Below are 57,671 nucleotides of genomic sequence, written 5' to 3'. Positions count from 1 at the left end.
GAGGGGGTGATGAAACTGAAGATCTTTCATGAAACGAGCTATAGCTACGACACGCCCGTACGCGCACTTGTCCAAAGTCTTCGGCTGACCCCTTCGGTATTCGAGGGCCAGCGGGTCAGCGAATGGCAGATTTCGGTCAGCGGCGGGCAACGCGGTGCGGCCTTTCGCGACGGGGCGGGGGACTGGATCGAAGGCTGGACAGTGCGCGGTCCTGTCGAGGCAGTCTCGGTTACGATCGAAGGGGTGATCGAGACGCGCGACACTGCGGGCGTTCTGCGCGGTCATCGCGAAACCGTAAGCCCGCTCGTCTATCTGCGTCCCACACCGGCGACGAAGTCCGATGGCGCAATCGCCGAGCTTGCGGCGGCGATCGAAGGGGCTGATCCGCTTGATCTCGCCCATAAGCTCGCGGCGGCGGTCCACGAGGCCATCGATTACCTGCCCGGCGCGACCGAGGCGTCGACCTCGGCCGCGCATGCGCTGGAACTGGGGCAGGGGGTCTGTCAGGACCATGCCCATGTGATGATCGCCTGCGCGCGAGAGCGTGGCCTGCCGGCGAGGTATGTCTCGGGGTACCTGCATTCCAGCGTGGACGGCAAGTTGCAGGATGCAGCCCATGCCTGGGCCGAGATCCATGTTGGCCCGCTGGGCTGGGTGGGTTTCGATGCCGCCAATGCCTGTTGTCCGGATGACCGCTATGTGCGCCTTGGCTCGGGATATGACGCACAGGATGCGGCCCCGGTCCGGGGTATGGCCTTCGGCATGGGCACCGAAGTGCTCGATGTCCGCGTCCATGTCGAAGAGGTCCAGCAATAGCCTGACATTCTTCATGTTGTCCTGTCGGCGCGGGACGCCTATCTGTCAGCCCGTAAGAGGTTCCAGGAAGTCGAAGATGACCTATTGCGTTGGCCTGAAGTTGAACGACGGGATGGTCCTGCTGTCCGATACGCGCACCAATGCGGGGCTCGACAACATTTCCACCTATCGCAAGATGTTCTTCTTCGAGGAACCCGGTGAGCGCGCCATCGCGATCATGACCGCAGGCAGTCTTTCGGTGACCCAGACGACCTTGAGCAGGTTGCAGGAAGCGATCGAGGACCCCGATTCCGACGAGACGACCTCGATCATGAAGGCGAACTCGATGCTACAGGTCGCCTCGATCATCGGCGACACGCTGAACCGCACCCGCCGCGAGATTGCCGAGCAGACCCGAGACCTGAACCAGCAGGCCAGCGCGAGCATGATCGTCGCAGGGCAGCGGCAGGGCGGGGACATGCGGATGTTCCTGATCTATCCGCAGGGCAATTTCATCATGGCGACCGAGGACACGCCCTTCCTGCAAATTGGCGAACACAAATATGGCAAGCCGATCCTCGATCGGGTCGTGACGCTTGAAACCGATCTGGCGGATGCCCAGAAGGCGGTGCTTCTGTCGATGGACTCGACGCTGCGCTCGAATCTCTCGGTCGGAATGCCGCTGGATCTGGCCGTCATCGAAAAGGACGATCTGCGAATTTCGCTTCGCCGCCGCATACTCGACGGCGACCCGGCCTTCATGGCGATGTCGCATGCCTGGTCGGCGGCCCTGCGCGACAGTTTCGGCAAGGTCTCGATCTGAGTCCTATCCCCCCATCATCCCGCGAAGCTCATAGACAAGGTCCAGGGCTTCTCGTGCCGTGATCATGTCGGGGTTCAATTCGCGCAGGCGGGTTTCGACGGCTGATGGTTCCGCCGGGGTCGGAGGCGGCGGAGGAGCTGCGCGGAAAAGCGGCAGGTCGTCGAGTAGAGCTGCGGGCTTTCCTGCGCCCTCGCGTTCGCCGCTTTCAAGTTGCTGCAGGATTTCGCGTGCGCGTTCGACCACTGAAGGCGGCAGGCCCGCAAGTCGCGCGACCTGCACCCCGTAACTGCGATCAGCCGCGCCCTTCCTTACCTCGTGCAGGAAGATCACTTCTCCCTCCCATTCGCGCACGGCGACCGTGGCATTTTCAACGCCGGAAAGTCGGGCGGAGAGCGAGGTCATCTCGTGGTAATGCGTGGCAAACAGCGCCCGGCAGCGGTTTTTCGCCTGAAGATGCTCCATCACGGCCCAGGCGATGGAGAGCCCGTCCCAGGTTGCGGTGCCACGGCCGATCTCGTCCAGGATCACCAGCGCATGGTCATCGGCCTGATTGAGGATGGCGGCGGTTTCGACCATCTCGACCATGAAGGTCGAACGTCCCCGCGCAAGATCATCCGCCGCACCGACCCGGCTGAAAAGCTGGCTGACCATGCCGATATGGGCCCGGCGCGCGGGAACGAAGGCTCCGGCCTGGGCAAGGATCGCGATCAGGGCGTTCTGGCGCAGGAAAGTCGACTTGCCGGCCATGTTGGGGCCGGTCAGGAGCCATATCGCGGGGGTCTTTTCTTCGGTCAGTGGGCAATCATTGGCCACGAATGCTTCGCCCTTGCGCTTCAGGGCGCGCTCGACGACGGGGTGCCGCCCACCCTCGATCATGAAGGCCCGGCTGGCGTCCACCTGCGGCTGCACCCAGCCTTCGCCCGAGGCGATGTCGGCAAAAGCGGCGGTCAGGTCGATCTCGGCCAGTGCGCGGGCAGCCTGCGCAATCTGGGGCGCAAGATCCAGAACGGCACGGCACAAACGGCCAAAGATCTGGCGTTCGATCTCCAATGCGCGGTCGCGTGCGTTCAGGATGCGGGTTTCCAGCTCGCTCAGTTCGACCGTGGTGAAGCGGATCTGGTTGGCTGTCGTCTGGCGATGGATGAAGCGTTCGTTCAACGGCGGTGCCAGCATGCGCTCGGCATGGGTCGAGGTGGTCTCGATGAAATAGCCAAGCACGTTGTTGTGCTTGATCTTGAGGCTTTGGACGCCCGTCTCGGCGATGTAGTCCGCCTGCATTCGCGCAATCACGCCGCGCCCCTCGTCGCGCAGGCGGCGGGTTTCGTCCAGGTCTTCATCGAAACCCGGCGCGACGAAACCTCCATCCCGGGCAAGCAGCGGCGGCTCGGCCACCAGCGCCTCGTCGAGAAGGTCGATCAACGCGTCATGCCCGGTCAGGTCACGGGCGGCCTGGGCCAGAATCCGGATCTCGTCATTTCCCAGCATCGCGGCGATCGAATGTCCTTGGGTCAGTCCAGCGCGGATCGCGGCAAGATCGCGCGGGCCGCCCCGTTCCAGTCCCAGGCGTGACAGCGCGCGATCCATGTCGGGGCTGCGGGACAGGGCGTCGCGCAGATCCGCAGTCAGGCGCGGCTCGGCGACAAGATACCCGACTGCGGCTTGTCGCGTCAGGATCAGGTCAAGGTCGCGCGAAGGCGCGCTGATCCGCCGTTCGAGCAATCGTGCGCCACCTGCGGTCACTGTGCGGTCGATCGCCGCGAGCAGGCTGCCTTCGCGCCCACCGGAAAGGGCTTGCGTCAGTTCCAGATTTCGTCGGGTCGCGGCGTCGATCTGCATCGCCCCGCCCATGGCCTCGCGCACGGGCGGGCGCAGCAAAGGCATCCGGCCCTTCTGGGTAAGTTCAAGATAATCCGCGATTGCGCCCATCGCAGCCAGTTCGGCGCGCGAAAAGCTTCCGAAACCTTCCAGCGTTTCCACGTGGAACAGCGTGCAAAGCCGTCGCGTGGCGGATGCGCTGTCGAAACTGCCCAAGGGAAGCTCGGTCAGCGCTGCGCCGCATTCCGCGGCGATGTCGTCAAGGCGCGAGCCTTCGGCCGTCAGCAATTCCCGCGGCGCATGCCGGGCGAGTTCAGGAGCAAGTCGCGGCTCGGGGCATGGCATCACGCGAAACTCGCCGGTCGAGATGTCGACCCAGGCAAGCGCGCATTCGTCCCGTACGCTCGCGAAACTGGCGAGGAAATTGTGCCGTCTGGCTTCGAGCAGCGATTCCTCGGTCAGCGTGCCAGGCGTCACGAGCCGAACCACATCGCGGGCAACGACCGATTTCGATCCTCGCTTCCTGGCTTCCGCCGGATCTTCCATCTGTTCGGCGATGGCGACGCGGAACCCCTTGCGGATCAGGGTCAGAAGATAGCTTTCGGCGGCATGCACCGGCACGCCGCACATCGGGATGGGTTCGCCCAGATGCGTGCCGCGCTTGGTCAGGGCGATGTCGAGCGCCGCTGAAGCGGCAATCGCATCCTCGAAGAACATCTCGTAGAAATCGCCCATCCGGTAGAACAGCAGCGATCCCGGATTGGCCTCGCGGATCGCGAGATACTGGGCCATCATCGGGGTGGGTTGGTCGCTCATGTTCCAGCCTGTGCTTTCGAGGGTGAGTCCTTCTATTGAATGACGCGCGGGATGCAAACCGACTCCCTCGGACGTTGTGGAAAGGGACGTGACAGTCCGGTGACTATCATGCATCGTCTGGCAAAAGCCGTGTGATCGAGGGAATGGATGAAGGCGTTGTTTCTGGGCGCAGTTTTGGGCTGCGGCATGACGGTGGCAAATGCTGCCTGCCCGGATTCGTCGCTGATGCAGAATGCGGCGCGGGGATGGATTGCGGGCCAGAGGCTACCTGATCCGGTCGTTCGGAACATGGATGACGCGAATTGCGCCTATACCTCGTTCCGCGCGGTTCTCGAGGCCGAGATGGGACCGCCGGTCGGCGTCAAGGCGGGGTTCACATCGAACAATGTGCGTTCGCGGTTCGGCATCGATGAACCTGTTTCCGGACTGCTCTTTTCTCCGATGCTCTTGCCCAGCGGAAGTCGGCTCAGTCTGCAAGGCAGCCGGGCGCCCTATTACGAAGCTGACCTGGTTGTGACTGTCGGCGATCCGGCGATCATGCGGGCGACGACGCGCGAAGAGGCGGCGGCCGCCCTCAAGGACATCCGGCCATTCATCGAGATCCCGGATATTGCCTTTTCGCGCGGCACGCAGCCCACGGCCACGCTCATGGCCGCGTATGGCGGGATGCCGTGGCGGGGCATCCTGGGTGAGGGGGTGCCGATCTCGGCGCTTGCTGACCCGGTGAATGATCTTGCCGAAATGACCGTGCGGCTGAAGCTGAACGGCGAGACGATCGCGGTTGCGCGTGGGGACGAACTTCTGGGCCATCCGCTGGACGTCGTTTTATGGCTGGTGAAGCAGGGGCGCTATGATCTGAAGGTGGGCTCGATCATCTCGCTTGGGGCCTTTGCGATCTTCGCTCCGGCGGTGCCGGGGCAGAAAATCGAGGCGGAATACAACCTGGCCGGTAAGGCCGCCAAGGCTTCGGTCACCCTGGCGCCTTGAACTGCCCGATTTTCTCTCGGAGCAAAGAAATTGCTTTGCATAGCAGAAGGTTGTGTCGCAACACTGTCATCGGTCGTCGCTAGGTGGCACGGGATGCCGCCGATCGCGGCACAGATGGAACGGAGTTTGCGACATGACGATTCAATCGACTGCGACCGGACTTGCCGCACTGATCGCGCTGGCTGCCTCCGGGGTGGCGTCGGCGCAAGATCTCGCTGCGCTGGAAGAAGCCGCCAAGGCCGAAGGCATGCTGACGACGATTGCCTTGCCCCACGACTGGTGCGGCTATGGTGCCGTGATCGAGGGGTTCAAGGCGAAGTACCCCGAGATTCAGGTCAACGAGCTGAACCCCGATGCGGGCTCGGCCGACGAGCTTGAGGCGATCCGCGCCAACAAGGACAACAAGGGTCCGCAGGCCCCCGACGTGATCGACGTCGGTCTGTCCTTCGGCCCGCAGGCCAAGGATGAAGGCCTGATCCAGCCCTATAAGGTCGCGACCTGGGACACGATCCCGGATGACGCCAAGGATGCCGAGGGTTACTGGTATGGCGACTATTACGGCGTGATGGCCTTTGGCGTGAACACCGATCTGATCGATGCGGCTCCGACATCGTGGAAGGATCTCACGAAGCCAGAATATGCGAACGCTTTCGCGCTGGCAGGCGACCCGCGCGCGTCGGCGCAGGCGATCATCTCGGTCATGGCGGCGGGCATCGCGAACGGCGGCGAAGCCGGCGAGGCCTCGGGCCAGAAGGGCATGGAGTTGATGGCCGAAGTGAACAAGGCCGGCAATTTCGTCCCGGTCATTGGCAAGTCGGCGACCATCGCCCAGGGCGCCACACCGATCGTCACCGCTTGGGATTACAACCTGCTGAGCTGGCGTGACGGTCTGAACGGGAACCCGCCGGTCGAAGTCATCATTCCCGAGGACGCCGTTGTCGCGGGCGTCTATGTGCAGGCGATCTCGGCCTTTGCGCCGCATCCCAATGCCGCGAAGCTCTGGATGGAATACCTGTATTCGGACGAGGGGCAGCTCGGCTGGCTGAAGGGTTACTGTCATCCGATCCGCTTCAATGACCTCGTCAAGGCCGGCAAGGTCCCGCAGGAAATGCTGGACGCGCTGCCCGAGGCGGCAGCCTATGAAAAGGCGATCTTCCCAACCCTTGCGCAGCAGGAAGCCAACAAGAAGGTCGTGACCGAAGGCTGGGACAGCGCCGTCGGCGCCGCGGTCAAGGAATGACGTGAACGACCTCGCCCTGTGGGGCGGGGTCACCCATCTGGCGGGGCGGTGATGCGAAGGATCGGTTGGAACTGGCTGGGCGTCCTGCCCTTCTTCGCCTTTGCGGCGCTTTTTCTCGTGTTGCCGACGATGAACATTGTCATCGGCGCCTTTCGCAACCCCGAAGGCGAGTTCACCCTTGCCAACCTGGCCGGACTGTCCGCGCCGCGCATCGTCGACAGCTTCGCCATCTCGATCAAGGTTTCGCTGGCATCGGCTACGCTGGGCTGCCTGATCGGCTTCGCCATGGCCGCTGCCGTCGTGATGGGAGGGCTGCCGGGCTGGTTGCGGGGGCCGCTGATGACCTTTTCCGGGGTCGCCTCGAATTTCGCGGGCGTGCCGCTGGCCTTCGCCTTCATCGCGACGCTGGGTCGGGTGGGGCTGGTCACCATGCTGCTGAGGCAATGGTTCGGCATCAACATCTACGCGATGGGTTTCAATCTCTTGTCGTTCTGGGGGCTGACGCTGACCTACCTGTTCTTCCAGATCCCCCTCATGATCCTGATCATCACCCCCGCCCTTGACGGCCTGAAACGCGAATGGCGCGAGGCGGCCGAGGTGCTGGGCGCGAGTACCGGCCAGTATTGGCGCATGGTGGCCCTCCCGATCCTGTTCCCATCGCTTCTGGGAACCTTTGCGCTGCTCTTTGCCAACAGCTTTGGTGCGGTTGCCACGGCTTACGCGTTGACCGGGTCGTCGCTTTCCATCGTGCCGATCATGCTCTTCGCCCAGATCCGCGGAGACGTGCTGCAGGACCCGCATCTGGGCTATGCCATGGCCTTCGGCATGATCGTGGTCACGGGCATCGCCAATCTCGCCTATGTCATCATGCGCAGCCGGGCCGAAAGGTGGATGCGATGAGACGTCTCTGGTCCTGGGGCGCGCTCATCCTTGGCGCGCTGTATTTCCTGCTCCCGCTGATCGGAACGATCGAGTTCTCGTTGCGGATGCGGCGGGGGGAGTATTCCCTTGATGCCTATCGCTCGGTGCTGGCTGATCCGAACTTTCGCGCGACTTTCGGCTATTCGGTGGCGATGGCGCTGCTGACCATCTTGCTGGGCGTACTGATCGTGGTGCCGACCGCATATTGGGTGAGGCTGCGACTTCCACGTCTGCGTCCGGTGATCGAGTTCGTGACCCTGCTGCCATTGGTCATCCCGGCCATCGTGGTCGTCTTCGGTTATATCCGTCTTTACAACACCTCATCGCTCCTGCCCCTGACGGGATCGGCAACGGGAACGAACCTGCTTCTGCTTTGCGGCTATGCGACGCTGGCACTGCCCTACATGTACCGCGCCGTCGATACCGGGCTTTCGACGCTGGATGTCCGGACCCTGACCGAAGCCGCGCAATCCCTGGGCGCGGGCTGGGTTCGGATCATCGGCAGCCTTATCATGCCCAATGTCCTGGGTGCGGTGATGTCCGGGGCCTTCCTCAGCTTTGCCATCGTGATCGGCGAATTCACCATGGCCGCCCTGCTGAACCGCCCCGCCTTCGGCCCTTATATGCAGTTGCTGGGGGCGAACCGGGCATATGAACCTGCCGCGCTGGCGGTGATCGCCTTTGGCGCGACATGGGCCTGCATGGGACTGCTGCAACTGATCTCCCGCCTGGCGGGCGTGCGAAAGACCGCAAAATGAGCTTTCTGAACCTTGAGCATCTACAGAAATCATTTGGTCCGACGAAAGTCGTTCATGACTTCAACCTCTCCATCGAGAAGGGGGAGTTCGTTTCGTTCCTCGGCCCATCGGGCTGCGGCAAGACCACCGTCCTGCGGATGGTGGCGGGCTTCGAGGGACCGTCCGAAGGACGCATTCTGATCGACGGGCAGGATGTCACCCGGCTGCGCCCGAACCAGCGTCAGATCGGCATGGTCTTTCAGGCCTATGCGCTATTTCCGAATCTGACCGTGGCGGAAAATGTGGGGTTCGGGCTGAAGGTCGCGGGTGTGCCGCGCGCCGAGCGCGGTCCGCGCGTGCAGGAAATGCTTGACCTGATCGGGCTTCCCGAACTGGGCGGACGCTATCCCTGGCAATTGTCCGGTGGCCAGCAGCAGCGGGTCGCCCTGGCTCGGGCCCTGGCGCCGCGTCCTCGGGTCCTTCTGCTGGATGAGCCCCTTTCGGCCCTTGATGCGAAGATTCGCGTTTCGCTGCGCAACCAGATCCGGGAAATCCAGCAGCAATTGGGCATCACCACCATCTTCGTCACACATGACCAAGAAGAAGCTTTGTCCATCTCGGATCGCATCGTGGTGATGCATCGCGGTGTCGCCGACCAGACGGGAACTCCCCGCGACATTTACAATCATCCGGCCACCGACTTCGTCGCCGGATTTGTCGGGACGCTCAACCGCTTCGACGTCGAGGTGCTGGATGCCGGAAGCGGGCGCGTGCGCGTGGAAGGGGCGGAGTTCTCGCTGAACCGCCCGCTTCCCGAGGGTCCGATCACGTTGGCCGCCAGGCCCGAGGGTCTGGTGCTGTCAGATCAGGGGATTGCGGCCGAGGTGACGGGCGTCGAATTCCTGGGCTCGGTCCAGCGACTGCGCATGCGCGTGGGTGCGCGCGAAATCCTGCTTGACCGTTTCAACGCCCCCTCGGCCGCCTTGCCGCAACCGGGGCAGCTGGTTCATCTTTCGCCAGACGGCACGAACTGGCTTTTGCTGTCCGGCCGGGCCTGATGTCTTACGATTTCCATGAAGGGATCATTCGGCGCTCTGCAATTCAGCAATGCCTCTTGAATTGTCACACGATTTTCATTGGGATCTCGATTTTTGGCTCCGGCCTGTCTTTATCGTCAAGATCACGCGGCGGTTGCACGGTTCGGCAATATCGCACTTGTCGGGTTGGATGAATGCAGTGATACAGGAAGCGATTTTCTGATCATTTGTTTAATGGAGTCGTGAGAACGCATGACTACAGGTGTGATCGATACGAGGCGGGTGCGTATTGCGGTTGTTGGCCTCGGAAAGATGGGATTATCGCATTTTGCCATGGTCAACGCGCATCCCAATGCGGATACGATTGGATGCGATGGTGCAGGCTTTATGGTCGATGTGCTTTCCAAGAACATCGCGGCCCCGATCTACCGCGATTATGACAAGCTTCTTGCCGAACAGGAACTGGACGCGGTCGTAATCGCGACACCTTCGCGTTTCCACGCGACGATGGTTCGTGCGGCTCTGGACAAGGGTATTCACGTCTTCTGTGAAAAGCCCTTCTGCCTTGACTGGCAGGAAAGCGAAGCGCTGGCCCAGCTCGCCGAGCAAAAGGGGCTGATCAATCAGGTCGGCTATCATTATCGGCACGTGGGCGCTTTTCGCGAGATGAAGCGGATCGTCCAATCCGGTGCTCTGGGGCGGATCACACATGTTCTGGCAGAGGCTTATGGCCCGGTTGTCCTGCGGCCCAAGAACGCCACCTGGCGGACCCAGAAGACCGAGGGCGGGGGCTGTCTCTACGATTATGCGGCCCATCCAATCAATCTTCTGAACTGGTTCTTTGGTGCGCCAGCGCAGGTTTCGGGATCGGTGATGAACTCGATCTTCTCGGAAAGCATCGATGACGAGGTGTTCTCGACCTTGCGCTGGGATGACGGGCCGACGGCGCAACTCGCGGTCAACTGGAGCGATGAAAGCCATCGCAAGATGTCCACCAAGATCAGCATGATCGGGACGAATGGGCGGGTCTATGCGGATCGGCAGGAATGCCAGCTGTACCTGCGCAAGGCCGATGCGACCCTGCCCGACTACGATCAGGGATGGTCGGTAAGATACACGACCGAGTTGACCGAAGATGCTTGGTTCTACCTGCGCGGCGAAGAATATTCCGATCAGCTCGACGCCTTCATCAGCGCGGTTCGTGACCGCAAGGGCAATATCTCCAGCAATGATTTCCGTTCGGCCGCTGAAACCGACCGAACCATGGCCATGATCATTGCGAACTGCGCAAGCGGGCAGTCCGTCGGTGAACCGCCGAAGCTGTCCTCGTCCAGCCCGTCCCGGCGCAAGTCCGGTTTCGGCTGGTTGCGGCAACGCTGACGGGAACGCATATACATGGACAAGCTGCTATTCGGTGACAACCAGTTCTTTGGCATCAATCACATGTCCGAAGAAAAGGCGCGGGCCCAGGCCATGCGTTTCCAGAACCTCGACGCGATCATGGAGGTGTTGGATTCGGCCTATGACGAGGGGATTCGGACCTTCATGTGCACGACCCATGACCGGGTTGCACAGATCGCCAATCGCATCGGCGCAGATCGGTCGCGCTACGCGGATTTCACCTTCTATCCCTGCATGCCCTATGCGCACAAATACGCCAATGCGGTGACGGAACACGGCATCGTCGGCGCCTTGCGCGGCTTCATGCCGGCAGATGGTCTGCTTGGGGCCGCACTGGCCGGGGGCAAGGCACTCGCGACAAAAGAGGTGGACGGCATCGCCAAGGTGCTGATCGACATGGAAATGAAGATGTTCCAGGGTGCAAAGGCGCCCGTCGTCTTCATCCAGAACGTCTTCACGGACCTTCTGCTGGGAATGGGCTTCACCCGTGCCTTCCGGATCTTTCACGATCACATCACCCAGAAATACAACGCCGAGCCGGCCTATATCACGATGAACATGCCGGCACTTCTCGATGCACTCGAGAAGGAAGGGATCGAGCGGCCGATCATCTGCTCGAACATCAACAAGATCGGCTTCAGGATGTCCGGGGGATACGACCGCTATCTTGACGCGCTGAAGTCGGGAAGGGTGCGCGCGATTGCCATGTCGGTGTTTGCCAGCGGGGCCATTCCTGCCGATGAGGCCATTCACTGGATCTCCGAACTGCCGGGGGTCGAGTCGATTGTCTTCGGGGCATCCTCGGCCCGCAATATCCGGTCGACCCGTGAACTGGTCGATCGCTACATGGGAGGCGTCTGAGCCATGTTCGACATGAGCGCGAGCGATTCCGCCGTGGCGCCGCCCTATCGCGAAGTGCCAATCCTGAACGCCTATGTCCATGATGTCACCATGGACGAGCTGGTCGAGAAGTTTCGCGAAGGCCTGCTGCTGACCCTGCATGTCGACATGATCATGAAGTTGCAGCAGGATCGAGAATTCTATGACATTTTCGACCAGTTCGACGTCGTGACCTGTGACAGCCAGATCATGTATTTCGCGCTGAAACTGCTTGGTACGCCGGTGCGAGAGCGTGTCTCAGGCTCGGATTACTTCCCGAAATTCTACAACCGATACAAGGACGACCCCTCGGTCACCATCTTCCTGTGCGGTGGAAAGCCGGGCGTGGCGGATCTTGCCGCCGAAAAGATCAATGCGAAAGTCGGTCGGCGCATGATCGTCGGCACCGATGCGCCGCCGTTCGATTTCGAAAAACGCGAGGGCGAGGTCGATCGCATGATCGACAGGATCAATGCCAGCGGGGCGACTGTCTGTCTGGTCGGTCTGGGCGGAGGCCGGCAGGAAAAATTCATCGTGAAATATCGCGACAGGATGCCGAACGTCCGCCTTTGGCTCCCACTGGGCGGCACGATCGACTACGAAAGCGGAACCTTCGACCGACCCCCGTCCTGGATTACAAACATGGGCTTCGAATGGCTCTATCGTCTGGTCAAGGAGCCGCGCGCACGCTTCCACCGCTATGTTGTCCATGAACCGCCCTTCGTATGGGCATTCCTGAAACAGCGGTTTGGCATTTACCGGAACCCGTTCGGGTAGTTGCGCCCCCTAACTTAAGTCACGCGCGACCTGCCAAGTGCGTATGACGCGATCGCCATTGCGCGATCTTGCTGCGATTGGCCTCGGGTCGGCGGGCGATGAAAGGGTCGTGAACACGGTCCCAACTCATTGCAAAACAAGCATTCGCAGGCCGGGCTGTCGAAAAAGGCAGGGTGCCCTTCATCATTAACTATTGGTGCATGGGCCGGGATTCGATATGCCAAATACGCGCACCAGTTGTTTCGTGTTCCGTGCCGATAGGCAGTATTGATTGAAAGAGGGATTTTCATGGCCTTCATTCAAGACCCGGTGTCAGAAACGGATATTGCGATTGTCGGAATGGCGGCGCAATTACCCGGCGCCGCAGATATTTCCGAGTTCTGGGACAATCTGTGCCGAAATGTCGAATCGATCCAGCCGGTAGCACAGTCCGATCTGCTGGCCCGCGGCGAGTCGCGCGCGCGGATAGCGGACCCGAATTACGTGCCCTCGGCCGCAATCCTGGGCCGGTTCGATGAGTTCGACGCCGAGTTCTTTGGCCTTTCGCCGAAGGAAGCGGCGATCATGGACCCCCAGCACCGCAAGTTCCTTGAAACCTGCTGGCACGCCCTTGAGGATGCGGCACATCCGCCCGAGCGGTTCGACGGAAATATCGGCGTCTGGGCCGGCTGTGGCATGGGCAGCTATTTCTACTGGAATGTCTGTTCGAACCGCGATCTGGTCGACGGGGTCGGACATTTCCTGCTGCGTCACACCGGCAATGACAAGGATTTCCTGGCGACACGGGTCAGCCACATCTTCGATCTCAAGGGCCCCAGCATCAACGTGCAGACGGCCTGCTCGACTTCGCTCGTCGCGGTCCACATGGCGTGCCAGTCGCTTCATTCCGGCGAATGCGACATGGCACTGGCGGGCGGCGTGACCATCGAGATGCCGCATGGTGTGGGCTATCTCTACAAGGAAAACGAAATCCTGTCGCCCGATGGCCATTGTCACGCCTTTGATCACCGGGCGCAGGGCACGGTCTTCGGCAGCGGCTCGGCCGTCGTCGTCCTGCGGCGGCTCAAGGACGCGATTGCGGATGGCGACCATATCTGGGCCGTCATCAAGGGGTCGGCCATCAACAATGACGGCGCGGCAAAGGCCGGTTACCTTGCCCCCAGCGTCGAGGGGCAAGCGCAAGCCATCGCCGAGGCGCTGGTGATGTCCGGGGTCAGCTCGGACAGCATGGGATATGTCGAGTGTCACGGCACCGGGACCGCGCTTGGCGACCCGATCGAGGTCGCGGCGCTGAACCAGGCCTATGAGCGTGTCTCGGACGGGGCGCGACAGGGCCCGTGCCGGATCGGGTCGGTCAAGACGAATATCGGGCATCTGGATACGGCGGCAGGCAGTGCGGGGCTGATCAAGTCGGCGTTGGCCGTCCATCACGGGCGCATCCCGGCAAGCCTTGGCTATGAAGCGCCCAATCCCGCAATTGACTTCGAGGGTGGCCCCTTCGAGGTGAACGATCGCCTGTCCGACTGGCCCATGGCGGGTCTGCGTCGGGCGGGTGTGAATTCGCTTGGGGTGGGTGGTACCAATGCTCATGCGATCCTCGAAGAGCCCCCCTTGCCGGAAGCAAGCGGCGAGTCGGACTGGCCGTTTCATATCGTGACCGTGTCGGGGCGCAGCAAGGCGGCAGTCGACGCAAATAGCGCCGCGCTGGCGACTTGGCTGGGCGCGAACTCGGGCACGAACATGGCGGATCTGTCCTATACGCTGACACAGGGCCGGCGGCTGTTCGATCGCCGCCGCATCCTCGTTGCGCATGACGCGGCCGAGGCGGCGACGCTTCTGGCCGACCCCGATCCACGCCTTGTGTTCGATCATCAGCTGGTCGCGGAAGGGGCGAGGCCGGTTTTCATGCTGCCGGGTGGTGGTGCGCAATATGCAGGAATGGCCCGCGGGCTTTACGAGACCGAGCCGGTATTCCGCGAATGGATGGAGCGCGGGCTGGATCACATGGCGCAGGCGCATGGCGCCGATCTGCGCACGCTGTGGCTGCCCGAGCCGGGAAACGAGGCCGACGCGGATCAGCGGCTCTTGCAGCCTTCGTTGCAATTGCCGCTCTTGATGATCACGGAATATGCGCTGGCACAGCTTTGGATCAGTTGGGGCGTCAGGCCGGACGCGTTGATCGGCCATTCCATGGGCGAGAACACGGCGGCCTGCATCGCCGGGGTCATGTCATTCGAGGATTGCATCGGTCTTGTCCGCCTGCGCGGTCTGCTGATGGACCGTGTGCCGGCGGGTGGGATGCTGAGCGTTCCGCTTGGGCCCGCCGAGTTCCAGGCCGAACTGGGCGATCTGGATCTGGCGGCGGTCAACGGGCCGGGACTTTCCGTCGTCTCGGGACCGGATGCAGCGCTTGAGATCTTTGCCGCGAAGATGGCGGCGCGCGACGTCGAATGCCAGCGCATCGCGATCTCGATCGCGGCGCATTCGCGAGTGCTCGATGGCGTTCTGGATGAATTCCGTGCCTATCTCGCCTCGATCCGGCTGAGCGCGCCGCAAATCCCCATCATCTCGAACCAGACCGGAAAACCATTGACCGAGGCCGAGGCCACAAGCCCGGATTACTGGGTCGCCCACCTTCGGGGCACGGTGCATTTCGCTGACGGGATCGCCTTTCTCGGGCAGGACCCGGAGCGGATCTTCATTGAGGTTGGTCCCGGTCGGGCAATGCAGGCCATGGCCAAGGCGCATCCAGCGGTTAGTGCGAACCAGGTCATCTCGACGCTGCGCCACCGCGATCACGATACCGGAGACGACACCTACTTCATGGCAGCGCTTGGCCGGGTCTGGGTCTGCGGCGGTGAAATCGACTGGAGCCAGGTCTGGGGCGACGCCCGCCGACAGCGCCTTTCGCTGCCGGGCTATGCTTTCCAGCGCAAGCGGTATTTCATCGAACGATCCAACTCGGGCGCGGCCAACGTCGAGACCGAGCTGGCGCGGATCGAGGATCCCGTCGAATGGGGCTGGCGGCCGGCATGGAAGCTCGCTTCGCCTGGGATCGAGATCGGCCCGTCCGGCCCGGTCGTCGAAGGCAGGCGCAACTGGCTGATCTTTGCGGATGAGATCGGGATAGGCGAGCGCCTTGCTGTCCTTCTGCGGGATCGCGGTCAGCGGGTGACGGTCGTGCGGATCGCCGATACCTATGCCGACAAGGGGGAGGGCACCTTTACACTGCCGGTCGAATCCGATCGCGAGGGATATGAGATCTTGCTGGCCGCGTTGGCCGGGCAGGAGATGGTTCCCGATCGTATCCTGCACCTGTGGTCCCTGACGCAGGGCCAAGGCTTCCGGCCCGGTTCGAACCTTCTGAACAGCAGGCTCGAGCGCGGCTATTTCGGGCTTCTCCATCTGGCTCAGGCGATCGCGTCCGAACTTCCGGATGCGAAGCTGGATCTCATCGCCATCTGCAACGATGCCCTTCAGGTCGCGGACGAGGCGGCTCCCGTTCCCGAAAAGGCGACGGCGGCGGGACCGATCCGTGTGCTCCCGCACGAGATGCCGAACATCGCGGCGCGACTGGTCGACATCCGCCTGTCCGAAAAGCGGGGCGCGACCGAAGCGGCGGCAGCGATGCTTCTGGAGGAGGCGATTGCTCCGTCGGGGGCCTCGCTGGCTGCATGGCGCGATGGGCGCCGGTTCGAGCAAGCGCTTGAGCGGGTGCCCCTGGCAGATGACGGCCTTGCTGGGATTCCTGAAGGTGCGGTCTGCCTGATTACGGGTGGTTTGGGAGGGATCGGCCAGAGCATCGCGCGCGAACTGGCGCGGCGCGGAGCGGCGAAACTTGCCCTGACGACGCGGGGCAATGCCGAAGCAGGGCCGGTGCTCGCCGCGATCCGCCAGCTCGAATCGGAGGGCGCCGAGGTCATCGCACTAAGTGCCGATGTCACCAGCCCCGAGGACATGACCAAGGCGATTGCCGAAACACGCGCCAGGTTTGGCGGGCTGGATGTTGTCCTGCATGCCGCAGGCACGGTACGCGACAGCCTGATCGCCGCGAAAAGCGACGATGACAGCTGGGATGTCCTGGCGCCCAAGCTTTTGGGAACGCGTGCCCTGATCGAAGCGCTGGCCTCTCAGCCAGTCAAGCTGACCGTGCTATTTGCATCGACCTCGACGATGATCGCGCCTGCGGGGCAGGCCGATTACGTCGCGGCGAACGAGTATCTGAATGCGGTCGCACGCGCTGCGCCTGCCGCGCTTGGACGGGTGGTCGCGGTCAACTGGGGCGTCTGGGCGGATACAGGCATGGCAGCGCGAGCGCTCGGCCTGCAGAATGCTGCGGTCGCCGGTGCGCCGGTCGATCGGCCGTTGCTGGATCAGGCCATGCCGCTGCCCGGAGGCAGGGAATTCCGCACTGCGATGTCGTTGAGCCAATGGATCATCGGCGGGCACCGCACGGTTACGGGTCAGGCATTGATGCCGGGAACCGGCTGGATCGAACTGATCGCCGAGGCGGCTCTTGAATCCGGCTTGAAATTGCCGATCGCGATCCGCGACCTTGAGTTCCAAAGACCCCTGCTGGTCAGCGACACGGCGCTTGTGACCACGCGGGTCGAACCCGCGGGAGACGACTTCCGGATCACGATCCTCGACGATCCGCAAGGCGAACCCAACGTGATTGCCCATATCGCCGCGCTCGATCGCGGCGCGCCCTCTCGACTGACGGCCGAGGGTCCCTGGGATCAGGATGGCGAGGGCGCCGCGCTTCCTTCGGCGCAGGACAGGCAGATGGATTTCGGTCCGCGCTGGCAGGTTCTTCGCCGTTTCCGGATCGCCCAGGACGAGGGCGTGGCCGAACTCGCCTTGGCGCCCGAATTTGTTGGCGAACCGGATCAGGGCTGGCTCGTCCATCCCGCGCTTCTGGACATCGCGACCGGCTGGGCCATGCCGCTGATCAAGGGCTGGACGCCGGATCATCTCTGGGTGCCGATGGGATACCGTTCGATCGAAATCCTGGGGCGGCTTCCCTCGCGGGTCATAAGTCGTATCCGCAACGCGGGTGAGAACAGTGATGCTCAGGGCATGGCACAGTTCGACATCACTCTTGCCGGTCTGGACGGCACGGTTTGCATCGAAATTCGGGGCTTTGCACTGCGCAAGATGTCCGCGCCAATCTCGGCCGCACCCCAGTCCCACCGACAACCTGCGCGCAGCCTCTCTCCCGCAGAACGCAGGCTGCATCACAATATCAGCCAGGGGATTCCCGCGGCCATTGGTCCGGTCATGCTGTCGCGCGCGATTTCGACCGGGCTTTCGCAAGTTTATGTCTCTTCGCTGGATCTCACGGCGCTGATCGCTGAGGCCGGTGTGACCGAAGCTTCGGCCCCGGCCGAGGGCGGTTTCGAAAGGCCCGATCTCGACAGCGATTTCGTCGAACCGGCGCCCGGTGTTCAGGCCGAGCTGGCGGCAATCTGGTCGGATCTTCTAGGCATCGCGCAGGTCGGCGCAGCCGACAGTTTCTTCGACCTCGGCGGGCATTCTCTGATCGCCGTGCGCATGTTCGCGCAGGTTCGCAAGGCATTCGGTGCGGACATGCCTATCTCGACCCTGTTCGAAGCCCCGACGATCGCCGAGCTTTCGGCGCTGATCGAGGAACAGACTGGCCCGCGCGAATTGGCTGCTGACAATGTCCACCCGCTGCCGGGCAATGCGCGGGTGCAGCGCCGCTTCCTTGTCGACATGGGGGGGCGCGGCGAGGGCACGCCCTTCTTCATGGTGGCCGGCATGTTCGGCAATGTCATGAATCTGCGCCAATTGGCCCAGCGGCTGGGCGCGGATCGGCGTTTCTACGGTTTGCAGGCGCGCGGCCTTCTGGGTGAGGACGAACCACATGGCAGCTTCGAGGACGCGGCGCGCGACTATATCGCCGAGCTTCGCGAGGTTCAGCCGCATGGACCATACCTGATCGGTGGTTTTTCCGGTGGCGGGCTAACGGCCTATGAGATTGCGCGTCAGTTGCGTGCAGCGGGCGAAGAGGTCGCCATGCTGGTGATGCTCGACACGCCCCTGCCGCTTCGGGAAAGCCTGAACCGCGCCGACCGGCTGCTGATCCGCCTGGGCGAATTCCGCGAGAACGGGCTCAGCTTTTTCAAGACCTGGGCCAAAAACCGCATCGCCTATGAAATCAGCCGTCGCCGCAAACAGCAGGCGCTGGATGCCGGGGCGAAGGCGGATGAAGGCAGCTTTCACGACCTGGCGATCGAGGCGGCCTTCCTTTCCTGGCTGCCGCAGATGCAGCTGTCGAATTGGGATGGTCCCGTCGCGCTGTTCCGACCGCCGCTCGATCCGCGATGGAAGGTTTCGGGTGGTCGCTATGTCAGCACCCAGCGAACCTATCTTCTGGAAGATAACGGCTGGTCGCCCTGGATGCCGAACCTGAAGGTGATCGAGGTTCCGGGAGATCACGATTCGATGGTGCTGGAACCAAACGTCCGGCGCATGGCCAGCCTGCTGCGCGACATCCTGCGCGATGCGGATGGCGATGCGCCAGCACGGACGAAAGCAGCGGAGTAGGGAATGGACCAGGCGATGAACCCATCGGTGCAGGTCATCGTTCTAAACTGGCGTACAGCCTCACTCAGTCTTGCCGCAGCCGAAGCGGCTTTGCGGGAGCTTGAGGGTATCGCGGGCGGCGTGACGATCGTCGACAACGATTCCGGTGACGGCTCATATGACATCCTGCAGGCAGAGGCCGAGGCGCGGGGTTGGCTGGCCTCGGGTCGGGTCGCGGTGGTCCAGTCGGGTTGGAACGGGGGGTTCGGGGCCGGCAACAATCACGGCATCCGGCAACGCTTACCGGATGGAGGCAGGCCCGATTTTGTCTATCTGCTGAACTCGGATGCCATCCCGCAACCAGGGGCTATTCGCGCGCTGCTTGTTCGGCTGATCACCCATCCCGAGGCGGGTATCGCTTGTTCGCGGCTGAGGGGGCCCGACGGAGAGCCGCACCAGACCGCCTTTCGCTTCCCCAGCGTCGGGGGCGAGTTCGAGGCAGCAAGCAAGACCGGCCCGATCACCAGGCTTCTGCGCAAGAAGGTCGTGGCGCTTCCGCAGCCCGGCCAGTCATGCCCTGTGGACTGGTCGGCCGGCGCCTCGATGATGATCCGCACGGATGTGCTGGATCAGATCGGGCTCTTCGACGAGGGTTTCTTTCTCTATTTCGAGGAAACCGATCTCTGCCGACGTGCCGCCGCAAAGGGCTGGCAGACGCATTATGTCGTGGAAAGCGAGGTCGAGCATATCGGGTCCGCCAGCACGGGCATGAAAACCTGGAAGCGCGTGCCCGACTATTGGTACGATTCACGACGCCGCTACTTCGAGAAGCACCATGGCAGGATGGGTGCGCTCTGGGCGACGGCCGCGTTCATCGGGGGCACGGGGCTATGGTCGCTGCGCTGCCTTGTCCAGCGGCGACGGACCGAAATTCCTGAAGGCCATATTGGGCGGCTGATGCGCCATGCATTGCGGCGCCAGCCCATGCCGGTTCATGTTGAAAAGGGTAGGCCATGACGCATTTTTCAGCGATTCTAGTTGGTAACGAACTTCTTCTGCGTCATGCGGCAGAAACGCTGCTTGAGCGGGGTCACAGCATATCCGCCATCGTGACGCGCAATCCCGACCTGATTGCCTGGGCGCAATCAACCGGCCTTGCCGTTGAAGACCAGGACCAGCCGATGCCTGCGGAAGGGCCGACGGCCGACTGGTTGTTCAGCGTGGCGAACCTTTCGCTTCTCAAGCCGGAAATGCTGGCGCGCGGTCGGCTGGGGGCCATCAACTTCCATGATGGGCCCTTGCCAAGGCTTGCCGGTCTGAATGCGCCAGTCTGGGGGATCATCGGGCAGGAACCGCAACATGGCGTCACCTGGCACATGATCGAAGGCGGCGTGGACGAAGGCGACATCCTTGCGCAAAGGCTTTTCGATCTGCGCCCTGACGACACGGCGCTGACCCTTAACGCGCGCTGCTTTGCCCGCGCGGCGGAAAGTTTCCCCGAGGTCGTCGAGCAATTGGAAGGGACAGGCCCGGCCCGCCAGCCACAGGATCTGTCGCAGCGCAGCTATGTCGGAAAATACAAGCGTCCCCCTGGCGCAGGGGTGATCGATTTTTCTCGCCCATCGGCCGAGATCGGGGCCCTGGTTCGAGCGCTTGACCATGGCGGCTATTGGAACCCGCTGAACGAGGCGAAGGTGCGTCTGGCCGATGGACGGCTGCTGTCCGTGGCATCGTTCGAAGGGTTCGGCACTGGCTCGGCTGCAGCGGGAAAGGTGCTTGCGGTTGATGGCAAGACGGCGACCGTCTCGACGGCCGACGGCGCGGTCATCCTGGCATTTGCCGGCGAAATGCCGCCCTTGGGTGGCGTCATCCCGCCGCTCGCGGGCGATGATCTGGCGCGTCTTGACGAACTGGCCGCGCGCGCCGCCCGACATGATGAATGGTGGCGCAAGCGCCTTGCGGCGATGAGTCCGGCCGTTCTGTCCGGCGAAAGCTCGGGCGAAATCGCGACCATCGAGTTGATGCCCGGCCATTCGGAGGAACGTGTGGCGCTGGCCGCGGCGCTTCTGGCTCGTCTGGTGGGGCAGACCCAGTTCGATCTGGCCGTGCGACCGGCTTCGCTTCCTGCGGATCGGATTGTTGCAGATTGGCAGCCGCTTGACATCGACGCCCCGGCCGAGAGCAGCCTGTCGGAACTTTCGCAGAAGATCTCAACCGCGCTCGACGAAATCTCTGCACATGACTTCTTTCTGGACGATCTGATCCGTCGCGCTCCGGAATTGCGCGACGCCGCGACCCCGGACCTGGCCATCAATCTGCGTGAGCAGTCGGGCATGCCCGGCGCCGCGCTGACCATCGCGCTGACTGACGGGCGCGCGGCGCTGATTCACGACACGGCTCGTGTAAGCGGAGTTCAGGCGCAGCGCATTGCGCGGGCGCTGGACGCCGGACTGTTACTGCCCGGCGCGACGCCACTGCGCGACATTTCCCTGCTGGATGCCGAAGAGCTGCAGGATCTGCTCGTCAGACGCAACGACACCCGGCTTGACGTGCGCCTGGCCTGCATTCACGAACTCATCTCGGAAGCGGCCTTGGCGGACCCTGATGCCGTCGCGCTTGCCTTCGAGGACAGGACCCTGACCCGCGGACAACTCGAACGTGCGGCGGACGCGCTTGCATCAAAGCTCGTTCAGATGGGGGTCGTCCCCGATCAACCCGTCGGCCTATTCGCAAAGCGCTCGCCCGAACTGGTGATCGGGGCGCTGGCAATCTGGAAGGCGGGCGGGGCCTATGTGCCCCTGGACCCAGACTATCCGGGGGACCGGATCGCGCTTTACGTTGAAGACAGCGGCGCGCCCGTCGTCCTGGTGCAGGACGAGATCGCGGATCGCCTGCCCGCAAGCCGCGCGCAAGTCGTGACCATTCCGGGGGATGTGCCCGTGGGCCTTGTCGCGGCTCCGGTCACGCCGGTTGGACCGCAGAACCTCGCTTACCTGATCTATACCTCCGGGTCGACGGGACGGCCGAAGGGAGTCATGGTTGAGCATCGCAATGTCGCGAACTTCTTCGCCGGCATGGATGCGGTGATCCCGCATCAGCAGGGTGATGCCTGGCTTGCGGTCACGAGCCTGTCCTTCGACATTTCCGTGCTCGAGATCTTCTGGTCGCTGGCACGTGGACTGCGGCTGGTGGTCGCCGGCGAGGAATCGCGGCTGGCCGTTTCGGGCAAGGCTTCGGTCGAGCCCCGCCGCGAAGTGCAAGGCGGGATGGAGTTCAGCCTGTTCTACTGGGGCAATGACGACGGGCCTGGGCCGCGCAAGTACCAATTGCTGCTGGATGGGGCCCGCTTTGCCGATCAGAATGGCTTCGTTGCACTATGGACGCCTGAACGCCATTTCCACGCTTTTGGCGGACCCTATCCGAACCCGTCGGTTTCGGGTGCGGCGGTGGCGGCGGTCACGAAGAATATCGCGGTACGCGCCGGCAGTTGCGTCTTGCCACTGCATCACCCCGCCCGCGTGGCCGAGGAATGGGCGGTCATTGACAACCTGACGGGCGGCCGTGCCGGGCTGGCCATCGCCTCGGGCTGGCAGCCCGATGATTTCGTGCTGCGCCCCGAGAACGCTCCTCCGAACAACAAGTCTGCGATGATCGCCGGCATCGATCAGCTGCGACGCCTGTGGCGTGGCGAGGTGGTCGAGTTTCCCCGCGCAGGCGGGGGCAGCTTTGGCGTCGTGACCCAACCCCGGCCGGTCCAGAAGGAATTGCCGCTGTGGATGACGGTTGCCGGCAACCCGGATACATGGGTCGAGGCAGGACGACTGGGCATGAACGTCCTGACCCATCTTCTGGGCCAGAGCATCGACACGGTCGCGGCGCGGATCAAGGATTATCATGCCGCATTGCGGGAAGCCGGACACGAGCCTGCGGATTTCACGGTGACCCTAATGCTGCATACCTGCCTCGCCGAGGATCGCGAGACCGCGCGGGAAATCGCACGCGAGCCGATGAAGAATTACCTGCGCAGCGCTGCGGCATTGGTCAAGCAATACGCCTGGGACTTCCCGGCCTTTCGCCGCCCTGCGGGGATGAGCAACCCGATGGCGATCGATCTCGGCACCCTGTCGGAAGAAGAACTGGACGGCATCCTCGAATTCGCTTTCCTGCGCTATTTTGAGGATTCGGGCCTGTTCGGTTCGCTTCAGGACGGGATTGACCGCATCGAGCAGCTCAAGACGATCGGGGTGGGGGAGGTGGCCTGCCTGATCGATTACGGCATCGCTCCGGATCAGGTGCAGGGGTTCTTCCCGCTTCTTGCGCAGCTCAAGACCGAGGTAAATCCGCAGGCGGATGAGCCCGAGCCCGGCGATTTTTCCATCGCGGCGCAGATCCGGCGCTGGAAGGTCACCCACCTGCAATGCACGCCGAGCATGGCACGCATCCTGGTGTCCGACCCGCAGGTTGCCTCCAGCATGGCGGCGCTGAAATGCGTGATGGTGGGGGGCGAAGCTTTGCCGCCGGCACTTCTCGCCGATATCCGGAAAATGACCCATGCACGCGTGCTCAACATGTATGGCCCGACCGAGACGACGATCTGGTCGACCACTGCCGATGTGACCGAGGCGCCCGAGGTGACCTTGGGGCGGCCCATAGCCAATACGCAGCTATATGTTCTGGACGGTGATGGAGCGCCGGTCGCGCCGGGCGCACGGGGCGAGTTGTGGATCGGCGGGCATGGCGTCACGCGCGGCTACTGGAAGCGGGAGGATCTGACCGCAAATGCCTTCCGACCCGATCCTTTCGTGCCCATGGATCGCGCCTCGCCCTGGGGTGCACGGATGTACAGAACGGGAGACCTCGTGCGATGGCGTGACGATGGTGGGCTGGACTATATCGGTCGCGCCGATCACCAGATCAAGCTGCGCGGTTTTCGCATCGAACTTGGCGAGATCGAGGCGGCGCTGGGGCAGCAACCCGGCGTGCGCGAGGTGGTCGCCCTGGTGCGGGAAGACGTTCCCGGCGACAAGCGGCTGGTCGCCTATCTTACCGGCAGCCCGGATCTGTGCGAGAAGAAGTTGCGTGAGGCCCTGATCGCAATTCTGCCGACGCATATGGTGCCGGGTCGGATCATCCGCCTGGAACGGATGCCGCTGACGCCGAACCGCAAGATCGACCGCAAGCAGTTGCCGTTGCCGGGCCCCGCTGGCGCGGCACCCGCCTTTCCGGCGGTGGTGGCAGCCCCGGCGGCCATCGAGGCCGCCAAGGCTGCCTCGGTCGCTGCGCCGACCGAGGACCTGGAGCAGGCGGTGCATGCGCTTTGGTGCGAGGTGCTGGGAGTTCCCCAAATCGGCGCGCGCGACAATTTCTTTGCGCTGGGGGGGCATTCGCTTTTGGCGATCCAGCTTCATCGCACCATGCGCGAACGGCTGGCCTTGCCGCGACTGGGTGTCACGGACATCTTCCGCTTCCCAGTGATGGCGGATTTTCTCCGCCACGTGGTGAGCCTTGCACCCACTGGCGAGACTGCCGACAAGCCGGTCGCGCCACCCACCGCGGCCGAGGCATCGTCGCGTGCCGCATCGCCATCCGTTGCGCCTGTCCCAGAACCCGCCGTCGCCGCCGCAGGAGATGCCATGGCGCGCCGTCGCGCGCTTCGGGCACAGCTCCGCGGTGGACGATGAGCGATGCCGAGGCGCTGCGCCGCCTTGCGCAGCGATTGATCCCAGCGGGTTACGCCAGTGCCGTTGCACCGCTTGACGGGCCCGTGCCCGCTCTGCTGCCAGACGAGGCCTGCGTGGTTCTGCGCGCAGTTCCCAAGAGATGGCGAGAATTCGCGATCGGCAGGGCCGTGCTTCGAGAAGCGATAAGGGGGGCAGGGCACAATCTGCCTGCCGACCTTCCGATCCGCGCGCGGCCGGACAGGATGCCGGATCTGCCCGAAGGGGTGAGAGCCAGCCTGTCCCATGCCGGTAGATTCTGTATCGCGATCGCTGCCCCGCCTGGCGGAGCTTCGGTCGGCATCGACCTTGAGCCCCTTGACGGCAGAAGACTCGGCGGCCTGGCAGACGCGGTCGCACCCTACCGGATGGATCGCGACGATGCGCTACTCGCGTTCTGTATCAAGGAAGCGCTTTTCAAGGCGCAATTTCCGCTGACCGGCAGGATGCTGGATTTCAGCGACGTTCCCGTGGCGATCTCTGGCAGCCGCGCCCGTGCTTGCCTGGGCCGGCGGCTGATCTCTGCCCGCTGGGGGAAGGCGGTGGGCCATTATCTTGCCATCAGCCTTTGGCGCGGATGAAAAGTTGGCTCAGTATTTCGGCCGAGCGTGCAATGTCATGGCGTTGGGCGACGCGCTGCAGCGCGGATTGACCCATTTGCGCCATGCGTTCACGAGAGGTTGCAGCGGCAGCGAGCATGGCTTCGGCCAGGCTCTCGCTATCCCCGGCGGGAACGAGCCATCCTTCCCTGCCGGGGCGCACGAGTTCGGGGATGCCGGCGATATAGGTCGAAATGACAGGCCGCCCCCGCGCCATCGCCTCCATGATGACGACGGGTAGACCCTCGGCAAAGCTTGGCGTGACCAGAGCGTGGGCGGCATCCATCGCCGTGCGTACGCCTGCCTCATCCTGCCAGCCAAGAAGTCGAACAGCCTGCGTCATGCGTTCCGAGGAGATGATCGTCTCGATCTCGCGGCGCAATTCACCATCCCCGACCAGCGACAGACGAAGGCTGGGATCAGCTTTCCAGGCCTGCGCAAAGGCGCGAATGAGCAGGCCAAAGCCCTTCTGCTCGGCGAAGCGCCCGACCGCGACGAGATGAAGCGGCCCGTCTGGCAAGGCTGGTGGGCTTTTCCAATGATTCAGATCCAGACCGCAATGGACCACCTTGACCTTGCCGATATCATCGCTGCGGGCCCAGCGAAGCATTTGCGAGCGGCCGAAGCTGCTGACGGTCACGCAGAATTCCGCAAGCGCGAGCTTGCCACTCAGGTCCAATGCCTCGGGACGGTCGAACTCTTCCGGGCCGTGAACGGTAAAGCTGAAGCTTGGCCCCCCGAGCATCCGTGCATAGGAGGCAACCCGCGCCGAATTCGTGCCGAAATGTGCGTGGATATGATCCAGGCCAAGCTCCTTCGCCCGCGACGCGAGCCTGGCCCCCTCAGCCAGATAGATGATCTGCCGCGGCAAGCTCGATTCACCGCCAGCAGCACGCTTCTTGGCGAGGGAAAGAGCCCCGGCCAAGCCCTGTCGGTTGTGCAGTGCATGGGCGGAAAGACCCGCGAGCAACCCTCTGCCGCCAATATCGAGGATGCGTTCGGTCAGTTCGTGCTCCTCCAGGTCGGCGGGATCGCTGAGAACTGTCGCATCACCCTGATGGGCAAAGCGGTGAACATGCAGGCCCTGTTCTTCGAGAGCCCGTATTTCGCGCCGGATGAAACTGTGAGAAGGACGCGGATAGAAATTGACCAGATAACCGATTCGCAGCTTGTAAACCTCTTTTCACCGTCCCTTGGGGAGGGGCTGTGGTGTATTATTACCGAATAGGCCGGTTTGTGCTCAGTTTTTTGTAATAATGGGCAGATATGACCCCTTTGTAGGGGATCGCGAACAAATGGCTAGAGATTCGCTGACCGTTCGGCACTATTTGTGTATATAGAAATCATAAAGCTCTTGGAGGCTCAACTGACCGGTATTCTGACCATAGGCGTCGTGATTGCGTCGATTTGTGCAATCCTTGGGCTTCTCGCCCTTGAGATGCCCATTTGGGCTGGATTACTGCTATATCCGGTCAGTGGTTCGGCTGTAACGCTCTTTGCCGCATGGAGGCGGTATCGCTGCATCGATCGCCAAGAAAATGGCCATTGAATCAGATCGCGGCTTTGAAACCGTTCAGTAACCTGTGCAGCGAAGTACCACGCCGGCGGTCTTGGCGATGATCGAAACATCCGCGGCGAAGCTCATCTCTGCAGCGTATTGAGCATCAAAGGTGGCACGTGCCGCGAACGTGCTGTCGTTACGGTCCGAAATCTGCCACAAACCGGTCACACCGGGACGCAGGTGATAATAGTCCGCACCGGGATACAGCTGCGCCTGATCCAGCATCATGGGGCGGGGGCCGACCAGGCTCATATCGCCCAGGAACACGTTCCACAGCTGTGGCAGCTCGTCCAGAGAACTTTTGCGCAGGAAATGACCGATTGGCGTGATCCGGGGATCATTCTTCAGCTTTTGGGTCGAATCCCATTCCGCCTTGGCCGCAGGGTCCTGCGCAAGATATTCGACCAGCTTCTGATCGGCATTCTCGACCATCGTGCGCAGTTTCCAAAGTCGGAAGCTGCGCCCTGACCGGCCAATCCGAAGCTGAGTGTAAAACGGCTTGCCGCCTTGGCACAGGATGATGAGCGCGAGAATGGCGACCACCGGAAGTACGATCGGTGCGGCCATGAGGATTGCCAGCACGTCCAAAGGACGTTTCGCGAAACGCTCGTAAGCTGAGCTTACGGCGGTTTTCCTGGCACGGGTTCCGGGGATGTTTTGCAGCATCGGCCCGACGGAATCGAATTCGGACGTTATAAATCTATTGGACTGCTGCATTGGTAAACCTACTGTAATCGGTACAAGTCGGGCAATCGTTACACGGGCAGTATAGCGGTGCCTTTTAATAAAACTAGAACGAAATCGCCGACTGTCGAAAAGGATAGGTTTCTATCATTTCAATGCGTTGTCGTGGATGCCTTGCGGACCTGACCCCGGCCCTTACCCGATGCTTGGCCACCTTGCGCCGATGGAGCCTTTCATTCGCCCAGCACGACTGATCCTGTTTTCGCGAGCAATCCAGGGTTGACGGGGATTGCCAATGCCAACCTTGAAAACTGTCAGCGTTGCCAGTCCGGGATTTGCCTTGCACAGCAAGCGGAACCGAGCGGTGCCCCAAATTCTCTGCGGCATCGACAACGCAAATTCAGCGGCCTCGCGCCCATTTCTGTTTGTTGCGACCAAGCCGAACGGCCAGCGCAACTGCGGCATAGATTGCGAATCCCAAAGGGTCGGCGGCGGCCAATCCCATCAGTTCGGATCGGTCAGGACGCACATGCCCTTGGCGCTCGGGAAGCTCGGGGAAATCGCGCGCAATCTCGGCCACTCCCAGATCCTGGCGACGACGCACCCGCACGAGACGCGCGAACCCCTCGGCGATGGGCCAATCATAAGGTTCATCAACGAGGATGCGTTCCTCCTCGGTAAATTGCAGACGCGCAAAGGTGTCGTCCGATATGATCGCGGGGAAGTTTCCCCAGCGTGCGCGCCCCGGCGGGTTCACCGCGAAAAGACCGGCTCCGGTGACGCCGCGATGGACGAAGGGCAGCTTTTGCCAGAACCGGGCGTAGTTGCGCGAGACGAAGCTGCGCGCGGGCGAAACAACCAGACGCCCGCCGGCATAACGGGGTTCTGGGGTGTCGAGAGCTTGCACCAGACCGCCGAGCAAGCCGGGCGACATGCGGATATCCGCGTCCAGATAAACGCGAACGGAGTCCGGATCAGCGCAGCGATCGCCGTGGTTGAGCGCGCCGGTCTTTCCGCCCTGTTCCAGTTCCTCGACCTTCAGCGACCAGGATCTGCGGGAAAACTCTGCCTGTCTCAGCCTCGCCCGCTTAGCGGTCGCATCGCGGCAGCCATTGGCAATCAGGATGACCTGCACAGGCCCGACGTGATCCTGGGCCAGCAGGCTGTCGAGACAGGCATCGATATAATCGGCTTCGTCATGGGCGGGGATCAAGACGGTGCAAGGGATCATTTGTACTCGATCAGTCCGGAACGACGCCCGATCAGGCGCCTTAAATGGAATTCGATCACACCGCGCGCCTCGGGGAATTTGCCCAGCAGAGAATACAAGGCGTGCGACCAGCGGTCGGTGTCGTCGGGGTCCCGCATGGCCAGGCGAATGACCTGCGCCGGGTAGATTAGCAACAATGCCCAGGACCAGGGAGTCATCATGGCGCCCAGAAGAATGACCAATGGCAAAAGGACCGCCCAGAAAACCGATCGCAATGTCTCGCGTCGCCAGAACCCCTCAGGGCCATCGCGATAGCGCCACGACACCTCGGCAAAGGCGTGGCCCGCCCGTCGCGACCGTTGCGCCCATTGCCCGAACCGGGTCATCGCCGCGTCATGCAAGGTCATGGGGGCGTCCAGCCGATGGATGCCCCAGCCCGCGCGGGCGATGCGCAAGCACATCTCGGGTTCTTCGCCGGCGATCAGCGTCGGATCGAAGCCACCGATCTCGCGCAGGGCGACATGGCGGGCAAGCATGTCGCCTCCGACAGCCTGCGCCGGGCCGATCGGAGTATCCCATTCCGCGTCGCAAAGACGGTTGTAGATCGAGGATTCCGGGTGAAGTTCACGACGCCGACCGGCGACGATCGCGAGGTTTTCGTTCGCGCTCAGCGCGGCGAGCGCCGTCGCGATCCATTCCCCGTCCACCTCGCAGTCGCCGTCGACGAACTGGACGAACTCGGCATCGCCCGCACGGTTCAGCCCGGCGTTGCGGGCGCGGGCCGCGGTGAAGGGAAGGCTCATGTCCAGCCGGACGATCTCGGCGCCAAGCTCTGCCGCACGCTCGGCGCTGCCATCCGTCGATCCGGAATCGACATAGATGACACGATCAACCTGCGGGAGAAGCGAGCGCAGACAGCGCACCAGCCTTTCGCCTTCGTTTCTGCCAATTGCGATGGCAACGACACCCTGTGGCGAAACTGCCGCGCCAAGGTGTTCCACCTTTCCGTCTTGCGCCATAATTTCAGTTGTCCCGATCAGTCAGGGGAAGCTAGCATGGCGCTGTCGACAAAGTCATGGGTTCGCTGAGCCCGATCGCTGGCTTTGCATCAGAAGCGGCAGAGGGGCCACAGCTTGCAGGCCGAGACAGGGAAGACACCGGGCAGATCGTCCACGAACGAGATTGCGTTGCGCGGACCGCAGCTTGTCTCAAGCAAGTTCATCCGTCAGGAGGCGTCGCGCTCGGCAGCCGATGGCGAGCACGCTCGCATCATTATGGATCGCTTTTCGATCCTGCGGACGCGCATCCTTCGGGAAATGCGCAACCACGGTTGGCGCAGACTTGCGGTGGTGCCGCTAACAAAGGGCGCAGGGGGGACGTTCGTCGCAATCAACCTGGCCCTGGCCCTTTCGCGGCAGAAGCAAACCGAAGTCATTCTTATGGACCTTGATTTCGGCGATCCTTCCGTATCTGCCGAGTTGGGCGTTCCGGGATGCGAGCCGGTAACCGATGCAATTTTGCAAGGGCACAGGCTCAGCGACCTGGTCAATATCGTCGAAGAAGCACCGAACCTTTCCATCCTGGTTCCCGGCCATGCGGAACCGGACGCAGCCGAGCTCATTCAAAGCGAAGATTTTTCAAAGGCGATGACCGATTTGCGAAATCACTATCCCGCCTCGATCGAGATCATTGATACTGCTCCCCTGATCGGCGGAGACATGGCGCTTGCCACCTTGCCGCTGGCCGATGCCATGCTGTTGGTGGCGGATGGCCGAGAGGGGACAGCGGCTGATATGACCCTGGCGCAGCGTCTGTTGAAGGACATGCCGCCCGTCATGGGCGTCGTTCTCAATAAATCCGAAGATTGACGACCGAGACGGGGTGCACGAGTTTTGGGACCAATTCAATCCTTGCCGGATCTCATCTCGATGCTTTGGCGGCGATTGCCGCTGATGCTGACGATCGTCATTCTTGGCGTTCTGAGTTGCCTCTATCTCGTCCTTTCATCGCCGCGTGTCTATCAGGCCAGCGCGGTGATTCAGGTCGACATGCCGGCCGCGACCCAACCGGGCAGCGACTCGTCCTTGCCTGCATCGCGTCGCGTGCAGTTGATCGAGCAAAGGCTGATGGCTCGAACGAACATCCTGGATGTGATCGATCGTCTGGACCTGTTCGCGGACGTGCCGGAAATGTCCGAATCAAACCGTATCGCTGCGGTGCGAAGCTCGACGAGGATCGAGAGCATCTCGGCCCCGGGTGTGTCGCAGGATTCGCGCCTTTCGCTGGCTGCGATCGTGATCACCTCGAGCGCCGAAGAGGCGGCGCTGGCTGCGGCTATTGCGAACGACTTTGCCGACAGCGTCGTGAACCGCGACCGCGAGAACCGAGAAGCCCGCATCGAGGAAACCCGCTCGTTCCTGACCGTGGAAGAGGCAAGGCTGGGCGAACAGCTTGCTCAGCTGGATCAGAAGATTGCCGAGTTCAGCGTTGCGAACGAGGACGCGTTGCCAAGCTCGCAGGATGCGCTGCAAACCGAGATGACCCGGTTGACGGAAACCGAGAATGTGCTGGACCGTGAAATCATGGCCTTGCAGCGCGATCAGCTTGAACTTGTGGTCGGCGGTGGAGCGTCGGATCTGCGTCCTACACCTTCGATCGTGCAGCGGATCCGCGAGGCTGAAATCCAGCTTGCGCAGGCGCGGCGCACGCTTGCGCCCGGCCACCCCGAAATCAAGCGGTTGCAGGACGATCTGGAGCGATTGAACCTTGGGGGCGAGACCGTCTCGGACGTGGTTCGTCGTCAGACAGATTTGCTAAGCACGCAGCTTCGGCAGTTGGACGGTCAAAAAGAGAAGATCGAGGCTCGACGCCGGGAAATCGATCTGGCGCGGTCGCGGGCACCGGAAATAGCGCATGAACTCGAGGAGCTGCTACGTCAGCAACGTCGCCTGCAGGACCGCTATTCCGAAGTCTCTCGGCAGCTTGCGCAGATCGAGACGCAGCAATTGCTGATCGACAATGATCAGGCGGAACGCTTCGTGCTGCTGGAGCGTGCGCTGCCGCCCGATTACCCGGCCGTGTCGAATCGCAAGAAGACCGCGATGCTCGGAACCTTTGCCAGCGTCGCGCTTGCCTTTTCCATGGCATTCTTGCTTGAACTGATGAACCCTGTCTTGCGTCGGACCGAGCAATTTGCCCGTGTTACAGGCACGCGTCCGGTGATTTCCCTGACCTATCGACCAAGCCGTCGCGATCTGCGCATCAGGCGATTGCGGATTGCCTATATGGTTCTCTTGCTGATTGCCGGGGCCGTCGCTGCCCTATGGCTGCTGGGCTTGCTGCCCGGCCTGTCAACCCCTGGCGTGGCCGCGCCACCAACGGATGGAATGGGGTAATGAGCCAGGATGCCGACGCCACGACCGAACTGAGTGAGCCGCAGCAATCTCGCAAGGCAATGGCGTCGAGGGCGCTTGGCAGTGGGGCGTGGTCCACGATCAATTTCGGCGTGGCGCAGGTCATGCGCCTTGGGTCGAACCTCATTCTGACGCGTCTGCTCAGCCCCGACGATTTCGGCCTCATGGCGCTGGTGACAAGCTGCATGATCGGCCTGACAATGTTCAGCGACATGGGTCTTGGCCCGTCGATTGCGCAAAGCAAGCGGGGCGACGATCCCGATTTCCTGAACACCGCCTGGACGATCAAGGTCATCCGCGGCTTCATCATCCTCGCCGTCGCGATCGTGATGGCCTGGCCCATGTCGATCTTCTTCAACGCGCCCGCTTTTGCCTGGATCTTTCCGACGGCCGCCGCCTCGATGGTGGTGGGCGGATTTTTCCCGACGCGTATCGACACCGCCGCGCGACATCTGCAATTGCGCCGACTCACGATCATCGAGCTGACGAACCAGTTTCTTGGCATCCTCATCCTGATCGCCCTGGCCCTGATCATGCGCAATGTCTGGGCGCTCGCGATCGGCAGCGTGATGGGTGCATTCGTGCAACTCGCCATGTTTCACTATTTCCTGCCCGGCCATATCGACCGCTTCGGCATGGAAAGGACGGCGCGCGAGGAAATCGTCAAGTTCGGCAAATGGATTTTCTTCAGTACGATCTGCGGCTTTCTGCTGTTCCAAGGCGACCGGATCATACTTGGCCGGATCCTTACCCTCGAGCAGCTTGGCATCTTCAATATCGGTCAGTTCCTGGGAACGCTGCCCGCGGTTCTGGGCGCTGCGATCGCGTCTCGGCTGTTCATCCCGATTTATCGCGAGCACCCCCCGGGGGAGAGCGCAGAGAACCGCCGCGCCTTGCAGCGTATCCGCGGTGGCTTTTCGCTGCTGCTGATGAGCATGGCAATCGTGCTTTCTCTTGTCGGTCCCAGCGTCGTCGATTTCCTTTATGACTCGCGTTACCTGCATGCGGGCGGCATTCTGGTCGCCGTCGCGTGCATTCAGATGCTGATCGTCATTCCGATGAGCTATGAGACGGCTGCACTCGCCTCTGGCGATTCCCGAGCGTTCTTCATCCTGCAATCAAGCCGTGCGGGCATCTATATCGTCACGCTCTTGATCGGGGTTTGGCTGTTCGGCCTTGCCGGGCTGCTGGCGGGACAGGCGCTGGCCCAGCTTTTCTGCTATCCGGTCGCGGTATGGACGGCGCGTCGCCAGGGCGCCTGGGACCCGCGCCACGACCTGATCGCCGCATCTATAGCCGTTGCGGCAGCTGCGTTCGCGCTGACCCTTCACCGTGACATCGTCGCTGCTGCACTGCTGCACTGATCTGGCTGCGTTGCAGCGACGTTCTGGTCTTCTGCCCGGCCTGACGCTCCGTTAAGGGAGACGGGAAGTCAGGAGGAATGAGCATGAGCGACGACAACACCCCCCGCCGGTCCCGTATCACCCCGGAAGAGGCGTTGGCCTATCATCTCGAGCCGCGTCCGGGAAAATACGATATCGTCGCCTCGACGCCCATGGCCACCCAGCGCGATCTGTCCCTGGCCTATTCGCCGGGCGTCGCCGTGCCGGTCGAGGCCATCGCCGCCCGTCCCGAAACCGCCTATGACTATACCGTCAAGGGCAACATGGTCGCGGTGATCTCGAACGGCACGGCGATTCTCGGCCTCGGCAATCTCGGCGCGCTGGCCTCGAAGCCGGTGATGGAGGGCAAGGCGGTGCTCTTCAAGCGCTTCGCCGACGTCAATGCCATCGACATCGAGCTCGATACCGAGGACCCGGACGAGATCATCAATGCCGTCCGCCTGATGGGCCCGACCTTCGGCGGCATCAATCTTGAAGACATCAAGGCGCCGGAATGCTTCATCATCGAGCAGCGCCTGAAAGAGCTCATGGACATCCCGGTCTTCCATGACGACCAGCATGGCACCGCTGTGATCTGCGCCGCCGGCCTGATCAACGCGCTGGAGCTCTCCGGCAAGAAGATCGAGGACGTGAAGATCGTCCTGAACGGCGCCGGGGCCGCCGGGATCGCCTGCCTGGAACTCCTGAAATCCATGGGCGCGCGGCATGAGAACTGCATCATGTGCGACACCAAGGGCGTGATCTACCAGGGCCGAACCGAGGGCATGAACCAGTGGAAATCGGCCCATGCGGTCAAGACCGACCTGCGCACGCTGGAAGAGGCGATGCAGGGCTGCGACGTCTTCCTCGGCGTCTCGGCCAAGGGCGCGGTGACCCAGGCCATGGTTATGTCCATGGCCGAGAACCCGGTCATCTTCGCCATGGCGAACCCCGATCCGGAAATCACCCCCGAAGAGGCCCATGAGGTGCGTCCCGATGCCATCGTGGCAACCGGGCGGTCGGACTACCCGAACCAGGTGAACAACGTCCTTGGTTTCCCCTACCTGTTCCGCGGCGCGCTGGATATTCATGCCCGCGCAATCAATGACGAGATGAAGATCGCCTGTGCCCGCGCGCTGGCCGAACTTGCCCGCGAGGATGTGCCCGATGAAGTGGCCGTGGCTTATGGCCGCAAGCTGCAATTCGGCCGCGACTACATCATCCCGACGCCCTTCGACCCGCGCCTGATCCATGTCGTGCCGCCCGCGGTCGCGCAGGCCGGGATGGATACCGGTGTGGCGCGCCGCCCGATCATCGACATGGATGGCTATATCCAGTCGCTGCGCGCAAGGATGGACCCGACCGCTGCGATCCTGCAGGGCATCCATGCCCGCGCACGTCAGGCGCAGGCCCGGATGATCTTTGCCGAGGGGGATGATCCCCGTGTCCTGCGGGCGGCGGTCGCCTGGCAGCGCGGCGGAATGGGGCAGGCAATCGTCGTCGGCCGCGAGGCCGAGGTGAAGGAAAAGCTGGAGGCGGCCGGTCTGGGCGATGCGGTGCGCGAACTCAACGTGGTGAACGCTTCGAACTCACGCCATCTGGAGCAGTATCACGACACACTTTACGCTCGTCTGCAGCGCAAGGGTCTGGACCGCGAGGACACGAACCGTCTGGCAAACCGCGATCGTCATGTCTTTGCCTCGCTCATGCTGCTGCACGGGCATGGGGACGGCCTTGTGACGGGCGCGACGCGCAAGAACGGGCATATCCTGTCGCAGATCGGCAAGGTGTTCGACGTCACCCCGGCTGACGGCGCGGTGGGCATCACGGCAGTCCTGCATAATGGCCGGATCATTCTGATGGGCGATACGCTGGTCCATGAATGGCCCGAGGCAGAGGACCTTGCCGATATCGCGACCCGTGGCGCACATGTTGCGCGGGGCCTTGGCCTGGACCCGCGGGTGGCGTTCCTGTCCTTCTCGAACTTCGGCTACCCGGTCAGCGAACGCGCCGTGAAGATGGCGCACGCAACCGAGGTCCTGGACGCGCGCAAGGTCGATTTCGAATATGAAGGCGAGATGACTGTCGACGTCGCGCTCAATCCGGCGCAGGCCGCGAAATTCCCATTCTCGCGCTTGACTGGCCCGGCGAACGTGCTGGTCGTTCCTGCCCGCCATTCTGCCTCGATTTCGGTCAAGCTGTTGCAGGAAATGGCGGGAGCGACCGTCGTCGGTCCGATCCTGACCGGAGTGCCGCAGCCGATCCAGATCTGTTCGACCAATTCCTCGGTCAACGACATCCTGAACATGGCTGCCATCGCGGCAGGCCGTCTCGGGCAGGTGAAATAAGGCCCAGGACCGAAAATCTTGGCGGTCATCCGATTTCGATCGGGTGGCCGCAGCGTTGATCAGTTCGAAAAGGCGTCAATCAGGTTCAGGACAGCCAGCACCTTCTTGGTTCCGCTGTCCACGCGATAGACCCGATTATCGTCGCGGTAATAGCGCCAGCCGTCGCGGCTTTCGAGATCATAGCGGCGGGGATCACGGATCACGTAATAATCGCCCACCCGCAGGATGTCTCCAACACGGTTGCCGTAGTGAACCGTGTTCTTGCGCGCCTGTCCCGGCGGGACGCAGGGCGGGTTTTTCTTTGCAAGTCCGGGCGGGCAGTTTGCAGCATAATGCGGCCGGGCCTTGGACTTTCCCTTGTCGTGGCGCTGGCCGTGCTGCTCTTTGCCGTGTCCCCGACCCGGATCTGCCGCGGCGGGGGACATTCCTGCCACGGCTAGGATCAGAGCGGCCGCACCAAGTTTCTGGGCAAGTTGCATGTCTTCGTCTCCGTCGTCGCGTGTCCATATAACCGCTTCGACGCAGTTTTGTTGCAAATGCGGACAGCGTTGGCGGGAATCCGCCTCGACGGATCACTCGTCGCTGAAACACTCTCCACGATCAGCCTGCCGCTGACGTTCCCGAAAACGGGCGCGATCGGCATCAGCATATTCGGCTGCGCAGCGATGGCAGCTCACGCCTTCTTCGTATTCGTCGCGGGCTCGATCTTCGGGGGCGATCGGACGGCGGCAAGCGTGGCAGAGGTCGTAGTTCCCCTGCCTGAGGCCATGACCAAGGCTGACGCGCTTGTCAAAGACGAAGCATTCGCCCTGCCACATGCTGTCTTCGGCCGGCACGTCCTCGAGGTATTTCAGAATGCCACCCTTGAGATGATAGACCTCGGGTACGCCTTCGCCGAGCAGGAAGTTCGTCGACTTCTCGCAGCGGATGCCCCCGGTGCAGAACATAGCGATGCGCTTGTTGTGGAAGCGGTGCGCATTCTGGCGCCACCATTCGGGAAACTCGCGAAAACTGCGCGTACGGGGGGCGACGGCGCCTTCAAAGGTTCCGATTTCGACCTCGTAATCGTTGCGCGTGTCGATCACTGCGACATCCGGGTCGCTGATCAAAGCGTTCCAGTCGCCAGCCTCGACATAATGCCCGACCGAGGCGGTCGGGTCGACGTCGGGCTGACCCATCGTGACGATCTCACGCTTGAGGCGCACCTTCATCTTGCCGAAGGGCATGGTTTCGGCCGCGCTCTCCTTCCATTCCAGATCAGCGCAGCCGGGCAGGGCCCGGATATGCCCGAGCACCGCATCAATTCCCGGGCGGGGGCCCGCGATCGTGCCGTTGATCCCCTCGGGGGCCAGCAGCAGCGTCCCCTTGACGCCATTGCTGCAACAGGTCTTGGCCAGCGCGCCCTGCAGGGCGGCCGGGTCGGGGAAGCGGGTGAAGTGGTACAGGGCAGCAACTGTGAACATGCGTCGCAATTAGTCCTGCTTGGTCCTACGTTCAAGCTCTGGGCATTGACGCTCCTACGGCATGACCCTACGACAACGTGAAAAGAGGAAGGCGCCATGGCAAGAACCCTGATCGTCGTCGATCTGCAGGTCGATTTCTGTCCCGGAGGCAAGCTTGCGGTCGCCGGCGGGGATGAGATCGTTGCACCCATCAACGAGATGATGGCGGATTTCGACCATGTGGTGCTGACGCAGGACTGGCATCCTGCCGAGCATTCCAGCTTTGCCGAAAACCATCCCGGCGCCACGCCGTTTTCGCTGACGCAGATGCCTTACGGTCCGCAGGTTCTGTGGCCTGCACATTGCGTCATCGGCTCACCCGGGGCGCAGTTTCACCCGGAACTGGATACAACGCGCGCCGAAACCGTCATCCGCAAGGGGTTCCGGCCGCATATTGACAGCTATTCCGCCTTTTACGAAAACGACTATGTGACGCCAACGGGGCTGTCGGGCTATCTGCGCGATCGCTATCTCGAAGATCTGTATTTCGTGGGCCTGGCGCATGACTTCTGCGTGGCATGGTCAGCCATGGATGCGGCACGACACGGTTTCAGGGTCAGTGTGATCGAGGACGCAACCCGCGCGATCGATCTGAATGGATCACTCCAGACGGCGCGGGACAGCATGCGCGAGGCGGGGGTTAGCCTGATATGATGACGCCAACGGTCGATATCGCCACGCGGGTCTATAATCACAAGTGGAAGATCGACCCGATCGTCCGGTCTCTGATCGATACGGATTTCTACAAGTTGCTGATGTGCCAGTCCGTGTTCCGCAACCGGCCGGAAACGAACGTCACCTTCAGCCTGATCAACCGCACCAGCCGTATCAGGCTTGCCGATCTGATCGACGAAAGCGAGCTGCGCGAACAGCTTGACCATGTGCGCGGGTTGCGCCTGTCACGGGGCGAAAGCACCTGGCTGCGGGGCAACACCTTTTACGGCAAGCGCCAGATGTTCCGGTCGGACTTCATGGAGTTTCTCGAGAACCTTCAGCTTCCGGCATATCACCTTGAAAAGAAGGATGGCCAATATGAGCTGACCTTCGAGGGACGCTGGCCCGAGGTGATGCTTTGGGAAATTCCCGCGCTGGCGATCATCATGGAGCTGCGCTCGCGGGCCGTACTGAAGGAAATGGGTCGCTTCGAGCTGCAGGTGCTCTATGCGCGCGCCATGACCCGGCTTTGGGAAAAGATCGAGAAGCTGCGCGAGCTTGGGCCGGATCTGCGGATCGCCGATTTCGGCACGCGGCGCCGCCACAGTTTCCTGTGGCAGGATTGGTGCGTGCAGGCCATGATCGAGGGGCTTGGCGACAAGTGTTTCACCGGCACGTCGAACTGCCTGATCGCGATGCGCCGCGATATCGAGGCGATCGGCACCAATGCCCATGAATTGCCGATGGTGTTTGCCGCCCTGGCCGATACGGACGAGGAATTGCGACAGGCGCCATACCGCGTGCTTGCCGATTGGCATGAAGAGCACGAAGGCAACCTGCGCATCATCCTTCCCGACACCTACGGAACCAAGGGCTTTCTGGAACAGGCTCCGGACTGGCTTGCGGGCTGGACGGGCATCCGCATCGATTCCGGCGATCCCGTCGAAGGGGCCGAAACCGCGATCGCATGGTGGAAAAGCCGTGGTGAGGACCCGCGCAGCAAGCTGATCATCTTTTCGGACGGGCTTGATGTCGACAAGATCGGCGAGCTGTTTCAGCGGTTCCACGGTCGGGTGAAGGTCAGCTTTGGCTGGGGCACGCTTTTGACCAACGATTTCCGAGGGCTCGTGCCGGGCGATGGGCTTGCGCCGTTCTCGCTGGTCTGCAAGGCAGTGGCGGCCGAAGGGCGCCCGACGGTGAAGCTGTCGGACAACCCCGAAAAGGCGACCGGACCGGCCGAGCAGATCCAGCGCTACCGCCGCGTCTTCGACGTCGGCCAGCAGCAGCGGATGGACGTGCTGGTGTGATCCGTGGCGGCTGGCGTCAAAGCCGGTCGCGCCAACGGTTCACCAGCGGGTAGCGCCGATCAAGCCAGAACGCCTTGGTCGAGATGCGCGGTCCTGGTGCAGCCTGATAGCGCTTCCATTCGCTGCCGTAGAGCAGCGTTTCAACCTTCTTGACGGTCTCTGGGTCGAAGCCCTGATCGACAAGGTCCCTGAGCGCCAGGTCCTTTTCCACCAGCCCGTCGAGAATTGCGTCGAGGATTTCGTAAGGCGGAAGGCTGTCTTCGTCCTTCTGGTCGGGGCGCAGTTCGGCCGAGGGCGGCTTCGAGATGATCTGCGGCGGCACGACCTCGCCCGAGGGACCCATCATCCAGTCGCGATGGTTCATGTTACGCCAGCGGCAGGTCTCGAACACGCGGGTCTTGTAAAGGTCCTTGATCGGATTGTAGCCACCCGCCATGTCGCCATAGATCGTGGCATAGCCAACGGCGACCTCTGACTTGTTGCCTGTGGTCAGCAGCAGCTCGCCGAACTTGTTCGAGATGGCCATCAACATCACGCCGCGGAGGCGGGACTGGATGTTTTCCTCGGTCGTGTCGGCTTTCGTGCCCTCCATGATATGGGCGAGGGCCGCGCCCACCGCGTCGCGGGCCCCTTCGATATGCACGGTGTCGAGCCGCGTGCCGAGGCGCTCAGCACAATCGGCCGCGTCGTCAAGGCTCGCCTGCGATGTATATTCGCTGGGCAGCATGACGCAGCGCACGTTTGCGGGGCCAATCGCATCGCTGGCGATGGTGGCGACCAGCGCCGAGTCGATCCCACCCGACAGGCCCAGAACCACCTTCTTGAAGCCGGACTTGCGCATGTAATCGCGCAGGCCTTCTGTCATGGCGCGATAGTCCTGTTCCCATTCATCCGGCTGATGGTCCAGCCGACCGGGGATCGCGCGCCAGCCTTCCGGCCCGCGCTCGAAATCCACATGTTCGACGATCTCGTCGAATGGCGCGAGCTGCATCACCTTGACCGCGCCGCCATCCGGGCCGGGGTTCAGAACGAAGCTTGCCCCGTCGTAGAGCTGGTCGTCCTGGCCGCCGACCGAATTGAGATAGACCAACGGCAGATCGCTTTCGACCACCCGCGCGACCATGTGGCCCATGCGCAGGTCGAGCTTGTTGCGGTGATAGGGGCTGCCATTCGGGACCATCAGGATCTCTGCGCCCGTTTCCGCCAGCGTCTCGGCGACCTCGGGCCACCAGGCGTCCTCGCAGATCGGGCTGCCGATGCGCAGCGGGCCGATGCGGTAGGGGCCGCTGATAGGTCCCTGATCGAACAGGCGCAATTCGTCGAAAAGCTGCTTGTGCGGCAGGTCATGCTTGAGCACGCGGGCCGAAACCTTGCCGCCTTCAAGGATCCAGTAGGCGTTGTAAAGCTTCTTGCCCTCGGCATAGGGGCCGCCGATGCCGATCGCGGGACCATCTGCGCAGTCACGGGCCAGCTTTTCGATCTCGGCCATGGCGTCCTTGGTGAAGCCGGGTTTCAGGACAAGGTCCTGCGTCTGGTAGCCGGTGATGAACATCTCGGGCAGGGCCAGCATGTCCGCACCGGCCTCGCGCGCCTTGTCCCAAGCCTCCCGTGCCTTGGCCGCATTGCCCGGCAGGTCGCCGACAGTCGGGTTCAGCTGTCCAAGAGTGATGCGGAACTTGTCTGCCATGGCGCGCCCTTTTTCGATTCCGGCTTTTAGATAGGCCAGCCGGTGCCGAAGGGAAAGTCGGGCTTTGCGTGCAGAGCCCGCATGAGGTAAACCGGAACAAAAGAAACACAAAGGCGAAGGCAGGACCGATGAAGGCAGCCATTGTCGCTTGCGCGATGATCCTGGCAGGCACCGGCATGGCTGGGGCCCAATCCGTCGTGACCAAGCACTATGATGACGGCGGCGTCTACGAGGGCACTTTCCGCAATGGCAAGCAGCACGGTCGCGGCACCTACAAGCTGCCCTCGGGCTATGAATATACCGGCGATTGGGTCGAGGGCGAGATCCTGGGGCAGGGCCAGGCGCGTTTCCCGAATGGCTCGGTCTACGAAGGGGCCTTTTCCAGGGGCAAGCCCAACGGCACCGGCAAGATCACCTATGCCGATGGCGGGACCTATGAGGGCGACTGGCGCGATGGCCAGATCACCGGGCGTGGTGTCGCCCATTATGCGAACGGCTCGGTCTACGAAGGCAGTTTCGTGAATGCTCTGCACGAGGGCAAGGGTGTCCTGACCCAGCCCAATGGCTATCGCTATGAGGGTGATTGGAAACAGGGTGTCAAGGAGGGCCGGGGCAAGATCACCTACCCGGATGGCGCCACCTATGACGGAGAGATGAAGGCGAACCAGCGCGCCGGGCAAGGCAAGCTGACCATGCCCGACGGCCTGGTCTATGAGGGCGGTTGGACTGCGGGGCAGATGTCCGGGCAGGGCAAGCTGCTGCAACCTTCCGGCGACAGCTACGAGGGGCGTTTTGCCAATGGCCGACGCGAGGGGCGTGGCACAGCGGTCTATGCGAATGGCGATCGATACGAAGGCGATTTCCGCGCCGACCTGCGCTCTGGAAACGGCACATTCACCGGCGCGGATGGTTATGTCTATTCCGGCGATTGGGTCGAAGGCCGCATGGAGGGGCTTGGTCGTATCACCTATCCCGACGGGTCGATCTATGAGGGTGAAGTCAGGAACGACATGCCCGAAGGGCGCGGCCTGATCACCTATCCCGATGGCGCGAATTACGAAGGCGGTTGGCTCGCCGGCGTGATCGAAGGGCAGGGCGTGGCAAAATATGCCAATGGGCTGGTCTACGAGGGGGCATTCAAGCGCGGCCGGAACGAGGGCCAGGGCCGGATGACCTATCCCGACGGCTACGTCTATAACGGTGCCTGGCGCGACGGTCAGCGCCACGGGCAAGGCCAGGCGACTTACGCGGATGGCACGACCTATGACGGCTCATTCGTGGCGGGGCTCCGCCACGGCAAGGGTCGGCTGATCGCGCCGGACGGTTTCCGTTACGAAGGCAACTGGAAGGAAGGCGAGATCGACGGCGAGGGTGTGGCAACCTATGCCAATGGCGACGTCTACAAAGGGCATTTCGTCGTCGGAAAGCGCCAGGGGGCGGGCGTCATGCACTATGCCACGGGGCAGGTCGCCGCGGGCGAGTGGAACGACAATGCGCTGGCAAAGGCCGCCCCCGACGGCGCGAAAGGACAGGCTCCGGGAGTGACGCCGGATTCGACCCTGCCTGCCGAGCCCGCTGCGCCTCCACCGGCCTGATCTTTCTCAGATGACCAGGCTCGCCTGGCTCTCGGGCCAATGGGCGAATGGCAGGACGCGGCCGTCCTCGCGGCTCTCGCGCACCTTGTCGAGATCGACGCGGGCCTTGACCCAGCCGGGGCGGTCCATCTCGCCTTCCGCGAGGATTCCGGTTTCGGGCCAGATTCCGTCCGAGGGGGCATATATCGCTGCACGGCCGCGATTTTCGTCGATCGCCGGGTTCCAGTCGCAATCTCCGACGGTCGGCGAATGGACGACAATGCACTGGCTTTCCAGCGCCCGCGCCATCGCCCCGATACGCACGCGATTGAAGCCGGCCACGGTGTCCGTACACGAGGGAGTCAGGATGATCTCGACTCCGGCCTCGGCCAATTGCCGCGCCAGCAGGGGGAATTCGCTGTCATAGCAGATCAGGATACCCAGCTTGCCGACGGGTGTATTGAAGACCCGCAGGCCGGGGGCACCTTCGACATGCCAGTTCTCGCGCTCGAACCTGGTCATGATCTGCTTGTCCTGATGCCCCAGCCGGCCATCGGGTCCGAACAGGACCGCCCTGTTGACCGGGCGTTCGCCGCTGAACTGCGGTCCGGACGCGGCGAGGATATGAATGCCGTGCCGAGCTGCCAGTTCTGCGTGCAGCGCGTCGCGCGACGCCTCATGCCGCGCGACTTCGTGCAAAGAGGCTTCAAGGTCACTGGCGATTTCCTTGCCGCCCAAAGATGCAAGCTCCATCGCGCCATATTCGGGAAAGACGAGCAGGTCGCAATCCGCCGCCGCCTCGACCCATCGGGTCACCTTGGCGCGATAGGCGTCGAAATCGTCGAACCAGTCGAAATTATAGGCCGAGGCGGCGATCTTGATTTCGCGTGTCACAGGCGTTTCATCCAGAATTGCAGGGGTTTGCGTGAAGTTTCCTGCGCGTCGATATCCTTCCAGTCGAACTCGGCGATGACACCGGGCAGGGGCTCGTAGCCACGCTTGCGCCAGAAATCGTCCAGCGGGCGATAGTCCAGCGGGCGTCGCGGGTGGTCTGCCGGGCGCATGACGCTGCAAAACGCGCTGTAGCGACGGCCCAATGCGCGGGCGTGATCTTCGCGCCCGTCAAAGAAGGCATGTCCCAGACCAGCGCCCCGGTATTCCGGCAACAGCACCGATTCCGCGCAGTAGAAGATTTCCTCGAGCGGCTCGGGACGGCCGGCGAATGCGGCAGAGAAGTCCCCCGCATGATGCTCCATCGGGGCCCCTGTCGCCGCGCCGACCATTCTTTCGCCGTCATAGGCAGCCACGACAACCGCGCCGGGGGATTGATAGGCGCTCAGGTAGTCGCGCTCATATTCCACATCACCATCGTAAAGATAGGGCCAGTCACGGAACACCGTGATGCGCAGCCGTGCCAGATCATCCAGCACTGCCCCGACCGAATCGCCCGTCAGGATGCGGATCGTCGTCACGCCGAAACCTGCCGGGTCCAGTCCGCGAGATTGTAATAGGTCGTCACCCGCGAGATCTTGCAATCCCGGACCGAGAAGAACGTCCCGGCCGGCAGGACGTATTTCTGCCCGTTGGCCTCGGGCAACCCCTCATCGCTCTGCAGATAGGTGCCGTTCACCACGAATTCCGCCGCCGCCCGGTCGCCCGCGTCATTGGCAAAAACGACGATGTCGGTCAGCAGTTCCTTGTAGCAACGCGTCATGTGTGCATTGAACTCGCGGAACTGGTCCTTTCCGCGCCGGATCTGGCCTTCGTTCACATGATGTTCGATCTCGTCATGCAGATAGGCTAGCATCTCGTCTGTCCGCCCCGCGTTGAAGGCGTCGTAATAGGCGGTGATCAGTTCTTTCGTATCCATCTCATCCCTCGTCAGACTGGCTCTTTTCTAACGCGGCCCACCGGCCTCGTCATCTCGTAGATTGGATGATCCGAAAAGCCAATTTCGTTCCATTCCTGCACATGCTGTTATAGCCAAGGCTAGCACAGCAAAGGATCTCCAGATGAGCCTCGCGACACATCGCATGCCGGAACGACCGATCGACAGCTTCAAGGCCTATGACGTTCGCGGAAGGCTGGGCATCGATCTGGATGAGGACGTTGCCTACCGGATCGGTCGGGCCTTTGCCCAGTTGCGGGGCGCCCGAGAGGTGATCGTCGGCCGCGATAGCCGGGAAAGCTCGCCCGCGCTGTCGGCGGCACTGATCCGTGGGCTTGCCGAAGGAGGTGCGAATGTCCGCGACCTTGGCCTGGCCGGAACCGAGGAGATGTATTTTGCGACCGCCCATTTCGCCGCGGATGGCGGGATCGAAGTGACTGCGTCCCACAACCCGATAGATTACAACGGGATGAAGCTGGTGGGGCAGGGGGCGGCACCGCTGGACCCGGAAACGGAATTCGCCGATCTGGCGGCGCTGGCCCGCTCGGGGCAGTTCGACAGGCCCGATCGGATCGGGCAGGTGACCACCTTTTTCGAGGCGCGCAGTGCCTATGCGCGGGCGGTGGTCGATTTCATCGACATCGCCGCCCTGCGTCCGATGAAGATTCTGGTGAATGCAGGGAATGGCACGGCGGGCCCGACATTCGATGCGATTGCAGGCGAACTTCAGCGTCGCGGAGCGCCACTGGAATTCATCCGCATCAACCATGACCCCGATTCGAGCTTTCCAAACGGCATTCCGAACCCGCTTCTTCCCGAAAACCAGCCGATGACGGCCGAGGCCGTGCTGGCCCATGGCGCCGATCTGGGCGTGGCGTGGGACGGCGATTTCGACCGCTGCTTCTTTTTCGACGCCGAGGGGAGGTTCATCCCGGGCGAATATGTCGTCGGCCTGCTGGCCACCGCCTTCCTGGAAAAACATCCCGGCGAAAAGATCGTCCATGATCCGCGGGTCGTGCTGAACACACGTGCGATAATCGGCGAGGCGGGCGGCGTGGCCGTTCAGGCTCGGACGGGCCATGCCTTCGTCAAGCGCGCGATGCGCCAGAACGGCGCGATCTATGGCGGCGAAATGTCCGCCCATCACTATTTCCGCGACTTCCATTTCGCCGATAGCGGCATGGTGCCATGGCTTCTGGTGGCCGAGCTTCTTTCGCGCAAGGGGGTTTCGCTTTCGCAGCTGCTGTCGCAGGCGATCGCGGCCTACCCATCCTCGGGTGAGATGAACTTCCGTCTGCAAGATCCCGACGCCGCGATCGCAAGGGTGCTGGAGCGCTTCGCGGATCAGGCGGTTTCGCGGGACGATACGGACGGCATCAGCCTCGAGTTCACCGACTGGCGGTTCAATCTGCGGCGTTCCAACACCGAGCCGGTGGTACGTCTCAACGTCGAATCCGCCGGGAACGAACAACTGGTTCGCGATCGTGCGGCCGAGATCGGCGCGCTGCTCACGGGCGAATGATCAGTCCCCGATAACGTCGGGTGGAACGCGCAGGATCGATTCATGCATCGCGATGGCCTCGTCGAGGTCATCGAACACCGTCAGATGCCCGCGATCCAGCACCGCGCCCATCGTGCACATCTGCCGGATCATCGGCATCGAGTGACTGACCACGATGGCGCCGGAGCGGCTCATCCTGTCATTGAACACGCGCTGAGATTTCGCGCGGAAATCGGCGTCACCCACGCTTGTCACCTCATCGACCAGATAGGTGTCGAAATAGATGCCCATGCTGGTTCCCATGGCCAGCCGCGAGCGCATTCCCGAAGAGTAGCTAGAGAAGGGCTGGTGGTAATGCTGGCCCAGTTCAGCGAAGTCGTCGACATAGTCGATCAGCTCATCGGTATCGACCCCGTAGATCCGAGCCACGAAGCGGACATTCTGCGCGCCGGTCAGTTCGCCATGGAAGCTGCCGGCGAAACCCACCGGCCATGAGATGGTCCCATCGGACACGACCCGGCCCGAGGTCGGCGAAACCGTGCCGGCGATGATCCGGAGCAACGTGGACTTGCCGGCGCCGTTCCGGCCCAGCAGGGCGACCGAGGCGCCGGTCGGAAAGACCGCGTTGATACTGTCGGCGGCCAATGTCTTGCGTCCCTTGAGACGATAGATCTTGGTCAGGTTTTCCAGCCGGATCATGGCTCAGGAACGGTCACGGATACTGTAATAGACCAGCGCCAGGATCGACCAGCCGGCAAGCAGCATCCCGATCGCCACGAACAGAAGCCAGGGACGGTTCGGCACGGTCGAGCTCTGGGCGATTTTCGGCTGGATATGGGCGGCAAGATAGCGTGATTGGCGACGCGCCTCGGCAAGAGCCGTCTCATAGGCGATCCGGGCCGAGCGATAGGCCCCTTCGGCAAACTCGCGTTCGACCATCAGCTTTTCGTAATCCGATACCAGTTCCGAATAGCTTTCGCCGGTCGGGCCGGCGCTGTTGGCGCCGAACTTGCCCCGCTCCACATCGATGAGCTTGCGCAGCGCATCGATCTTCTGCTGCGATTGCGTGACCCGATGGTCCGAGGGGCGGGCGTTTTCGCTCAGGATATCGTGGGCGACGAGCGCCGCAGCCAATTGTTCCTGAAGCCCGGTCAGGACGCCCATCTGGCTGGTCAGATCCGCTTCCGGGTCGACGATCTGCGTGCTGACGCGAAACTGCGTCATCGCCTGCCGGGTCTTCGTCACCTCGTCGCGGGCTTTTTCAAGTTCTTCCTTGGCAAGGCGCGTCGCGTCATCGCGGGCGATCGAGGACAGCTCGTTGATCTTGTCCGAGCTTTCCTTGAACACGGCTGCGGCAATCTGCTGCGCGTCCTCGGGCGAAAACGCGTTTACCTTCAGGGTGATGAGATTGCTCGACGTGTCGTACAGGACCTTGACCTGCCGGTCCCAGTAATCGGTCAGATCCTCGATATGGCTGTCGGGATTGAATGCGAAGACATAGTCGCTGGGCCAGTTCCGCGAAAAGCGGTCGCGCAGGTTCAGTTCGGCGTCGATTTTCTCGACCATGTCCTGGCTACGAATATAGGCGTATAGCACATCCGTGTCCGAGGTGCTCGAGCCGCCCCCTGCGAAGGAGGCAAGTCCGCCCAGCATGTCGACTGAAGGCGTCATCTCTTCCTTGCGGACCGAAAAGCCGACCGTCGAGACATATTGGTCAGAGGCGCGCGCCCAGAGATACCATGCCCAGAACGCTGCCGGGACAACCACCAGCAGGAGGAAGGACATCAGCAGCAGCCAGTGCCGCTTGCGCGGCCGCGCACGAGATACGGTCGGCCTGACTTTCTGCGCGGGATTTGCGGGCGCAGGGGGCTTGGGTGTCGGGCGAAGCGGAACAGGGCTCGTTCCAGGAGATGCCAGAGGGCGGACCGGAATCGGCTGGGGCTCTTTTGTCACGGGGGTCGACCTGGCTGGCAACTGCGAAGCCTGAAACGGACGAATGGTCGCTTTGGCCGGTTCGCTGGGGGACTGAATCCGGCTTGTGCCCTGAAAAGGACGCGGATTTTCCGAGCGCGCGCGGCTCGTGTCAGTGCCGCGGCCGGACCCGGTCTGGCCCGATGTGCGGCCATTTTCATCCGCTTGATCCATAGGAGTGCTCACGGGCGTGGGCTTTCGCTAGTTTACCTTTTCCGCGCAGTTGTTACATATTGCGGCCGATCTAGACCAGACTCTGCAATCAAATGACCGAGAATTCTCCGCAACAGCGTGTCCCACAGCGCCCATTCCGCAAAGGACCGCGGCTGCGCATGATGCGTATCCTGTCCGCGCTGGTGTTGCGCGAAATGGCGACAACTTACGGCAAATCGGCCGGGGGCTACGTTTGGGCCATTCTCGAACCGGTGCTGGGCGTCCTGCTCCTGACGGTTGCATTCAGCCTGATGCTGGCCCGGCCGGCGCTCGGGACAAACTTTTCGCTCTTCTACGCAACGGGGCTTCTGCCCTTCACAATGTTCAACGACCTGTCGAACAAGGTCGCGACCTCGATCCGCTATTCTCGACCCTTTCTGGCCTATCCCAGCGTATCCTTTATCGACGCGTTATTGGCGCGGGTGATCCTGAACACGCTGACCCATATCGTCATTCTCATGGTTGTGGTGGGGGGCATCTTCGTCATTTACGATCTGCCGATCGTCATCAATGTGGCGGAAATCTTCGAGGCGCTGCTCATGATCGTTGTGCTGGCAGTCGGGGTCGGCACGCTGAACTGCTACCTGATGACCGCGTTCCCGGTCTGGGAAAGGGCCTGGCACATCCTGACCAGGCCGCTGTTCCTGGCCTCGGGTATCTTCTTCCTTTACGACATGATGCCGTCGGCCGGGCAGCATATCCTGTGGTACAACCCCGTGCTCCACTGCATCTCGCAGTTTCGGCGCGGGATCTATCCCACCTATGAGGCAAGCTATGTCTCTCTGCCATATGTCTGTGGCGTCGCCGTCACTCTGCTGACCTTTGGGCTTTTGTTGCTGGCACGAAACCATCGCGACCTTCTCGAGCGCTAAAGCAGGAAATCCCCGCCCGTCAGGCCTCGGATCACGCCGAAGCAAAGCGACAGGTCGGCATGGCCATTCCCGTCGAGGTCGATGTCGACGATCACTCCCGATGACGGGCTGGTCCACAACCTGACCTGGCCAGCCCCGCTGAACTCGGCGCGCCCGATGTAGCTCAAACCCAGGCCTCGCATGTCGATCGTATCGACCCCCGGCTCAAAATCCGTGATCCAGTCCGTGCTGCCGTCGAAATCCGAGGCAGTCCTGAAATGGAACACGTCGGCCCCGGCGCCACCCGTCATGGTATCGGAGCCGGTCCCTCCTCGGAGCGTGTCATTCCCGGTGCCACCCCACAACCTGTCATCGCCTTCTTCGCCATGTACGAAGTCCTCTCCTTCGCGACCGTCCAGCTTGTCATTGCCGCTGCCACCGTAGATGCTGTCATTTCCGGCCTCTCCGATCGCCGTGTCGTCTCCCTCCTTGCCGCCCAGCAGGTCGTTCCCGTCGCCCCCGCGCAGGGTGTCGTTTCCGATCGCGCCAAGCAATGTGTCATCGCCCGCGCCCCCGCTCATCCAATCGTTACCGGCCAATCCCCAAAGGTAGTCGTCGCCGTCTCCTCCCTCGAGCCGGTCATCCCCCTGATCGCCCCAGATCAGATCGGCCCCGGCACCACCCAGAATGGTGTCATTACCCTTTTCGCCTCGCAGTTCATCATTGCCGTCTCCGCCCGAAATGCTGTCGTTTCCTCCGCCTGCAAAGACGGTATCATGCCCGTTTCCACCATCGATGCGGTCATTGCCGTCTCCGGTCTGGATCCAGTCTTGGCCGTCGCCGCCCCAGATCGTGTTGTTTCCAAGAAGATCCTGGATGAAATCATCGCCCCATTCCCCATAGGACGTGTCGCTGCCCGCCTCGGCAAAGAGGCGATCGTTGCCGTAGCCGCCGAACAGCATGTCGTTGTCATTTCCGCCAAGAAGCGTGTCGTTCCCATTCCCTCCGCGGATCAGGTCGTTGCCGTTCTCGCCGAGGATGCGATCGTCGCCATCGCCGCCATGGACCGTGTCGTGATCCGCCCCGGCCCTGATCACATCGGCGGCTTCCCTGCCCGTAATCAGGTCGCGGCCAGCGTGACCATAGATGTCCGAGCCATAGCGGCCCCCGATCAGCGTGTCATTGCCCGCGGTGCCGATGATCTTCTTGTACATGTTGGGGGCATCGTAATGCGCCACGGGAAAGAGCGAATTGTTGAAATGGTTCTCGGTCAGGCTGGTTCCATCCTGCGTGCGGACCCAGATGACCGTATCGCCGAAGGTGATGTTGATGCCGTTGCTTTGGGTCTTGAAACTGAGCTGAAGGGTGCTTCTGATCATGCCCAGGTTCGAAAGGTCGATCCGGTCGATGCCGGGCTGGTAGTCGCTGATCGTGATCCGGCCGTTCACTGGCGTCACGACGAAAAGGTCCGCTCCTGTACCGCCAGACAGCCGCACCGGTTCGCTTCCCGAAATCAGGATGTCGTCGCCGTATCCGCCGTTGATCTGCGTCGTCCCCGTGCCCGCCTGCAGCATGTCGCCATTGGATGTTCCCTTGACGATGCCGGCGTTCCCGGTCTGGGTCAGCCCGATCTTGCCGGGCTCGAAGAGAAACTGGCTGATCCCCTTCTCGGTGCGGGACGAAACGAAGACGGCGATCCGGCCGTCGATCACGCGGGCCGATATCGCCGATACGTCGGCAAGGCTCCGGTCGTTCCCATCAACGAGCGTGGCGAGATGCAGCAGGTGCCCGTCAGGCATGATCGTGAAGACAGAGATGCCATCATCACTGCCCCCGGCAAAGATGAAGGCGCGGCCGTCCAGCATGACCGTCTCCAGTGCCGAGGCCCCGCTGAACCTTGTCGCGCGCTCGTCGATGATATGGTCGACGGGGGTAAGTTCGCCAGAGTAGCCAAGCCGCAGCGTGGTCAGGGATGAACTGCCGCCCGAGGCGACGACCAGGTGCGTCATTCCGGCCGCGCTGACCGTCGCGACAAGGCCGGGCGCGTTCAGGCCAAGGCCCCGATCCTCCCACAGGATCTGTGAGGCGCCGAGCGATCCGTCCGCGAGGACCTGCTGGCTCGCGACGAAATTGCCGAGCGCCGAGACCGAGAGCAAGAAGTTCCGATCTCCGATCGTCGTTAGGACAATATCATTGATCTCGGTGCCCTGAATTGCGGGTCCTGCCGGAAGATCGTAACGTCCGACCAGGCCGACCGTCCCATTTGGCGCGATCTCCCATGTCGAGATCACCGTCGAGCCATTGCGAGTCGTGTACAGGAAATTCCCCGAAACCGTCTGAAACGATCCCACCTGCGTCACATCCGCGCCCAGACCGGCGATACCGTAGGTTGCGCTCAGGTCGCCACTGCCGCCCAGCTTGAAGCCATTCGTCATTGCGTTCGAAAGACCTGCGCCAAAGACCGCAATCGTCCCGCCCAGATCGACAAGGCCCAACCGGGGCAAGTCGAGATAGCCCAGATAGGGGGGCAGGGCGCGGCTCGACAGCAACTGGATCTGCTGATCTGCGGCCGCAATCCGAAACGCCGATATGCCTCCCCCGGTATGGGTCAGCGTGTAAAGGACATATTGCGATCCGACCTGTCCGATCCGGAGGTCACTCAGATTGGAGACAAAGACAGGATCTGCTCCCTGATACGTCGCGATGAGGCGGTAGCTGATCATCTCACAAGCTCGGTTCGAACGAATGACGGTTGCGCAGGAAGCTAGCCATCTGCGCTTTAAGAAATGCTTTCGTTGCCGCGCCTTGGCCGAGGGAATTCACCGGGCTTTTTATCTAATCCAAGGTAGGTCGTGCCGCTTCACGGGCTCTCGGCTTGTGTGCCGGTCCAACATCGGCCATACGGAAGTGGCGTGAGCATGGCAGGCAGAAACATGCAGATTGAAAAGACGTCGCTTCCAGGCGTGCTGATTTTGGTCCCGCGTCGTCATGGCGATGCGCGCGGGTTTTTCTCGGAAAGCTGGAACCGGAAGACGCTGCGCGAAGCCGGACTGGACCTGCCGGAATTCGTGCAGGACAACCATTCGATGTCCGCAGCCGTCGGCACGCTGAGGGGACTGCATTTCCAGTCTCCGCCGCACCCGCAGGGCAAGCTGGTTCGATGTGGTCGGGGGCGGCTTTTCGACGTAGCGGTTGACGTTCGCAAGGGCAGCCCGACCTATGGCCAGTGGGTGGGCGAAGAGTTGTCCTTTGAAAACGGAAGGCAGCTGTGGGTTCCCGCAGGCTTCCTGCACGGTTTTGTCACTCGCGAGCCCGACACTGAGATCTGCTACAAATGCACCGGCCACTATGCCCCGGAATGCGATGGCGGCGTGGCCTGGGACAGCGTGGGAATAGATTGGGGACTTTCGGTCGAGCCGATCCTTTCCGGCAAGGACGCCGTTGCTCAATCACTTGAAGATTTTGACAGCCCCTTCGTCTACGAAGGTCCTTTCGATTACGAGGCCGGATTATGAAGATTTTGGTAACGGGTGGCGCGGGTTTCATCGGCTCGGCAGTGGTGCGGCTGGCGGTAAGACGCGGGCATGAGGTGGTCAATCTTGACAGCCTGACCTATGCCGCGAACCTGGAAAACGTCGCTTCGGTTTCGAACAGCCCGCTTTACGCCTTCGAAAAGGCCGACCTGCGCGACCGCGCCGCGCTGGACCGCGTGCTTTCCGAACATCAGCCCGACGCGATCATGCATCTTGCCGCCGAAAGCCATGTCGACCGATCGATTGACGGGCCGGGCGATTTCATCGAGACGAACATCTCGGGCACATACAACCTGCTGGAAGCGGCGCGCAGCTATTGGGTGGGGCAGGGCCGGCCCGAAGGCTTCCGTTTCCACCATATCTCGACCGACGAGGTCTTCGGCAGCCTTGGCGAGACCGGGCAGTTCACCGAGGAAACCCCCTACGATCCGCGCAGCCCCTATTCCGCCAGCAAGGCGGCCTCGGACCACCTCGTTCGCGCATGGCACGAAACCTATGGTCTACCGGTCGTGCTGACCAATTGTTCCAACAATTACGGCCCGTTCCATTTCCCCGAGAAACTGGTGCCGGTGGTGATCCTGAACGCCCTGCACGGCCGCCCGATCCCGGTCTATGGCGACGGCGGGAATGTGCGCGACTGGCTCTTTGTCGAGGACCATGCCGATGCGCTGTTGCTGGTGCTGGAAAAGGGCGAGCTTGGCCGCAGCTACAATATCGGCGGCGAGAACGAGGCGAAGAACATCGATCTCGTGCGGACGATCTGCGCCCATATGGACGCGCTGCGTCCCGAAAGCGCGCCCCATGATCGGCTGATCACCTTTGTCACCGACCGGCCCGGCCATGATCGTCGCTACGCGATCGACCCGACGCGGATCCGCACCGAACTGGGCTGGCAACCCTCGGTCACGGTCGAAGAGGGGCTGCGTCGCACCGTCGAATGGTATCTGGAAAACGAGGACTGGTGGCAGCCGCTGCTGGGCCGGCAGGGCGTAGGTCAGCGACTGGGGACGGCATGACGGGCCTTCTGGTCTTCGGCAGCACCGGACAGGTCGCGACCGAGCTTCGCCGGCTCGCACCGGATGCCAGCTTCCTTGGTCGTGAAGCGGCAGAACTTTCAGATCCCGAGGCATGCGCCGCCGCCATTCTGGCGCATCGTCCCGAGGCGGTGATCAATGCCGCCGCCTATACCGCGGTGGACCGCGCCGAAAGTGAAACCGAGCTCGCGCAGTGCATAAACAGTCTCGCGCCTGCCGCCATGGCGCGCGCGGCGGCCGAACTTGGCGTGCCCTTCCTGCAGATCTCGACGGATTACGTCTTCGACGGTTCGGGCGAACGTCCCTGGCGTGAAGATGACGCGACCGGCCCGCTTGGCGCCTACGGTGCAACCAAGCTCGACGGTGAGCGCGGAATTGCCGAAGCGGGCGGGCAATGGGCGGTGCTGCGGACCTCGTGGGTCTTCTCGGCGCATGGGGCTAACTTCGTCAAGACGATGATGCGTCTTGGCAAGGAACGTGACGAGCTGCGCGTCGTGGCCGACCAGCATGGCGGCCCGACCCCGGCAGCGGATATCGCCGCAGCCTGCCTGGACATGATCCGGTCGATGCGTAAGCAGCCTGGCAAAGGTGGCATCTACCATTTTTCCGGAGCGCCGGACACGAGCTGGGCCGGGTTCGCGAGGACGATCATGAAGCAGGCGGGCTTGTCCTGCCGCGTCACCGATATCTCGACAAGCGACTACCCGACCCCTGCGCGACGGCCGGGAAATTCGCGGTTGGATTGCAGAGCGATCATGAGGGATTTTGGCATCGCACGCCCTGACTGGCATGCGGGTCTCGAGAAAGTAGTGACGGAGCTAGAGCAATGACCGAGAAGTCCAGACCGGCAACCGGCCGCAAGGGAATCATCCTGGCCGGAGGTTCGGGAACGCGGCTCTATCCGATTACCATGGGCGTCTCGAAGCAGCTCCTGCCGATTTACGACAAGCCGATGATCTACTACCCGATTTCGGTTCTCATGTTTGCCGGCATCCGCGATATCGCGATCATCACCACGCCCGAAGATCAGGAGCAGTTTCGCCGGCTGCTGAGCGACGGAAGCCAATGGGGGCTGAACTTCGAATATATCGTTCAGCCCTCGCCCGACGGCCTGGCGCAGGCCTATATCCTGGCCGAGGATTTCCTGGCAGGGGCACCTTCTGCCATGGTCCTTGGTGACAACATCTTTTTCGGACATGGTCTGCCCCTGCTGCTTGAAGCTGCGGACCGGCGGATCGAAGGGGGCACCGTCTTCGGCTATCGCGTGGCTGATCCGGAACGCTACGGTGTGGTGGCGTTCGACGAGGCGGGCAAGGCCCGCGCGATCATCGAAAAGCCCAGCGTTCCGCCTTCGGATTATGCAGTTACGGGGCTTTACTTTCTGGACGGCAGCGCACCCCAGCGCGCCCGCGAGGTGCGGCCATCAGACCGGGGCGAGCTTGAGATCACGACCCTGCTTGAAACTTATCTGCACGAGGACAGCCTGACGGTCGAACGCATGGGTCGGGGCTTTGCGTGGCTTGATACCGGAACCCATGCGAGCCTTCTCGACGCGGGCAATTTCGTTCGCACGCTGGAACAGCGGCAGGGCCTTCAGACTGGCTGCCCGGACGAGATCGCCTTCGATCAGGGCTGGATCGATCAGGACGCGCTTGCCGAGCGGGCGAAGAAATTCTCCAAGAACGACTACGGCAAGTATCTGGCGCGGCTGCTGCCCTGAACGGATCAGGCCACGCCCCTTTCGTGATCGGGTAAGCGCAGCCTTCCGGCCAGTGCCGCCGCCATGATGGCAATCGTGCCCGTGCGGCTCTGGCGATAGAGCCGCATCCGCAGAGCCTGGGCCACGGCACGGGGACCACTGGCTTCGATGAGGCGGCCGAAGCCTTCCAGAAGACGGCGGTTTTCGGGTAAAAGCAGATCCCTTGCATCTTCAAGCGCGACCTGATTGCGGGCGATCCAGCCCGCATAGCTGCCGTCAAACAACATCGAAAAGCGGGCGGCGCGGGCGCGGGGCGTGTCGTTGCGGCCCATCACGTTGTTGCCATGCTGTCGATAGCGCACGACCTGCGCGTCATCCCGGCGGATTCTTGCGCCCGCCCCCGACAGAAGCTGATAGACCCACCAGTCATGCGAGATGACGCCCGCCGCGTCGGCGGCAGCGGCGCCCGATTGAAGGATGCGCAAAGCCGCCGCATTCACGACTGTCGTGTTTCCCGGCAGGCATGCCTGAACAAGCGCGTTTCGGAACCCGAACGGGCCGGGGAAATGGGGCGCCGGCGCCAGTTCGTTCATGTTTTCGTCGCAGATGGTGGTCCGCGCGGCATAGACCGCCGGCCCGTCCTGCCGAGCAAGCCAATCGACCGCCCGAGCGAGCTTGTCAGGGTTCCAGATGTCGTCCTGATCCGAAAAGGCGACCCAGCCGGACGCATCTGCCTGGCGGATGAGCCACAGGAAATTCGCAGTCGCGCCGCGCTCCGGTCCCGCGACAAGCTCGATTCGACCGGACGGGCGGGTCGCTGCGTAGTTCCTCACGATGCTCGTCGTCGCATCGGTCGAACCGTCATCCGACACGATGAGCCGCCAGTTCCTATGGCTTTGCGAAAGGATGCTTTCAAGCTGTGCGGGCAGATACCGTTCGCCATTCCGGGTCGCCATGAGGATGGTGATCTGAGGCTGCAAGCAAGGCTCTCCGGTCTGTGTTTTCCACGTCCTATACTGCGCGGGCGGGCCTTGACCAGAGCGGGTCAGCCGTCCTGTCGGCCGATCTCCTCGATCAGTACATTGCTGATGCGTTCGTCACCCGCCCGGCGCGCAGCCGTCACGAGCGCGGCCCTGATCCTGCCCAGGCTCTGATCCGACGTGAAGTTGCCATCGAAACCTCCGGTATTGGCCTCGACGAGCAGCGCGTTCAGAAGTGCGTCGCGCAGCCGATGCTCCCTCGCCACGATCTCGGCCGAGCTGTCCTTGGGCATTTCGATCGTCAGTGTCAGGACCATGATGGCGAGGGTGGTTCCGTTCCGCATCACAGGAACGAAGAACTGGTTGGGGAAGCGGAACCAGTCCAATTCGACCTCGGTGTCATGGCCGTCAGCCGTGGTGCCATGCATGCCTTGGGGCGTGTCCTCGGAATGGCTGTGTTCTGCGCCGGACAGGGTATCGGTCGGGACGGCGTCGTGTTCGACCGGCCTGGCTGCCTGAAGCATGTCGCCGCCCAATGCGCCGACCACAAAGCCCAGCAGCGGCAAAATCCATGTGATGATGCGTTTCATGGTCTCTGGACCTCAATAGGGGAGGAGGATATCGGCCACTTGCTGACCATAGCGTGGTTGCTGCACGTCCGTGATCTGGCCGCGCCCGCCATACGAAATCCGCGCGCCGGCGATCCGGTCATATGAGATTTCGTTCCGGCGCCCGATATCCGAAGGGCGGACAAAGCCGGTCACGGTCAAAACCCTGACCTCGAAATTCACGCGAACTTCCTGCGAACCCTCGATGCGCAGGACGCCGTTCGGCATGGTCTCGATCACGGTGGCCGCAACCCTCAGGGTCATCTTGTCGCGCCGCGAGATATTGCCGCTGCCCTTGTAGGTGGACGACCCCTTGGCTTCGGCCAGCTCGTCCATGCTGGCGCCATCGGGAAGGCGCGCGTCGATGCGTTGCACGATGCCCGCCATCTGCGGAATGCTCACCTTGTCCGAAGAGGACCGGCTGCGCCCCGAGCTGTTCTGCATCTCTGCCTTGTCGTCGATCTCGATGACCACGGTCAGGATATCACCCCGCTTTCCCGCCCGGCGATCACCCACCAGCGAGTTTTGCGATGCGTTCCAAAGCGATGCGGTGCCACCGGTCCGATCCGGCAAGTCATCCATGATCACCGCGGGATTGGCCAGCGCGCGAAATTCCATGCTCTCTTCCGGCGCGGTCATTTTCGGAGCCCGGCCAAGATGGCCGACGCGTCCGCAGCCCGACGACAGCAAGGTGAGCGCAATCGCGATGGTCACAAGCGGGCAGGTCCCGCGCCGTTCGGTTTTCATCTCAGATCACCCCTAGTTCTCATGGACGATCACGGTGCCGTTCGGGGCAATGCGACCCACGACCGTGATGCGCGACGCATTGTTCATGACCCTGATGACATCCCCGACGGCGCCGGATGACAGCGCCCGGCCATCCGCTTCGATCCGCAGGGCTGCCTTTTCATAGGCGATGGTCACGAGCGCATTGCGACCAACGGCGATGGGCTTGCCAACCTGGCCCGTCCCGATCGG

Annotated in this window: 45 protein-coding genes (1 of these 45 only partly in view); 27 read left to right on the top strand and 18 right to left on the bottom strand. The window is 62.5% G+C overall.

The annotated features are described in order from the left end of the window. Nucleotides 1-9 precede the first annotated feature (9 nt). Nucleotides 10-816 (top strand): transglutaminase family protein, encoded by an 807-nt coding sequence (locus RGQ15_RS02075; RefSeq protein ID WP_311158556.1) that lies wholly within the window; start codon nt 10-12, stop codon nt 814-816. Between the two features lie 76 nt (nt 817-892). Continuing rightward, entirely contained in the window at nt 893-1,618 is a 726-nt protein-coding gene (locus RGQ15_RS02070) for an Ntn hydrolase family protein (protein WP_311158555.1), read from the top strand. A gap of 3 nt (nt 1,619-1,621) precedes the next feature. Here the strand turns inward: RGQ15_RS02070 and mutS are convergent, their stop codons facing one another. After that, a complete protein-coding gene (gene mutS / locus RGQ15_RS02065) occupies nt 1,622-4,249 on the bottom strand; it encodes a DNA mismatch repair protein MutS (protein ID WP_311158554.1) in 2,628 nt (875 codons plus the stop codon). Between the two features lie 147 nt (nt 4,250-4,396). On the opposite strand from mutS, the gene RGQ15_RS02060 reads away from it, so the two are divergent. From RGQ15_RS02060 to RGQ15_RS02005, 12 genes are all read left to right on the top strand, one after another. Further along, complete coding sequence (locus tag RGQ15_RS02060; RefSeq protein WP_311158553.1) at nt 4,397-5,236, top strand: fumarylacetoacetate hydrolase family protein; 840 nt, start codon at nt 4,397-4,399, stop codon at nt 5,234-5,236. A gap of 133 nt (nt 5,237-5,369) precedes the next feature. Then, entirely contained in the window at nt 5,370-6,476 is a 1,107-nt protein-coding gene (locus RGQ15_RS02055; protein ID WP_311158552.1) for an ABC transporter substrate-binding protein, read from the top strand. A gap of 51 nt (nt 6,477-6,527) precedes the next feature. Continuing rightward, nucleotides 6,528-7,376 (top strand): ABC transporter permease, encoded by an 849-nt coding sequence (locus RGQ15_RS02050; protein ID WP_311158551.1) that lies wholly within the window; start codon nt 6,528-6,530, stop codon nt 7,374-7,376. Beyond that, nucleotides 7,373-8,155 (top strand): ABC transporter permease, encoded by a 783-nt coding sequence (locus RGQ15_RS02045; RefSeq protein WP_311158550.1) that lies wholly within the window; start codon nt 7,373-7,375, stop codon nt 8,153-8,155. The genes RGQ15_RS02050 and RGQ15_RS02045 overlap by 4 nt, the downstream gene beginning before the upstream one ends. Further along, nucleotides 8,152-9,192, top strand: a complete 1,041-nt coding sequence (locus RGQ15_RS02040; RefSeq protein WP_311158549.1) for an ABC transporter ATP-binding protein — start codon at nt 8,152-8,154, stop codon at nt 9,190-9,192. Before RGQ15_RS02045 ends, RGQ15_RS02040 begins: the two co-directional genes overlap by 4 nt. A gap of 231 nt (nt 9,193-9,423) precedes the next feature. Next, on the top strand, nt 9,424-10,551 hold the full coding sequence (locus RGQ15_RS02035) for a Gfo/Idh/MocA family protein (protein ID WP_311158548.1): 1,128 nt from the start codon (nt 9,424-9,426) through the stop codon (nt 10,549-10,551). 15 nt (nt 10,552-10,566) lie between these two features. Continuing rightward, on the top strand, nt 10,567-11,433 hold the full coding sequence (locus RGQ15_RS02030) for a hypothetical protein (RefSeq protein ID WP_311158547.1): 867 nt from the start codon (nt 10,567-10,569) through the stop codon (nt 11,431-11,433). A 3-nt stretch (nt 11,434-11,436) separates the two neighbouring features. After that, the gene (locus tag RGQ15_RS02025; RefSeq protein ID WP_311158546.1) at nt 11,437-12,228 is read left to right on the top strand and encodes a WecB/TagA/CpsF family glycosyltransferase; all 792 of its coding nucleotides are present in this window, start codon (nt 11,437-11,439) and stop codon (nt 12,226-12,228) included. A 288-nt stretch (nt 12,229-12,516) separates the two neighbouring features. Beyond that, nucleotides 12,517-18,798 (top strand): type I polyketide synthase, encoded by a 6,282-nt coding sequence (locus RGQ15_RS02020; protein WP_311158545.1) that lies wholly within the window; start codon nt 12,517-12,519, stop codon nt 18,796-18,798. Nucleotides 18,799-18,801: 3 nt separating this feature from the next. After that, complete coding sequence (locus RGQ15_RS02015; protein WP_311158544.1) at nt 18,802-19,794, top strand: glycosyltransferase family 2 protein; 993 nt, start codon at nt 18,802-18,804, stop codon at nt 19,792-19,794. Next, complete coding sequence (locus tag RGQ15_RS02010; RefSeq protein ID WP_311158543.1) at nt 19,791-24,458, top strand: MupA/Atu3671 family FMN-dependent luciferase-like monooxygenase; 4,668 nt, start codon at nt 19,791-19,793, stop codon at nt 24,456-24,458. The genes RGQ15_RS02015 and RGQ15_RS02010 overlap by 4 nt, the downstream gene beginning before the upstream one ends. Then, a complete protein-coding gene (locus RGQ15_RS02005) occupies nt 24,455-25,075 on the top strand; it encodes a 4'-phosphopantetheinyl transferase family protein (RefSeq protein ID WP_311158542.1) in 621 nt (206 codons plus the stop codon). The genes RGQ15_RS02010 and RGQ15_RS02005 overlap by 4 nt, the downstream gene beginning before the upstream one ends. Here RGQ15_RS02005 and RGQ15_RS02000 read toward each other — a convergent pair. The 4 genes from RGQ15_RS02000 to RGQ15_RS01985 form a co-directional block, all read right to left on the bottom strand. After that, nucleotides 25,056-26,261, bottom strand: coding sequence for a glycosyltransferase family 4 protein (locus tag RGQ15_RS02000; protein ID WP_457621028.1), 1,206 nt, complete (start codon nt 26,259-26,261; stop codon nt 25,056-25,058). The two genes, RGQ15_RS02005 and RGQ15_RS02000, sit on opposite strands and share 20 nt — an antisense overlap. Before the next feature lie 405 nt (nt 26,262-26,666). After that, nucleotides 26,667-27,320: a sugar transferase gene (locus RGQ15_RS01995; RefSeq protein ID WP_409201294.1), complete on the bottom strand. Its 654-nt coding sequence runs from the start codon at nt 27,318-27,320 to the stop codon at nt 26,667-26,669. A gap of 418 nt (nt 27,321-27,738) precedes the next feature. Beyond that, entirely contained in the window at nt 27,739-28,569 is an 831-nt protein-coding gene (locus tag RGQ15_RS01990; protein WP_311158539.1) for a glycosyltransferase, read from the bottom strand. Beyond that, complete coding sequence (locus tag RGQ15_RS01985; protein ID WP_311158538.1) at nt 28,566-29,549, bottom strand: glycosyltransferase; 984 nt, start codon at nt 29,547-29,549, stop codon at nt 28,566-28,568. The genes RGQ15_RS01990 and RGQ15_RS01985 overlap by 4 nt, the downstream gene beginning before the upstream one ends. A 186-nt stretch (nt 29,550-29,735) precedes the next feature. Between RGQ15_RS01985 and RGQ15_RS01980 the strand changes: the two genes are divergently transcribed. The 4 genes from RGQ15_RS01980 to RGQ15_RS01965 all read left to right on the top strand — a co-directional run bounded on the left by RGQ15_RS01980 (nt 29,736) and on the right by RGQ15_RS01965 (nt 35,691). After that, complete coding sequence (locus RGQ15_RS01980; protein WP_311158537.1) at nt 29,736-30,416, top strand: CpsD/CapB family tyrosine-protein kinase; 681 nt, start codon at nt 29,736-29,738, stop codon at nt 30,414-30,416. A 42-nt stretch (nt 30,417-30,458) separates the two neighbouring features. After that, the gene (locus RGQ15_RS01975) at nt 30,459-31,943 is read left to right on the top strand and encodes a GumC family protein (protein ID WP_311158536.1); all 1,485 of its coding nucleotides are present in this window, start codon (nt 30,459-30,461) and stop codon (nt 31,941-31,943) included. Next, complete coding sequence (locus tag RGQ15_RS01970) at nt 31,943-33,325, top strand: oligosaccharide flippase family protein (RefSeq protein WP_311158535.1); 1,383 nt, start codon at nt 31,943-31,945, stop codon at nt 33,323-33,325. Before RGQ15_RS01975 ends, RGQ15_RS01970 begins: the two co-directional genes overlap by 1 nt. 83 nt (nt 33,326-33,408) lie before the next feature. Then, nucleotides 33,409-35,691, top strand: coding sequence for an NADP-dependent malic enzyme (locus tag RGQ15_RS01965; protein WP_311158534.1), 2,283 nt, complete (start codon nt 33,409-33,411; stop codon nt 35,689-35,691). A gap of 59 nt (nt 35,692-35,750) precedes the next feature. Here the strand turns inward: RGQ15_RS01965 and RGQ15_RS01960 are convergent, their stop codons facing one another. Together RGQ15_RS01960 and trhO are read right to left on the bottom strand one after the other, a co-directional pair. Next, a complete protein-coding gene (locus tag RGQ15_RS01960) occupies nt 35,751-36,170 on the bottom strand; it encodes a hypothetical protein (protein WP_311158533.1) in 420 nt (139 codons plus the stop codon). Between the two features lie 93 nt (nt 36,171-36,263). Next, the gene (gene trhO / locus RGQ15_RS01955) at nt 36,264-37,154 is read right to left on the bottom strand and encodes an oxygen-dependent tRNA uridine(34) hydroxylase TrhO (protein WP_311158532.1); all 891 of its coding nucleotides are present in this window, start codon (nt 37,152-37,154) and stop codon (nt 36,264-36,266) included. A gap of 96 nt (nt 37,155-37,250) precedes the next feature. Between trhO and pncA the strand changes: the two genes are divergently transcribed. Both pncA and pncB read left to right on the top strand, forming a co-directional pair. Next, a complete protein-coding gene (gene pncA, locus RGQ15_RS01950; RefSeq protein ID WP_311158531.1) occupies nt 37,251-37,847 on the top strand; it encodes a bifunctional nicotinamidase/pyrazinamidase in 597 nt (198 codons plus the stop codon). Next, the gene (gene pncB / locus RGQ15_RS01945) at nt 37,844-39,154 is read left to right on the top strand and encodes a nicotinate phosphoribosyltransferase (RefSeq protein ID WP_311158530.1); all 1,311 of its coding nucleotides are present in this window, start codon (nt 37,844-37,846) and stop codon (nt 39,152-39,154) included. Before pncA ends, pncB begins: the two co-directional genes overlap by 4 nt. 16 nt (nt 39,155-39,170) lie before the next feature. On the opposite strand, the gene RGQ15_RS01940 is transcribed toward pncB, so the two are convergent. Then, nucleotides 39,171-40,841, bottom strand: coding sequence for an NAD+ synthase (locus RGQ15_RS01940; RefSeq protein WP_311158529.1), 1,671 nt, complete (start codon nt 40,839-40,841; stop codon nt 39,171-39,173). 128 nt (nt 40,842-40,969) lie between these two features. On the opposite strand from RGQ15_RS01940, the gene RGQ15_RS01935 reads away from it, so the two are divergent. Next, the gene (locus tag RGQ15_RS01935) at nt 40,970-42,436 is read left to right on the top strand and encodes a 2-isopropylmalate synthase (protein ID WP_311158528.1); all 1,467 of its coding nucleotides are present in this window, start codon (nt 40,970-40,972) and stop codon (nt 42,434-42,436) included. Between the two features lie 6 nt (nt 42,437-42,442). On the opposite strand, the gene RGQ15_RS01930 is transcribed toward RGQ15_RS01935, so the two are convergent. The 3 genes from RGQ15_RS01930 to RGQ15_RS01920 are packed head-to-tail and all read right to left on the bottom strand — an operon-like array spanning nt 42,443 to nt 44,285. Next, the gene (locus RGQ15_RS01930) at nt 42,443-43,297 is read right to left on the bottom strand and encodes a carbon-nitrogen hydrolase family protein (RefSeq protein WP_311161015.1); all 855 of its coding nucleotides are present in this window, start codon (nt 43,295-43,297) and stop codon (nt 42,443-42,445) included. A gap of 8 nt (nt 43,298-43,305) precedes the next feature. After that, nucleotides 43,306-43,887 carry a GNAT family N-acetyltransferase gene (locus RGQ15_RS01925; RefSeq protein ID WP_311158527.1) on the bottom strand — a complete coding sequence of 194 codons (582 nt, stop codon included), beginning with the start codon at nt 43,885-43,887 and terminating at the stop codon, nt 43,306-43,308. Further along, nucleotides 43,884-44,285, bottom strand: coding sequence for a ketosteroid isomerase-related protein (locus RGQ15_RS01920; protein WP_311158526.1), 402 nt, complete (start codon nt 44,283-44,285; stop codon nt 43,884-43,886). The genes RGQ15_RS01925 and RGQ15_RS01920 overlap by 4 nt, the downstream gene beginning before the upstream one ends. Before the next feature lie 142 nt (nt 44,286-44,427). Here RGQ15_RS01920 and RGQ15_RS01915 point away from each other — a divergent pair, with 142 nt between their 5' ends. Next, complete coding sequence (locus tag RGQ15_RS01915; RefSeq protein ID WP_311158525.1) at nt 44,428-45,825, top strand: phosphohexomutase domain-containing protein; 1,398 nt, start codon at nt 44,428-44,430, stop codon at nt 45,823-45,825. Here the strand turns inward: RGQ15_RS01915 and RGQ15_RS01910 are convergent, their stop codons facing one another. Both RGQ15_RS01910 and RGQ15_RS01905 read right to left on the bottom strand, forming a co-directional pair. Next, the gene (locus tag RGQ15_RS01910; RefSeq protein ID WP_311158524.1) at nt 45,826-46,503 is read right to left on the bottom strand and encodes an ABC transporter ATP-binding protein; all 678 of its coding nucleotides are present in this window, start codon (nt 46,501-46,503) and stop codon (nt 45,826-45,828) included. Nucleotides 46,504-46,506: 3 nt separating this feature from the next. Next, nucleotides 46,507-47,589: a capsule biosynthesis protein gene (locus RGQ15_RS01905; RefSeq protein WP_311158523.1), complete on the bottom strand. Its 1,083-nt coding sequence runs from the start codon at nt 47,587-47,589 to the stop codon at nt 46,507-46,509. 521 nt (nt 47,590-48,110) lie between these two features. On the opposite strand from RGQ15_RS01905, the gene RGQ15_RS01900 reads away from it, so the two are divergent. Then, a complete protein-coding gene (locus tag RGQ15_RS01900; protein ID WP_311158522.1) occupies nt 48,111-48,860 on the top strand; it encodes an ABC transporter permease in 750 nt (249 codons plus the stop codon). On the opposite strand, the gene RGQ15_RS01895 is transcribed toward RGQ15_RS01900, so the two are convergent. Further along, nucleotides 48,857-51,562: a calcium-binding protein gene (locus RGQ15_RS01895; protein ID WP_311158521.1), complete on the bottom strand. Its 2,706-nt coding sequence runs from the start codon at nt 51,560-51,562 to the stop codon at nt 48,857-48,859. The two genes, RGQ15_RS01900 and RGQ15_RS01895, sit on opposite strands and share 4 nt — an antisense overlap. Nucleotides 51,563-51,772: 210 nt before the next feature. On the opposite strand from RGQ15_RS01895, the gene rfbC reads away from it, so the two are divergent. From rfbC to rfbA, 4 genes are read left to right on the top strand one after another with little or no spacing between them, the layout of a single operon-like run. Next, nucleotides 51,773-52,354 carry a dTDP-4-dehydrorhamnose 3,5-epimerase gene (gene rfbC, locus RGQ15_RS01890; RefSeq protein WP_311158520.1) on the top strand — a complete coding sequence of 194 codons (582 nt, stop codon included), beginning with the start codon at nt 51,773-51,775 and terminating at the stop codon, nt 52,352-52,354. Beyond that, nucleotides 52,351-53,388 carry a dTDP-glucose 4,6-dehydratase gene (rfbB, locus tag RGQ15_RS01885; protein WP_311158518.1) on the top strand — a complete coding sequence of 346 codons (1,038 nt, stop codon included), beginning with the start codon at nt 52,351-52,353 and terminating at the stop codon, nt 53,386-53,388. The genes rfbC and rfbB overlap by 4 nt, the downstream gene beginning before the upstream one ends. Then, on the top strand, nt 53,385-54,236 hold the full coding sequence (gene rfbD / locus RGQ15_RS01880) for a dTDP-4-dehydrorhamnose reductase (RefSeq protein ID WP_311158517.1): 852 nt from the start codon (nt 53,385-53,387) through the stop codon (nt 54,234-54,236). The genes rfbB and rfbD overlap by 4 nt, the downstream gene beginning before the upstream one ends. After that, on the top strand, nt 54,233-55,126 hold the full coding sequence (gene rfbA, locus RGQ15_RS01875) for a glucose-1-phosphate thymidylyltransferase RfbA (RefSeq protein WP_311158516.1): 894 nt from the start codon (nt 54,233-54,235) through the stop codon (nt 55,124-55,126). The genes rfbD and rfbA overlap by 4 nt, the downstream gene beginning before the upstream one ends. 5 nt (nt 55,127-55,131) lie before the next feature. Here the strand turns inward: rfbA and RGQ15_RS01870 are convergent, their stop codons facing one another. The 4 genes from RGQ15_RS01870 to flgA all read right to left on the bottom strand — a co-directional run. Continuing rightward, a complete protein-coding gene (locus RGQ15_RS01870; protein WP_311158515.1) occupies nt 55,132-56,085 on the bottom strand; it encodes a glycosyltransferase family 2 protein in 954 nt (317 codons plus the stop codon). Between the two features lie 65 nt (nt 56,086-56,150). Beyond that, nucleotides 56,151-56,675, bottom strand: coding sequence for a hypothetical protein (locus RGQ15_RS01865; protein WP_311158514.1), 525 nt, complete (start codon nt 56,673-56,675; stop codon nt 56,151-56,153). Between the two features lie 12 nt (nt 56,676-56,687). After that, nucleotides 56,688-57,440, bottom strand: a complete 753-nt coding sequence (flgH, locus tag RGQ15_RS01860) for a flagellar basal body L-ring protein FlgH (RefSeq protein ID WP_311158513.1) — start codon at nt 57,438-57,440, stop codon at nt 56,688-56,690. A 12-nt stretch (nt 57,441-57,452) separates the two neighbouring features. Next, nucleotides 57,453-57,671 carry the 3' portion of a flagellar basal body P-ring formation chaperone FlgA gene (gene flgA / locus RGQ15_RS01855; protein ID WP_311158512.1) on the bottom strand. 198 nt of this gene lie beyond the right edge of the window, so the window shows 219 of its 417 coding nt (coding positions 199-417); its start codon lies beyond the right edge, outside the window; it ends in the stop codon at nt 57,453-57,455.

The organism is Paracoccus sp. MBLB3053 (genome assembly GCF_031822435.1).
Taxonomy (GTDB): Bacteria; Pseudomonadota; Alphaproteobacteria; order Rhodobacterales; family Rhodobacteraceae; genus Paracoccus; species Paracoccus aurantius.
Note: the sequence above shows the minus strand (reverse complement) of the source record. Positions and strands in the feature narration are given on the sequence as shown.

What these genes read in the sequence shown, in the direction of transcription:
- RGQ15_RS01990 (WP_311158539.1), bottom strand. Translation starts at nt 28,569, where the DNA reads ATGATCCCTTGCACCGTCTTGATCCCCGCCCATGACGAAGCCGATTAT.
- RGQ15_RS02030 (WP_311158547.1), top strand. Translation starts at nt 10,567, where the DNA reads ATGGACAAGCTGCTATTCGGTGACAACCAGTTCTTTGGCATCAATCAC.
- RGQ15_RS01905 (WP_311158523.1), bottom strand. Translation starts at nt 47,589, where the DNA reads ATGTCCTTCCTCCTGCTGGTGGTTGTCCCGGCAGCGTTCTGGGCATGG.
- rfbB (WP_311158518.1), top strand. Translation starts at nt 52,351, where the DNA reads ATGAAGATTTTGGTAACGGGTGGCGCGGGTTTCATCGGCTCGGCAGTG.
- rfbD (WP_311158517.1), top strand. Translation starts at nt 53,385, where the DNA reads ATGACGGGCCTTCTGGTCTTCGGCAGCACCGGACAGGTCGCGACCGAG.
- RGQ15_RS01965 (WP_311158534.1), top strand. Translation starts at nt 33,409, where the DNA reads ATGAGCGACGACAACACCCCCCGCCGGTCCCGTATCACCCCGGAAGAG.
- RGQ15_RS02045 (WP_311158550.1), top strand. Translation starts at nt 7,373, where the DNA reads ATGAGACGTCTCTGGTCCTGGGGCGCGCTCATCCTTGGCGCGCTGTAT.
- RGQ15_RS02060 (WP_311158553.1), top strand. Translation starts at nt 4,397, where the DNA reads ATGAAGGCGTTGTTTCTGGGCGCAGTTTTGGGCTGCGGCATGACGGTG.
- RGQ15_RS02075 (WP_311158556.1), top strand. Translation starts at nt 10, where the DNA reads ATGAAACTGAAGATCTTTCATGAAACGAGCTATAGCTACGACACGCCC.
- RGQ15_RS02005 (WP_311158542.1), top strand. Translation starts at nt 24,455, where the DNA reads ATGAGCGATGCCGAGGCGCTGCGCCGCCTTGCGCAGCGATTGATCCCA.
- RGQ15_RS01865 (WP_311158514.1), bottom strand. Translation starts at nt 56,675, where the DNA reads ATGAAACGCATCATCACATGGATTTTGCCGCTGCTGGGCTTTGTGGTC.
- rfbA (WP_311158516.1), top strand. Translation starts at nt 54,233, where the DNA reads ATGACCGAGAAGTCCAGACCGGCAACCGGCCGCAAGGGAATCATCCTG.
- RGQ15_RS01920 (WP_311158526.1), bottom strand. Translation starts at nt 44,285, where the DNA reads ATGGATACGAAAGAACTGATCACCGCCTATTACGACGCCTTCAACGCG.
- trhO (WP_311158532.1), bottom strand. Translation starts at nt 37,154, where the DNA reads ATGTTCACAGTTGCTGCCCTGTACCACTTCACCCGCTTCCCCGACCCG.
- RGQ15_RS01970 (WP_311158535.1), top strand. Translation starts at nt 31,943, where the DNA reads ATGAGCCAGGATGCCGACGCCACGACCGAACTGAGTGAGCCGCAGCAA.
- RGQ15_RS02050 (WP_311158551.1), top strand. Translation starts at nt 6,528, where the DNA reads ATGCGAAGGATCGGTTGGAACTGGCTGGGCGTCCTGCCCTTCTTCGCC.
- flgH (WP_311158513.1), bottom strand. Translation starts at nt 57,440, where the DNA reads ATGAAAACCGAACGGCGCGGGACCTGCCCGCTTGTGACCATCGCGATT.
- pncA (WP_311158531.1), top strand. Translation starts at nt 37,251, where the DNA reads ATGGCAAGAACCCTGATCGTCGTCGATCTGCAGGTCGATTTCTGTCCC.
- RGQ15_RS02025 (WP_311158546.1), top strand. Translation starts at nt 11,437, where the DNA reads ATGTTCGACATGAGCGCGAGCGATTCCGCCGTGGCGCCGCCCTATCGC.
- RGQ15_RS01900 (WP_311158522.1), top strand. Translation starts at nt 48,111, where the DNA reads ATGCGTATCCTGTCCGCGCTGGTGTTGCGCGAAATGGCGACAACTTAC.
- RGQ15_RS01915 (WP_311158525.1), top strand. Translation starts at nt 44,428, where the DNA reads ATGAGCCTCGCGACACATCGCATGCCGGAACGACCGATCGACAGCTTC.
- RGQ15_RS01935 (WP_311158528.1), top strand. Translation starts at nt 40,970, where the DNA reads ATGAAGGCAGCCATTGTCGCTTGCGCGATGATCCTGGCAGGCACCGGC.
- RGQ15_RS02040 (WP_311158549.1), top strand. Translation starts at nt 8,152, where the DNA reads ATGAGCTTTCTGAACCTTGAGCATCTACAGAAATCATTTGGTCCGACG.
- mutS (WP_311158554.1), bottom strand. Translation starts at nt 4,249, where the DNA reads ATGAGCGACCAACCCACCCCGATGATGGCCCAGTATCTCGCGATCCGC.
- rfbC (WP_311158520.1), top strand. Translation starts at nt 51,773, where the DNA reads ATGCAGATTGAAAAGACGTCGCTTCCAGGCGTGCTGATTTTGGTCCCG.
- RGQ15_RS01895 (WP_311158521.1), bottom strand. Translation starts at nt 51,562, where the DNA reads ATGATCAGCTACCGCCTCATCGCGACGTATCAGGGAGCAGATCCTGTC.
- RGQ15_RS02055 (WP_311158552.1), top strand. Translation starts at nt 5,370, where the DNA reads ATGACGATTCAATCGACTGCGACCGGACTTGCCGCACTGATCGCGCTG.
- RGQ15_RS02010 (WP_311158543.1), top strand. Translation starts at nt 19,791, where the DNA reads ATGACGCATTTTTCAGCGATTCTAGTTGGTAACGAACTTCTTCTGCGT.
- RGQ15_RS02020 (WP_311158545.1), top strand. Translation starts at nt 12,517, where the DNA reads ATGGCCTTCATTCAAGACCCGGTGTCAGAAACGGATATTGCGATTGTC.
- pncB (WP_311158530.1), top strand. Translation starts at nt 37,844, where the DNA reads ATGATGACGCCAACGGTCGATATCGCCACGCGGGTCTATAATCACAAG.
- RGQ15_RS01995 (WP_409201294.1), bottom strand. Translation starts at nt 27,320, where the DNA reads ATGCTGCAAAACATCCCCGGAACCCGTGCCAGGAAAACCGCCGTAAGC.
- RGQ15_RS02035 (WP_311158548.1), top strand. Translation starts at nt 9,424, where the DNA reads ATGACTACAGGTGTGATCGATACGAGGCGGGTGCGTATTGCGGTTGTT.
- RGQ15_RS01960 (WP_311158533.1), bottom strand. Translation starts at nt 36,170, where the DNA reads ATGCAACTTGCCCAGAAACTTGGTGCGGCCGCTCTGATCCTAGCCGTG.
- RGQ15_RS02015 (WP_311158544.1), top strand. Translation starts at nt 18,802, where the DNA reads ATGGACCAGGCGATGAACCCATCGGTGCAGGTCATCGTTCTAAACTGG.
- RGQ15_RS02070 (WP_311158555.1), top strand. Translation starts at nt 893, where the DNA reads ATGACCTATTGCGTTGGCCTGAAGTTGAACGACGGGATGGTCCTGCTG.
- RGQ15_RS01940 (WP_311158529.1), bottom strand. Translation starts at nt 40,841, where the DNA reads ATGGCAGACAAGTTCCGCATCACTCTTGGACAGCTGAACCCGACTGTC.
- RGQ15_RS01910 (WP_311158524.1), bottom strand. Translation starts at nt 46,503, where the DNA reads ATGATCCGGCTGGAAAACCTGACCAAGATCTATCGTCTCAAGGGACGC.